The organism is Glycomyces endophyticus, from assembly GCF_039531525.1.
GTDB lineage: Bacteria > Actinomycetota > Actinomycetes > Mycobacteriales > Micromonosporaceae > Glycomyces > Glycomyces endophyticus.
Genome location: NZ_BAAAQF010000017.1, coordinates 1 through 55,653, shown reverse-complemented (window position 1 = coordinate 55,653; position 55,653 = coordinate 1). Strand labels below are relative to the sequence as shown.

The 55,653-nt window shown below is 72.1% G+C and carries 56 protein-coding genes and 1 pseudogene (1 of these 57 only partly in view); 31 read left to right on the top strand and 26 right to left on the bottom strand.

Going from position 1 to position 55,653, the window contains the following annotated elements; genetic code table 11:
* The 6 genes from ABD419_RS18940 to ABD419_RS18915 form a co-directional block, all read left to right on the top strand.
* On the top strand, positions 1–289 hold the end of the coding sequence (locus ABD419_RS18940) for an NAD-dependent epimerase/dehydratase family protein (RefSeq protein WP_344489535.1). The gene continues 572 nt to the left of window position 1, outside the view; 289 of the gene's 861 nt are visible here — the last part of the coding sequence; its start codon lies off the left edge, out of view; its stop codon occupies positions 287–289.
* 96 nt (positions 290–385) lie between these two features.
* Positions 386–1,528 carry a hypothetical protein gene (locus tag ABD419_RS18935; protein ID WP_344489531.1) on the top strand — a complete coding sequence of 381 codons (1,143 nt, stop codon included), beginning with the start codon at positions 386–388 and terminating at the stop codon, positions 1,526–1,528.
* Between the two features lie 59 nt (positions 1,529–1,587).
* Entirely contained in the window at positions 1,588–2,040 is a 453-nt protein-coding gene (locus tag ABD419_RS18930) for a VOC family protein (RefSeq protein ID WP_344489530.1), read from the top strand.
* Positions 2,041–2,126: 86 nt separating this feature from the next.
* Positions 2,127–2,714: a DUF1707 SHOCT-like domain-containing protein gene (locus tag ABD419_RS18925; RefSeq protein WP_344489527.1), complete on the top strand. Its 588-nt coding sequence runs from the start codon at positions 2,127–2,129 to the stop codon at positions 2,712–2,714.
* A 391-nt stretch (positions 2,715–3,105) separates the two neighbouring features.
* Positions 3,106–3,726, top strand: coding sequence for a helix-turn-helix transcriptional regulator (locus tag ABD419_RS18920; RefSeq protein WP_344489524.1), 621 nt, complete (start codon positions 3,106–3,108; stop codon positions 3,724–3,726).
* A gap of 92 nt (positions 3,727–3,818) precedes the next feature.
* Positions 3,819–4,958: a hypothetical protein gene (locus ABD419_RS18915; RefSeq protein WP_344489521.1), complete on the top strand. Its 1,140-nt coding sequence runs from the start codon at positions 3,819–3,821 to the stop codon at positions 4,956–4,958.
* 66 nt (positions 4,959–5,024) lie between these two features.
* Here ABD419_RS18915 and ABD419_RS18910 read toward each other — a convergent pair whose 3' ends face one another.
* The 5 genes from ABD419_RS18910 to ABD419_RS18890 all read right to left on the bottom strand — a co-directional run bounded on the left by ABD419_RS18910 (position 5,025) and on the right by ABD419_RS18890 (position 9,973).
* Complete coding sequence (locus ABD419_RS18910) at positions 5,025–5,810, bottom strand: ABC transporter permease (RefSeq protein WP_344489518.1); 786 nt, start codon at positions 5,808–5,810, stop codon at positions 5,025–5,027.
* Positions 5,811–5,847: 37 nt separating this feature from the next.
* A complete protein-coding gene (locus ABD419_RS18905; protein WP_344489515.1) occupies positions 5,848–6,786 on the bottom strand; it encodes an ATP-binding cassette domain-containing protein in 939 nt (312 codons plus the stop codon).
* Positions 6,787–7,071: 285 nt separating this feature from the next.
* Positions 7,072–7,590: an EXLDI protein gene (locus tag ABD419_RS18900; protein WP_344489512.1), complete on the bottom strand. Its 519-nt coding sequence runs from the start codon at positions 7,588–7,590 to the stop codon at positions 7,072–7,074.
* Between the two features lie 161 nt (positions 7,591–7,751).
* Positions 7,752–8,525 carry a sporulation protein gene (locus ABD419_RS18895; RefSeq protein ID WP_344489509.1) on the bottom strand — a complete coding sequence of 258 codons (774 nt, stop codon included), beginning with the start codon at positions 8,523–8,525 and terminating at the stop codon, positions 7,752–7,754.
* 152 nt (positions 8,526–8,677) lie between these two features.
* Positions 8,678–9,973: a nicotinate phosphoribosyltransferase gene (locus ABD419_RS18890; RefSeq protein WP_344489506.1), complete on the bottom strand. Its 1,296-nt coding sequence runs from the start codon at positions 9,971–9,973 to the stop codon at positions 8,678–8,680.
* Positions 9,974–10,130: 157 nt separating this feature from the next.
* Here ABD419_RS18890 and ABD419_RS18885 point away from each other — a divergent pair, with 157 nt between their 5' ends.
* The 3 genes from ABD419_RS18885 (at position 10,131) to ABD419_RS18875 (ending at position 11,968) form a co-directional block, all read left to right on the top strand.
* Complete coding sequence (locus tag ABD419_RS18885; RefSeq protein WP_344489503.1) at positions 10,131–10,613, top strand: M67 family metallopeptidase; 483 nt, start codon at positions 10,131–10,133, stop codon at positions 10,611–10,613.
* A gap of 110 nt (positions 10,614–10,723) precedes the next feature.
* The gene (locus tag ABD419_RS18880) at positions 10,724–11,002 is read left to right on the top strand and encodes a MoaD family protein (protein WP_344489501.1); all 279 of its coding nucleotides are present in this window, start codon (positions 10,724–10,726) and stop codon (positions 11,000–11,002) included.
* Positions 11,003–11,017: 15 nt separating this feature from the next.
* Positions 11,018–11,968 (top strand): PLP-dependent cysteine synthase family protein, encoded by a 951-nt coding sequence (locus tag ABD419_RS18875; RefSeq protein ID WP_344489499.1) that lies wholly within the window; start codon positions 11,018–11,020, stop codon positions 11,966–11,968.
* Between the two features lie 100 nt (positions 11,969–12,068).
* On the opposite strand, the gene ABD419_RS18870 is transcribed toward ABD419_RS18875, so the two are convergent.
* Positions 12,069–12,656: a hypothetical protein gene (locus ABD419_RS18870; protein WP_344489497.1), complete on the bottom strand. Its 588-nt coding sequence runs from the start codon at positions 12,654–12,656 to the stop codon at positions 12,069–12,071.
* 123 nt (positions 12,657–12,779) lie between these two features.
* Here ABD419_RS18870 and ABD419_RS18865 point away from each other — a divergent pair, with 123 nt between their 5' ends.
* The 7 genes from ABD419_RS18865 (at position 12,780) to ABD419_RS18835 (ending at position 18,872) form a co-directional block, all read left to right on the top strand.
* Positions 12,780–13,205, top strand: coding sequence for a hypothetical protein (locus ABD419_RS18865; RefSeq protein ID WP_344489495.1), 426 nt, complete (start codon positions 12,780–12,782; stop codon positions 13,203–13,205).
* Between the two features lie 182 nt (positions 13,206–13,387).
* The gene (gene murI, locus ABD419_RS18860) at positions 13,388–14,200 is read left to right on the top strand and encodes a glutamate racemase (RefSeq protein WP_344489492.1); all 813 of its coding nucleotides are present in this window, start codon (positions 13,388–13,390) and stop codon (positions 14,198–14,200) included.
* Positions 14,197–14,955: an MBL fold metallo-hydrolase gene (locus ABD419_RS18855; RefSeq protein WP_344489489.1), complete on the top strand. Its 759-nt coding sequence runs from the start codon at positions 14,197–14,199 to the stop codon at positions 14,953–14,955. Before murI ends, ABD419_RS18855 begins: the two co-directional genes overlap by 4 nt.
* A 69-nt stretch (positions 14,956–15,024) precedes the next feature.
* Positions 15,025–16,863, top strand: a complete 1,839-nt coding sequence (locus ABD419_RS18850; protein WP_344489486.1) for a hypothetical protein — start codon at positions 15,025–15,027, stop codon at positions 16,861–16,863.
* 53 nt (positions 16,864–16,916) lie between these two features.
* Entirely contained in the window at positions 16,917–18,146 is a 1,230-nt protein-coding gene (locus ABD419_RS18845) for a deoxyguanosinetriphosphate triphosphohydrolase (RefSeq protein ID WP_425556130.1), read from the top strand.
* A 97-nt stretch (positions 18,147–18,243) separates the two neighbouring features.
* The gene (locus ABD419_RS18840; protein WP_344489480.1) at positions 18,244–18,459 is read left to right on the top strand and encodes a type II toxin-antitoxin system VapB family antitoxin; all 216 of its coding nucleotides are present in this window, start codon (positions 18,244–18,246) and stop codon (positions 18,457–18,459) included.
* The gene (locus tag ABD419_RS18835; RefSeq protein ID WP_344489477.1) at positions 18,456–18,872 is read left to right on the top strand and encodes a PIN domain nuclease; all 417 of its coding nucleotides are present in this window, start codon (positions 18,456–18,458) and stop codon (positions 18,870–18,872) included. Before ABD419_RS18840 ends, ABD419_RS18835 begins: the two co-directional genes overlap by 4 nt.
* A 72-nt stretch (positions 18,873–18,944) precedes the next feature.
* On the opposite strand, the gene trmB is transcribed toward ABD419_RS18835, so the two are convergent.
* Positions 18,945–19,634, bottom strand: coding sequence for a tRNA (guanosine(46)-N7)-methyltransferase TrmB (gene trmB / locus ABD419_RS18830; RefSeq protein WP_344489474.1), 690 nt, complete (start codon positions 19,632–19,634; stop codon positions 18,945–18,947).
* A gap of 24 nt (positions 19,635–19,658) precedes the next feature.
* A complete protein-coding gene (locus ABD419_RS18825; RefSeq protein ID WP_344489472.1) occupies positions 19,659–20,477 on the bottom strand; it encodes a hypothetical protein in 819 nt (272 codons plus the stop codon).
* 362 nt (positions 20,478–20,839) lie between these two features.
* Here ABD419_RS18825 and ABD419_RS18820 point away from each other — a divergent pair, with 362 nt between their 5' ends.
* Both ABD419_RS18820 and ABD419_RS18815 read left to right on the top strand, forming a co-directional pair.
* Positions 20,840–23,326 (top strand): sigma-70 family RNA polymerase sigma factor, encoded by a 2,487-nt coding sequence (locus ABD419_RS18820; RefSeq protein WP_344489470.1) that lies wholly within the window; start codon positions 20,840–20,842, stop codon positions 23,324–23,326.
* A gap of 55 nt (positions 23,327–23,381) precedes the next feature.
* Positions 23,382–23,891, top strand: coding sequence for a GtrA family protein (locus ABD419_RS18815; protein WP_344489467.1), 510 nt, complete (start codon positions 23,382–23,384; stop codon positions 23,889–23,891).
* A 58-nt stretch (positions 23,892–23,949) separates the two neighbouring features.
* On the opposite strand, the gene ABD419_RS18810 is transcribed toward ABD419_RS18815, so the two are convergent.
* The 3 genes from ABD419_RS18810 to ABD419_RS18800 all read right to left on the bottom strand — a co-directional run bounded on the left by ABD419_RS18810 (position 23,950) and on the right by ABD419_RS18800 (position 26,444).
* Positions 23,950–24,474, bottom strand: a complete 525-nt coding sequence (locus tag ABD419_RS18810) for a PH domain-containing protein (RefSeq protein ID WP_344489464.1) — start codon at positions 24,472–24,474, stop codon at positions 23,950–23,952.
* 128 nt (positions 24,475–24,602) lie between these two features.
* Positions 24,603–25,616: a hypothetical protein gene (locus tag ABD419_RS18805; protein WP_344489461.1), complete on the bottom strand. Its 1,014-nt coding sequence runs from the start codon at positions 25,614–25,616 to the stop codon at positions 24,603–24,605.
* Positions 25,617–25,646: 30 nt separating this feature from the next.
* Positions 25,647–26,444 (bottom strand): biotin--[acetyl-CoA-carboxylase] ligase, encoded by a 798-nt coding sequence (locus tag ABD419_RS18800; RefSeq protein ID WP_344489458.1) that lies wholly within the window; start codon positions 26,442–26,444, stop codon positions 25,647–25,649.
* A 33-nt stretch (positions 26,445–26,477) separates the two neighbouring features.
* Between ABD419_RS18800 and ABD419_RS18795 the strand changes: the two genes are divergently transcribed.
* The 4 genes from ABD419_RS18795 to ABD419_RS18780 all read left to right on the top strand — a co-directional run bounded on the left by ABD419_RS18795 (position 26,478) and on the right by ABD419_RS18780 (position 30,104).
* A complete protein-coding gene (locus ABD419_RS18795) occupies positions 26,478–28,061 on the top strand; it encodes an acyl-CoA carboxylase subunit beta (protein ID WP_344489736.1) in 1,584 nt (527 codons plus the stop codon).
* Positions 28,062–28,288: 227 nt separating this feature from the next.
* A complete protein-coding gene (locus ABD419_RS18790; protein ID WP_344489455.1) occupies positions 28,289–29,302 on the top strand; it encodes an NYN domain-containing protein in 1,014 nt (337 codons plus the stop codon).
* Between the two features lie 2 nt (positions 29,303–29,304).
* A complete protein-coding gene (locus tag ABD419_RS18785) occupies positions 29,305–29,514 on the top strand; it encodes an acyl-CoA carboxylase subunit epsilon (protein WP_344489452.1) in 210 nt (69 codons plus the stop codon).
* Positions 29,511–30,104 carry a Maf family protein gene (locus tag ABD419_RS18780; protein WP_425556123.1) on the top strand — a complete coding sequence of 198 codons (594 nt, stop codon included), beginning with the start codon at positions 29,511–29,513 and terminating at the stop codon, positions 30,102–30,104. Before ABD419_RS18785 ends, ABD419_RS18780 begins: the two co-directional genes overlap by 4 nt.
* Positions 30,105–30,266: 162 nt before the next feature.
* Here the strand turns inward: ABD419_RS18780 and ABD419_RS18775 are convergent.
* Positions 30,267–30,776: pseudogene (locus ABD419_RS18775) on the bottom strand (GntR family transcriptional regulator); the annotation flags it as partial.
* 103 nt (positions 30,777–30,879) lie between these two features.
* On the opposite strand from ABD419_RS18775, the gene ABD419_RS18770 reads away from it, so the two are divergent.
* Complete coding sequence (locus ABD419_RS18770) at positions 30,880–32,058, top strand: amidohydrolase (protein ID WP_344489450.1); 1,179 nt, start codon at positions 30,880–30,882, stop codon at positions 32,056–32,058.
* 331 nt (positions 32,059–32,389) lie between these two features.
* On the opposite strand, the gene ABD419_RS18765 is transcribed toward ABD419_RS18770, so the two are convergent.
* Positions 32,390–33,139, bottom strand: a complete 750-nt coding sequence (locus ABD419_RS18765) for a MerR family transcriptional regulator (protein WP_344489447.1) — start codon at positions 33,137–33,139, stop codon at positions 32,390–32,392.
* 91 nt (positions 33,140–33,230) lie between these two features.
* Here ABD419_RS18765 and ABD419_RS18760 point away from each other — a divergent pair, with 91 nt between their 5' ends.
* The 3 genes from ABD419_RS18760 (at position 33,231) to ABD419_RS18750 (ending at position 36,582) form a co-directional block, all read left to right on the top strand.
* Positions 33,231–33,920 (top strand): DUF2306 domain-containing protein, encoded by a 690-nt coding sequence (locus tag ABD419_RS18760; protein WP_344489445.1) that lies wholly within the window; start codon positions 33,231–33,233, stop codon positions 33,918–33,920.
* A gap of 20 nt (positions 33,921–33,940) precedes the next feature.
* Entirely contained in the window at positions 33,941–34,369 is a 429-nt protein-coding gene (locus ABD419_RS18755) for a GNAT family N-acetyltransferase (RefSeq protein ID WP_344489442.1), read from the top strand.
* Between the two features lie 71 nt (positions 34,370–34,440).
* Complete coding sequence (locus tag ABD419_RS18750; RefSeq protein WP_344489439.1) at positions 34,441–36,582, top strand: HelD family protein; 2,142 nt, start codon at positions 34,441–34,443, stop codon at positions 36,580–36,582.
* A 31-nt stretch (positions 36,583–36,613) separates the two neighbouring features.
* Here ABD419_RS18750 and ABD419_RS18745 read toward each other — a convergent pair whose 3' ends face one another.
* From ABD419_RS18745 to ABD419_RS18720, 6 genes are all read right to left on the bottom strand, one after another.
* Positions 36,614–37,210: a hypothetical protein gene (locus ABD419_RS18745; protein WP_344489436.1), complete on the bottom strand. Its 597-nt coding sequence runs from the start codon at positions 37,208–37,210 to the stop codon at positions 36,614–36,616.
* A gap of 24 nt (positions 37,211–37,234) precedes the next feature.
* Positions 37,235–37,480: a hypothetical protein gene (locus tag ABD419_RS18740; protein WP_344489434.1), complete on the bottom strand. Its 246-nt coding sequence runs from the start codon at positions 37,478–37,480 to the stop codon at positions 37,235–37,237.
* Positions 37,481–37,489: 9 nt separating this feature from the next.
* The gene (locus ABD419_RS18735; RefSeq protein WP_344489431.1) at positions 37,490–38,197 is read right to left on the bottom strand and encodes a lysoplasmalogenase; all 708 of its coding nucleotides are present in this window, start codon (positions 38,195–38,197) and stop codon (positions 37,490–37,492) included.
* 99 nt (positions 38,198–38,296) lie between these two features.
* The gene (locus ABD419_RS18730) at positions 38,297–38,890 is read right to left on the bottom strand and encodes a histidine phosphatase family protein (RefSeq protein ID WP_344489428.1); all 594 of its coding nucleotides are present in this window, start codon (positions 38,888–38,890) and stop codon (positions 38,297–38,299) included.
* Between the two features lie 39 nt (positions 38,891–38,929).
* Positions 38,930–39,910 carry an L-histidine N(alpha)-methyltransferase gene (egtD, locus tag ABD419_RS18725; RefSeq protein WP_344489425.1) on the bottom strand — a complete coding sequence of 327 codons (981 nt, stop codon included), beginning with the start codon at positions 39,908–39,910 and terminating at the stop codon, positions 38,930–38,932.
* Positions 39,911–39,963: 53 nt separating this feature from the next.
* On the bottom strand, positions 39,964–40,851 hold the full coding sequence (locus ABD419_RS18720; RefSeq protein ID WP_344489733.1) for a carbohydrate kinase family protein: 888 nt from the start codon (positions 40,849–40,851) through the stop codon (positions 39,964–39,966).
* A gap of 244 nt (positions 40,852–41,095) precedes the next feature.
* Here ABD419_RS18720 and ABD419_RS18715 point away from each other — a divergent pair, with 244 nt between their 5' ends.
* Positions 41,096–41,770, top strand: coding sequence for a DUF4245 family protein (locus ABD419_RS18715; protein WP_344489422.1), 675 nt, complete (start codon positions 41,096–41,098; stop codon positions 41,768–41,770).
* Between the two features lie 165 nt (positions 41,771–41,935).
* On the opposite strand, the gene ABD419_RS18710 is transcribed toward ABD419_RS18715, so the two are convergent.
* Both ABD419_RS18710 and xseA read right to left on the bottom strand, forming a co-directional pair.
* Positions 41,936–42,151, bottom strand: coding sequence for an exodeoxyribonuclease VII small subunit (locus tag ABD419_RS18710; RefSeq protein WP_344489419.1), 216 nt, complete (start codon positions 42,149–42,151; stop codon positions 41,936–41,938).
* The gene (gene xseA / locus ABD419_RS18705; RefSeq protein WP_344489730.1) at positions 42,148–43,368 is read right to left on the bottom strand and encodes an exodeoxyribonuclease VII large subunit; all 1,221 of its coding nucleotides are present in this window, start codon (positions 43,366–43,368) and stop codon (positions 42,148–42,150) included. Before xseA ends, ABD419_RS18710 begins: the two co-directional genes overlap by 4 nt.
* 128 nt (positions 43,369–43,496) lie before the next feature.
* Here xseA and ABD419_RS18700 point away from each other — a divergent pair, with 128 nt between their 5' ends.
* A complete protein-coding gene (locus ABD419_RS18700) occupies positions 43,497–44,459 on the top strand; it encodes a 4-hydroxy-3-methylbut-2-enyl diphosphate reductase (protein ID WP_344489416.1) in 963 nt (320 codons plus the stop codon).
* A 276-nt stretch (positions 44,460–44,735) separates the two neighbouring features.
* Here ABD419_RS18700 and ABD419_RS18695 read toward each other — a convergent pair whose 3' ends face one another.
* Positions 44,736–45,866, bottom strand: a complete 1,131-nt coding sequence (locus tag ABD419_RS18695) for a DNA recombination protein RmuC (protein ID WP_344489413.1) — start codon at positions 45,864–45,866, stop codon at positions 44,736–44,738.
* Positions 45,867–45,907: 41 nt separating this feature from the next.
* Here ABD419_RS18695 and ABD419_RS18690 point away from each other — a divergent pair, with 41 nt between their 5' ends.
* Both ABD419_RS18690 and ABD419_RS18685 read left to right on the top strand, forming a co-directional pair.
* Positions 45,908–46,669, top strand: a complete 762-nt coding sequence (locus tag ABD419_RS18690) for a hypothetical protein (RefSeq protein WP_344489411.1) — start codon at positions 45,908–45,910, stop codon at positions 46,667–46,669.
* A gap of 558 nt (positions 46,670–47,227) precedes the next feature.
* Positions 47,228–50,497 carry a S8 family serine peptidase gene (locus tag ABD419_RS18685; RefSeq protein ID WP_344489408.1) on the top strand — a complete coding sequence of 1,090 codons (3,270 nt, stop codon included), beginning with the start codon at positions 47,228–47,230 and terminating at the stop codon, positions 50,495–50,497.
* 133 nt (positions 50,498–50,630) lie between these two features.
* Here ABD419_RS18685 and ABD419_RS18680 read toward each other — a convergent pair whose 3' ends face one another.
* A complete protein-coding gene (locus ABD419_RS18680; protein WP_344489405.1) occupies positions 50,631–51,758 on the bottom strand; it encodes an alkene reductase in 1,128 nt (375 codons plus the stop codon).
* Positions 51,759–51,814: 56 nt separating this feature from the next.
* On the opposite strand from ABD419_RS18680, the gene ABD419_RS18675 reads away from it, so the two are divergent.
* A complete protein-coding gene (locus tag ABD419_RS18675) occupies positions 51,815–52,192 on the top strand; it encodes a MerR family transcriptional regulator (RefSeq protein WP_344489403.1) in 378 nt (125 codons plus the stop codon).
* Between the two features lie 39 nt (positions 52,193–52,231).
* Here ABD419_RS18675 and dgoD read toward each other — a convergent pair whose 3' ends face one another.
* The 3 genes from dgoD to ABD419_RS18660 all read right to left on the bottom strand — a co-directional run bounded on the left by dgoD (position 52,232) and on the right by ABD419_RS18660 (position 55,482).
* A complete protein-coding gene (gene dgoD, locus ABD419_RS18670; protein ID WP_344489402.1) occupies positions 52,232–53,377 on the bottom strand; it encodes a galactonate dehydratase in 1,146 nt (381 codons plus the stop codon).
* A 63-nt stretch (positions 53,378–53,440) separates the two neighbouring features.
* Positions 53,441–55,045, bottom strand: a complete 1,605-nt coding sequence (locus ABD419_RS18665; protein ID WP_344489399.1) for an N-acyl-D-amino-acid deacylase family protein — start codon at positions 55,043–55,045, stop codon at positions 53,441–53,443.
* A gap of 29 nt (positions 55,046–55,074) precedes the next feature.
* Positions 55,075–55,482 carry a RidA family protein gene (locus ABD419_RS18660; RefSeq protein WP_344489396.1) on the bottom strand — a complete coding sequence of 136 codons (408 nt, stop codon included), beginning with the start codon at positions 55,480–55,482 and terminating at the stop codon, positions 55,075–55,077.
* Positions 55,483–55,653: the final 171 nt, after the last annotated feature.

Genomic DNA, 55,653 nt, shown 5'->3' with positions numbered 1-55,653 from the left:
CGCCGACCCCGAGCTGCGCCGGTGGAACCTCTGGTCCTACATCGACGCCCGCGACGGCGCGCTCGCGATCCGCCGCGGCCTCGAACACCGGGGCACCGGCAAGGAGGTCTTCGTGATCGCCTCCCCCGACACCGTGATGACCACGCCCACCGCCGACCTCGTCGCCCGCCACTACCCGGACCTGGAGCTCACGCGTCCCGTCTCCGGCCACGAGACGCTCCTCTCGATCGACAAGGCCCGCAGGGTCCTCGGCTTCGACCCGCGGCACTCCTGGCGCGACCACGTCTGAGCCGCAACGGGTCGGGCGCGCCGTGCAACCCCGGGTCGGTTTCGGCGCATCTATGAGGTGCCGCCCGAACCGCCGAACCAGGAAGGCCGCTCGACCATGCGCCGAACCCCACTTTCACGCCTGCTCCCGCTCCTCGCCCTGCCGCTCCTCCTGACCGCCTGCGGCGGTGAGGAACCGGAGGAGGTGACGGCGGAGGACGTCGACCGCATCGAGCAGGCGATCATGAACGGCTCGGAGACCGCCTGGGAGCTGGTCCTGCTCGAGCGGCGCGTCGGGGCGATGTGCATGCAGGACCTCGGCTTCACGGTGAACGACCCGCACACCCTCTCCGGCAGCGTCGTCCCCGACCGGTTCACGGGCTTCGCCTCCCCGTACACCCGCATCCCCACGGTCGAGCAGGCCGAGCTGTTCGGCTTCGGGCTCTGGCCCCACTACCTCGACACCCCCGCCGCGGAGGAGATGCGCGAGCACCCCGAGCTCCTGGCGTTCACCGCCGACGACCAGGGCTGGACTGACCCGGACGCCGAAGCGGGCCACGCCGAGTTCGAGGCCGAATCGGACGAGTACCAGGAGGAGTGGAGCCGGGCCTTCCACGGCGACGAGCGCCACGAGTACCAGGAGGCGGTGAGCGAGGCGGTCGAGTCGGGCGCGGACTACGACGAGATCGGCCTCGAACTGCCGCCGTTCGGCGGCTGCGAGCTCGAGACGATCACCGCGGTGTACGGCGGGCCGGAGCTCCTCGAGGCCGAGGACGGCGACTACTGGGTCAAGCCCGGCCCCGGCGAGAGCCCGCTGACCTCGGTCGGCGACGGCGAGCTGTACACCGAGCTGTCCGCGTCGTACGCCGACCAGGAGGAGGCCTTCTTCGTCTGCCTCGCCGAGGGCGGGTACGAGGGCTTCGCGTTCGACGAGCTCGGCTGGCTGAACACTTACGACTTCATCGCGAACGGCGTCTACGACGCGGGCTTCGTGGTCGAGCTGGGGGGCGAGGAGGTCCTGGTCCCCGAGATCCCCGACGACGTGCGGGACGAGGCCGACGACCAGCAGTCCCTGGAGACCGCCGTCGCCGTGGACTTCGCGCGGTGCGCCCAGGACGCCGGCCTGCGCGACGGCCCCGAGGAGGACTGGGCCCTCATGTACACCGAGCGCCTGATCGGGAAGGAGACGGCGATCCTGGCCTGGCAGGAGGAGATCGACGGGTACTTCGCGAACGCCCAGGCGTACATCGAGGGCGAGTGAGGCCGCCGGCTCCGGCCGAGACCGGTGCGGGTGTCGGCCCCCGGGCCTACGATCGGGGCATGGCCGTGAATTTCAAGATCTGCATCGACGCCGCCGACCCCCACCTGCTCGCCGACTTCTGGGCCGCGGCGATGGGGTACGAGGTCGAGGACCATTCGGGGCTCATCGCGACCCTGCTCGAACAGGGGGTCGTCACCGAGGACCTCACGACCGAGGTCCACGGGCGCAGGGGCTGGAAGACCGCCGCGGCGGTCCGCGACCCCGACGCCCCGTTCGACCCGCACTCCGGCGTCGGCAAGGGCATGCGCCTGCTGTTCCAGACCGTGCCCGAGCCGAAGACCGTCAAGAACCGCGTCCACCTGGACCTCCACTACGGCCCCGACTCCTACGAGGCCGAGGCCGACCGCCTCGAAGGCCTCGGCGCGACCCGCCTGGGCGCGTACGACGAGGACGGCGCCAAGTGGATCCTCATGGCCGACCCCGAGGGCAACGAGTTCTGCTGCCACGCCTGACGACCGGCACGAGGGAGGAGAGGCCGGCCGACGAGGCGGCTGGACCCGGTATGTTCGAACTGGAAACGAGCAGAAGGTACACCGCAATGCCCACACCAGACCCGAACATCCGCCTCTCCAACGCCGACCGGGAAGCGCTCATCGCCCGGCTGCACGCCGCCACCGAGGAGGGCCGCCTCGACCTGGACGAGTTCGCCGAGCGCTCCACCGGCGTCTACCAGGCCAAGACCTACGCCGAGGTCGAACGCCTCCTCGCCGACCTCCCCGAGGACGGCCGCGCCGCGCTGGCGATCCCCAAGCGGGGGAAGGCCGTCGACGTGCCCGACCTCGTCCTCAAGCCCGTCCACAGCCGCGTCAAGCGCGAAGGCGCGTGGACCGTCCCGGCGCGCATCCGGTCGAAGCAGGTGCACAGCGGCGTCAAGCTCGACTGCCGCGAGGCCGAGTTCGCCGCCGCCGATATCGAGGTCGCGGTCGACCTCACCCACTCGCAGATGACGCTGGTCCTGCCGCGGCACGCCTCCGCGGTCGACGACGGCGTCGACCTGCACGGCGGCGCGGTCGTCAACAAGTGCTCGAAGGCGACCGACGGCCCGCGGTTCCACCTCACCGGCACCAGCCGCTACGGCAGGCTCACCGTCCGCTACGAGCGCCGGTTCCTGTGGTGGCGCTTCTGAACCCGACGCCCTGAAGCTTCGAGGGGCCGGCCGATCCGCACGGATCGGCCGGCCCCTCGCTTCGTTCCCGCGGCGACCCCGCCGCCGTCGCTCGTTCCGCCCCGCCGCCACCCCGCTGTCTCTCGTCCCGCCCCGCGGATCGCTCCGGCGCCCCGCCCCACGCCACCGGAGTGTCACCCGGGAAGCGGTGCCGCCCTTGCCGTGTCACCCGGTCCGGTAGCAGGTTGTTCACTATTCGCCACGCGATGTCCCCCTAACGGCGTAACTCGCACGCCTGAGCCTCGTTAATCCAACACCCCCCTCACATCTGCCCACCTGCGATCCCACCCGATTCCCACCGGTCGCGCCGCCCCCACCGGCGGTGCGATGCACCATCGAAAGCGAGAACACCATGACCACCATGGTTGTGTGCGTCCAGACCGTGCAAGCGGCCAGGGCGATATCCGCCAGCGCGTCCCGCATGGGCCAGTCGCTGGCGATCCGGACCGTCGACTGCGCCGCGGCCCTGCTGGTCGAGCTGCGCCAGCGGCTGGTCCAGACCGCCGTCATCGATTTCAAGCTCGCGGCGCCGAACCCGGTCGTCTTCGCGCAGAACCTGCGCTCGCGGTTCCCGCAGACCGCGCTGTTCATGTGCGGCGACGCCGAGCCGCGGATCGCGGCGATGGTCGTCGCGGCCGGCGCGCGCGGGGTCCTGCGCGCGCCCGCGTCCGGCGGCGACGCGCTGCTCGTCGCGTTCACGCAGGCGTTCCAGTTCGCCTGCCGCGCGGCGGCGGAGGCCGCGGAGGCGCTGCCGCGCCAGCGGCCGGGCCGCAACGGCTCGCTGCTGAGCAACCGGGAGCTGGAGGTCCTGTGGGCCATGTGCGAGGGGTTGACGAACGCGGAGATCGGTCAGCGCCTGCACGTCTCGGAGGACACCGTCAAGACCCATGCGAAGCGCATGTACAACAAGCTGGGCGCGCGGGACCGCGCGCAGGCGGTCGCCCGGGCGTTCCGCTCCGGGCTGGTCGCGTGAGGCGGGAGGCGCTCCGTTGGCGGTTGACTACGGATCGTTCCCGCTGGGATACTCGGCAGCTTCGGACCTCCGGTTGAAACGAGGCGATGCCGATGGCGCTCACTGAGGAGCACCGCGAGAAGTGGCTGCGGGTCCTCGGCGGCTACCCGGACGACGAGAAGCCCGATCCGGAGCACCGCCTCGCGGTGGAGACCTCCTGCTCGGGGTTCCTGGGGAACATGTGGACGCGGGCGACGATGCCCGAGGTGCAGGGGGTCTCGCTGGCGGAGCTGGAGACGGTCTTCGTGCAGTACCACCTGAGCCGGCCGGAGCCGTTCTCGGCCGCGATGCTCGCGGCGATGACGGAGCTGGCGGACGCGCCGGGGGGCCGCCGTGCGGCGGCGAAGGCCCTTGAGCGCCTTGGGAGGCTGGGGGTGCCGCCGCCGTCGTGGTACGGGGAGGAGATGACGCTGGGGGAGTGCTGGAAGGCCGGCGACGTGTACGGCGACCAGCTCACCTTCTTCTGCTCCTTCCACGCGCCCAGCGGGGACCAGGCCCTGTCCTACACGGTCGACTACTCGGAGTACCACTTCGACATGGTCGTGGACTGCGACGCGACGGGGGACCTCGACCGGCTGCTGGAGCTGCACCGGGTCCGGAACGCGAAGAGCCTGGACCGGCTGTTCGTGCCGGTGGAGGCCGATCCGGCGGAGGTGTCCGCGGGGACGCGGCGGTCGCTGGAGGACTGGGACATCTTCTGCGTGGAGGGCGACGCGCGGCGGCTGGCGCCGCGGTTCCTGATGCTGCGGGAGCTGTGGCGGGCGCGGCTGCGGCGGTTCCCGCGGGCCGAGCCGGCGGAGGTCCGGCAGCCGTCCGACGACGAGCTGTCGCTGTTCGCGTCGGGCTTCCTCAACCACCTGCTGGGCCGGATCCTGCTGGAGGCCAGGCATGTCGAGGCGATCCGGGAGCTGTGCTGGTTCCACGGGATCAACGGCCCGAAGGTGAGTCCGACGCGCGCGTACGTGTTCCTGGAGCGGTGGCTGCCGGCGAAGTACGAGCCGGGGGACCCGGTCGTGGAGGCGGTGCGGGACCTGTTCATCCCGTTCCTGCGCTGGACCGCGTCGGCGACGGACCTGGAGCCGATGGCGTGGCCGTACCTGAAGTTCAAGGCCGAGCGGTGGCTGGACGAGTTCCCGAGCTGGTCGGCGCGGGACCCGGACTGCGCGCGGTTCCCGCGTCCGCGCTCGCTGTGACGCGAAGGGGCGGGCCGCGTCAGCGGCCCGCCTCCGGGTGTGTTTCCTTGGTTTCGCTTGCGGCGCTTAGCGCTTGTTGAACTTCTTCTTGGCGAGCAGGTAGCCGAGGAGGGCCAGGGCCAGCGACCACGCGACGGTGAGGACCAGTTCCTTGGTCTCGACCGCGGTGCCGGACAGGAGGCTGCGGGTCACCTCGATGAACGGGGTGAAGGGCTGGTACTCGGCGAAGTAGCGGACCGCGGTGGGCATCGAGTCGGTGGGGACGAAGCCGGAGCCGAGGAACGGCAGGAGGATCAGGAACATCGGCGTGTTCGAGGCGGTCTCGACGGAGTCGGCGGAGATGCCGAGGGCGACGGTGAGCCAGATGAGGCCGAAGCCGATCAGGGCGATGACGCCGGCCAGGGCGAGCCAGTCGAGGCCGGAGGCCTCGGGGCGGTAGCCGATGGCGACGGCGACGCCGAGGACGGCGGCGGTGCAGAGGAAGACTTGGATCATGGAGCCGAGGACGTGTCCGGTGAGGACGGAGACCCGGGCGATCTTCATGGTGCGGAACCGGTCGATGATGCCCTCGGTCATGTCCATGGCGACCCCGATCGCGGTGCCCTGGACGACGGCGGCGATCGAGGAGATCAGGATGCCGGGCGTCACGTAGAACAGGTAGGCCTCGCGGCCGCCGGTCACGCCGCCGAGGCCGTTGCCCAGGGTCCCGCCGAAGACGTAGACGAACAGGAGCAGCAGGACCACGGGCATGCCCACGAGCATGATGGTCAGGGACGGGTAGCGGAGCATGTGCTTGAGCTGGCGGCGCAGCATCGTGCTGGTGTCGGAGAGGGTGTAGGCGAGCGTGCTCATCGGATTTCTGCTTTCTTCGGGTCGCGGAGGGGTGGGATTACTCGTTCTTGCCCTGGCCCGTGAGGGACAGGAAGACGTCGTCGAGGTCGGGGGTGTGGACGGTGAACTCGTCCACCTCGATCCGCTCGCGGTCGAGCGTGTCGAGGATCTTGCGCAGGGAGTCGACCGACGCGTCGGAGGGGACCTGCACGGTGAGCTGGTCGGCGTCGAACGAGCCGGCGTCGAGGACGCGGGCGGCGAGCTCGACCTGGTCGGCGCGGTGGAGCCGCAGCGAGACGTGGCCGCCGGGGACGAGCCGCTTGAGCTGCTCGGGCGTGCCCTCGGCGACGATCCGGCCGCCGTCGAGGACCGCGATGCGGTCGGCGAGCTCGTCGGCCTCCTCGAGGTACTGGGTGGTGAGGAAGATCGTGGTGCCGCCCTTGACGAGGTCGCGGATGATCGCCCACATGGTGCGGCGGCTGCGCGGGTCGAGGCCGGTGGTGGGCTCGTCGAGGAAGATGATCCGCGGGTCGCCCATGAGGCACATCGCGATGTCGAGGCGGCGCTTCATGCCGCCGGAGTAGGTCGACAGGGGGCGCTTGGAGGCCTCGACGAGGTCGAAGCGCTCGAGGAGGTCCTCGGTGCGGCGCTTGGTCTCCTGCTTGCCCAGGTGGTTGAGGCGCCCCATGAGCTGGAGGTTCTCGCGGCCGTTGAGCAGGCCGTCGACGGCGGCGAACTGGCCGGTGACCCCGATGATCCCGCGGACCTCGTCGGCCTCGCGGACCACGCTGCGGCCGCCGACGAACCCGTCGCCGCCGGAGGCGGGGAGGAGGGTCGACAGGATGTTCACGGTGGTGGTCTTGCCGGCGCCGTTGGGGCCGAGGAGGGAGAAGACGGTGCCTTCGGGGACCTCGATGTCGATGCCCTTGAGGACCTCGGTCTTGCCGTACGACTTGGTGAGGTTCCGGGCCTCGACGGCCAGGGTCTTGGTGGTCATGGTTCCTTCTTTCGAGGGTGGGCTTCCGGTTCCGGTTCGGTGTCCCGCGCCGGGCATGTGAGTACTGTGGCCGCGTCCGCTGACACGGTGCTGACACGGGCCTGACGGGCCGCGGCCCCCGGTGTCAGGGGGCGCGGCGGCGGGTAGAGGGCGAGGAGCATCCCGAGGTCCATCACGGTTCCGATCCGCGATCGCATGTCTAAAGTGGACGTTCAGAGGGCAGGGCTCCGCCCCTGCGGATCGCGGTGGCGGATCGGCCTCGAGGGCCGGGAGGCCTTGCGGCGGTTAGATGTCGAGGTCCTGGACGGGCGGCGCCTCGGCGCTGGCCGCGACCATCTCGTACAGCTCGGCCGGGATCTTCGCCTTGAGCTCCTGGAGCGTGTCGACCACGACGAGGGTCGACTCGCCGGTGTTCATGGCGTAGGTCTGCTCACCGAGTCCGAGGAGCTTGCGCCACCCGGTCTCGTCGGTCAGGTGCGTGTAGTCCGGGCTCTTCTCGGTGTGGAGCACGAACCTGCCGGACTTCGAGCGGTAGACGCGGAGGATCTCGGCGGTCCGGTTGTTCGAGCTGACCCACTCGCCGATCTTGACCCCGGTGAAGCGCTGGCGCTGCCGGTTCCTCCCGGTCCCGGGCCCGACGCGGACGGTGATCTCCTCGAAGCCCTCCAGGCGCCCCTCCTCGGCGTCGACGTAGCGCCGCAGCGCGGTCGAGATGGCCTTGGAGAGGTTGCCTCCGGCGAGCTCCTGCGCCCGGTTGTAGATCGGCAGGTCGCTGTCGGAGACGTAGATCGTCTTGTTGGGCATAGCGGCATCTTAACCTCCTTCCAGGGGGCGTCCTCGGTATACGCATAGACTATACGTATACGTAGAACTGTGCAAGTCCGGGTCCCGGATTTCCCCGGGGCACGGCGAAGGGCGGCCCCGCGACGACTCGCGGGACCGCCCTTCGGACGTCGTGGACCCGGCTACACGCCCTTCTGGGCCGCCAGCTGCGTCAGCTGCGCCTTCACGGTCTCCACCGCGTCGGCCGTCGCGGTCGGGATCGAGAACCGGACCGTCGAGTTCAGGTCCGGGGCCAGGAGCTCCGCGGAGTTGTCCGCCGCGAACACCACGTCCGTGTTCGCCTCGCCGACGACGAACACGACCTCCAGCTCGCGGATGCGGTCGTGGAACTCGCCCTCGGTCGCCCAGAACTCGACCTCCTGGTAGAACGGCACCGTCGCCCCCTGGATCGTCCCGAGCTCCAGGTCGGTCTCCTGGAACGCGAAGCCCAGCGACTCCAGCGCGTCCCACACCGCCTTGTGGACCGGCAGCGCCTCAACCGTCAGCCAGTCCAGGTCGCCCTTGTCCAGGGCCTGGTCCAGGTTCAGGTGCGTCGAGACGCCGAGCTTCATGCCGCCGACGAGCGGGCGCACCTCGACGTTGTTGAACGGGGTCTCCCAGGGCACCTGGACCTCGAACGGGATCGGGTGGGCCGTGCCCTTGGCGAGGTCGAACTTGCCCGAGACCTCCGCCTTGAAGTAGTCGTGGACCGCGCCGGCCGCGTCCTCGCCCTTGCTGTCGTCCTCGACCAGGGCGGTGAACTCGATCTCGACGCTCTCGACGGAGGCGTCCACCTCGGCGCCGGAGATCCGCACCTCGCCCTTGAGGGTCCCGCCGGGGACGACGTGCTTCTCGTGCAGGAGCGTGTCGACTTGGATGCCACTACCGAGAATGGCTTTGAGCTTGCTGAAGACCATTGGGGCGGTTCCTTTCGGAGGATCGCGGGAACGTCGCGGGGGGAACACGGACAGGGGGCAACCGCATCGTATCCCGGAAGCGCAGGCCACGGTGTGACAGGCGCGGTGCGACGGTCACGCGACTCCCGCGACCCGCTGGGCCGCAAAAGGAACTATTCGCCCCCGCGCTGCTGCGTCACCGGGATCGCCGGGTCGCCCGGCGACAGTTTCAGTCCCTCCCAGGGGATCGAGATCAACCGCTGCCGCAGCAGCTCCCGCGACTGCTCCAGCGTCGGCTGCGCCGCCAGCTCCCCGCCGCGGAACAGCGGCGTCTGCAGCAGCTTGTCGCCCGGCAGCGAGTCCGGCTCGCCCTGCGACACCACCACTTCCTCCACCGCGGTGCCCGTCGGCTTGTGCCGGCGCACCGCGATCTTGCGGCCCCCGTTGGTGCCCTTGTGCTCCGAGCGCTTCGCGACCGCCCGGCCCTCCACCTCGACCAGCTTGTAGACCAGCTGCGCCGTCGGCGCGCCCGACCCCACCACGACCGCCGTGCCCGCGCCGTAGATGTCCACCGGCGCCGCCGCCAGCGCCGCGATCGAGTACTCGTCCAGGTCGCCCGAGACCACGATCTTCGTATCCTTCGCGCCCAGCTCGTCGAGCAGCTCCCGCGCCATCGTCGCCATCACGTCCAGGTCGCCCGAGTCGATGCGGATCGACCGCAGCCGCGGCCCCGCCACCTCGACCGCGTTCCGGATGCCCTGCGTGATGTCGTACGTGTCCACCAGCAGCGTCGTGTCCGTGCCGAACGCGTCGATCTGCGCCTGGAACGCCGCCGTCTCCGACTCGTGCAGCAGCGTGAACGCGTGCGCGCTGGTGCCCGAGGTCGGCACCCCGTACCGGCGCCCCGCCTCCAGGTTCGACGTCGCCGCGAACCCGGCCAGGTACGCCGCCCGCGACGCCGCGATCGCCGCCGCCTCGTGCGTGCGCCGCGACCCCATCTCCAGGATCGGGCGCCCCCGCGCGGCCGTCACCATGCGCGCGGCCGCGCTCGCGATCGCGCTGTCGTGGTTGAGGATCGACAGCGTCAGCGTCTCCAGCAGCACGCACTCGGCGAACGTCCCCGTCACCGTGACGATCGGCGACCCCGGGAAGTACAGCTCGCCCTCGGGGTACACGTCGATGTCGCCCTTGAAGCGGTAGCCCGACAGCCACTCGGCCGTCGACTCCTTCACCACCCCGCGGGAGGTCAGGTCCTCCAGGTCGTCGTCCTCGAAGCGGAAGCGCTCGATGGCCTCCGAGAGGCGGCCGATCCCGGCGACCACGCCGTAGCGGCGGCCGGTGGGCAGGCGGCGCCCGAACACCTCGAACACGCACGGGAGCTCGGCCGTGCCGTCCCGGAGGGCGGCCTCCAGCATCGTGTACTCGTAGTGGTCGGTGTACAGGGGCGTGCGCGGGAGCGTGACGGACATAGGGGTGAGCGTAATGCACCCGCACCGGCCCCGGGCCCCGTGCGCGAGCGCCGCTCGCGGACCCCCGATTATTCCCTCCCGCCCCAGGTCGCGAGCTTCGTCTCACGCTCTGAGCGAGGGCTGGAGCGCCGATGTCGCCGCGTGTACGCTTGCTGACGTGTTGCGGATCGCGCATGAGCTGGTCGAAGCGATGGTCGCGCACGCCCGCGCGGACCATCCCGACGAGGCGTGCGGCCTCATCGCCGGCCCCGAGGGCACGGGAGCGCCTCAGAGGCACATCCCGATGACGAACGCTGCCCGCTCCACCACCTTCTACGAGTTCGACTCGGAGGAGTGGAAGCGCGAGTACGACCGCATGTGGGACAACGACGAGGAAGTCGTCGTGGCCTACCACTCCCACACCCACACCGAGGCCTACCCGTCGCGCTCCGACGCCGGCATCGCCTCCCAGCTGGGCCTGCCCGGCGCCCACTACGTGCTCGTGACCACGAAGGACCCCGAGACCGCCGAGGTCCGGTCCTTCCGCATCGCCGAGGGCGTCATCACCGAGGAGCCCATCGAGGTCACCGGTGCGCCCGAGGCCGTCCAGAGCTACAAGTTCGCGCACACGCCCGACTCCACGGTCTACGACTGTCACTGAGCCCCCGCCCCCCGGGCGGCACCGGTCCACGCAGCGCCCGGTGCTCTCAAGACACCGCGCCAGACACACAGAGCGGCCCCGCGCCCGCTCGAACAGCAAAGGAAACCCGCATGTCCATCGAAGTCCGCATCCCCACCATCCTGCGCCCGCACACCAAGAACGAGAAGGTCGTGACGGGCGAGGGCGAGACCGTCGACGCGCTCTTCACCGACCTCGACTCCCGGTACACCGGCCTGCGCGCCCGCGTGGTGACCGAGGAGGGGGCCCTGCACCGCTTCGTCAACATCTACATCAACGACGAGGACGTCCGCTTCATCGGCGGCCTCGAGGCCAAGCTCGCCGACGGCGACTCCGTGACCATCCTGCCCGCGGTCGCGGGCGGCATGTAAGACGGAGGGACCGCCGTGGCGCGCTACGACGACATCACCGCGACCGTGGGCGACACGCCCCTGGTCGGGCTGCCGCGGCTGTCGCCCTCGCCCGAGGTGCGGCTGTGGGCCAAGCTGGAGGGCGCGAACCCGACCGGCTCGGTCAAGGACCGCGTCGCCGCCAGGATGATCGCGGCCGCGGAGGCCGACGGCCTCCTGCACCCGGGCGCGACCATCCTGGAGCCGACCTCCGGCAACACCGGCATCGCCGTGGCGATGATCGCCCGCCGCAAGGGCTACAAGCTCGTCGCGGTCATGCCGGAGAACACGTCCGTGGAGCGGCGCCAGCTGCTCGCGGCGTTCGGCGCGGAGATCGTGTTCTCCCCGGCCGCCGGCGGCTCGAACGCCGCCGTCGCCAAGGCCCGCGCCATGGCCGCCGAGCGGCCCGACTGGGTGATGCTCAACCAGTACGCGAACCCGGCCAACGCCGCCGCGCACTACGAGGGCACCGGACCCGAGCTCCTGCGCGACCTGCCCGAGCTCACGCACTTCGTGGCCGGCCTCGGCACCACCGCGACCCTCATGGGCGTCGGACGCTACCTGCGCGAGCACGCGCCGGGCGTCCAGATCGTCGCGGCCGAGCCCCGCTACGGCGAGCTCGTCTACGGGCTGCGGAACCTCGACGAGGGCTTCGTGCCCGAGCTGTACGACGAGAAGGTCCTCGACCGGCGCCTCTCGGTGGGCACCGAGGACGCGCTGCGCCGCACCCGCGAGGTGCTCTCCGAGGAGGGCCTGTTCGTGGGCCTGTCCACGGGCGCGGTCCTGCACGCGGGCCTCGCGCTGGCGAAGGAGGCCGTGAAGGCCGGGCGCAGCGCCGACATCGCGCTGCTGGTCGCCGACGGCGGCTGGAAGTACCTGTCGACCGGCGCCTACTCCGACGTCCTCGACGACGCGGTGGACGCCCTCGACGGCCAGGTCTGGGCCTAGGGCCTGTCCTAGCCGGAGCGATACTCGGGGCCGGGCCCGCGCTGTGCGCGGGCCCGGCCTTGTCGCTACACGCGTCGCGGGGCCGGGTGCGGCGGCGGGGTCAGCCGAGGTTCGCCTGGGCGGCGAAGGCCGGGTCGATGCGCATGGTGCGGCCGATGTGGCCGGCCCAGGCGCGGGCGCGGGACAGCGGGTGGTCGGGGAACTGGCGGTCGAAGGCCGGGTCGTCGCCGCGGTGGAACGGCAGGCGCGAGCGCAGCTGCGGGTCGAACGGGTGCGGCATGGCCCAGTCGGTCGGCATCCCGAGCTGCGCCATGAGGGTCGCCTCGCGCAGGCCGGTCATGCCCGACTCGGCGGCGGCGTAGATCAGCTGCGCGTACACGGGGGTCTTGGGGACCGTGTAGATCGCCATGAAGACCTGCCCGGCGGGCAGGGCCGGGTGCGGGACCTTGACGACCTGGTAGATCACCGGCACGCCGGCGACGTCGTAGCGCTCCAACTCGACCAGGCACCCGGCCTCGCCGTACATGCCCGCGAACCCGCGCCGCAGCGCTCCGAGGTCGTGCATCCAGGACGGCTCGAAGGCCTGGCCCTCGACGACCTTGACCTCGATCTTGTCGTCGCTCCCGGGGTTGGCCCACGCCATGGGCCCGATCTGCTGGAGTCCGGTGGCGTCAAAGGTGATCGGCATCGCCGCAGCCTAATCGAGTCCGGTGCGTACTCGACCGCTCACGGCTCACGTCCCACTTCCGCACCAGTGACCGCCGCGGGGTGCACTCCCGAGAAGTCCTCAGTGGGTTGCTAGCCTGAGCTGATGACCACCGGCGACCAGCGCGCGTCCACCATCGGCAAGGCCACCAGGCTCCCGCGCCAAGGTGCTGCGCCGCAACCGGAGTCGACGTCCGCCAAGGGGCTGTCGCTCAAGGTCGAGGGCGCCGCGATCACGGGCCCGCGCCTGCCGGAGAAGCCGGCGATCCGCCTGCGCCGCCTCGCGGGCGTCGCGGCCTGGGCGCTCGTGCTCGTCCTCGCGGGCGTCGCCTCGTCCATCGTGGGCCTGTTCAAGATCTTCGGCGAGGGCGAGGCGTGGTTCACGCCCGCGTTCATCTCCGTCGGCGTCGTCGGGATGCTCCTGGCGATGATGGCGTTCGCGACCGTGCGCTTCAAGGGCGTGCCCTGGATGTTCATGGCCGCCTCGACGGTGACGCTCCTGGCCGCGTTCGCGATGCTGCGCCTGGCCTGAGCCCGCGCGGCGGCGGGCGGACCTCCCGCCCAGGGTGGGACCACCGCCGATCCTGCCCGCCCGCACCGACACGGACGCCCGTCGCGCACTGTCGGTGTGGTGATCGCCACGTTGTCATTTTGGCGACATTCCCGTGCTTACCAGGGGCGCTGAGCACCGGTTTGGACGTACTCTCGGAGCCCATGAACGACGCGCCCATCGGGATCTTCGACTCCGGTGTCGGAGGTTTGACCGTCGCGCGGGCGATCAGCGAACTGCTGCCGGCCGAGCGACTCGTCTACGTCGGCGACACCGCCCACGTCCCGTACGGTCCCAGGTCCATCGCCGAGGTCCGCAAGCTGTCGCTCGACGTCTGCGACCACCTGGTCCAACAGGAGGTCAAGGCGCTCGTGATCGCCTGCAACTCGGCCTCGGCGGCGAGCCTGGCCGACATCCGCGACCGCTACGACATCCCTGTCGTAGAGGTGATCCGGCCCGCCGTCCGCCGCGCCGTCGCCACGACGCGCACCGGCCGGGTCGGCGTGATCGGGACGGTCTCCACGATCTCCTCGGGCGCGTACCTGGACGCCTTCAACGCCGTCCCGGACGTCCAGGTGACCGCGGTCGCCTGCCCGGCGTTCGTGGATTTCGTGGAACGCGGTGTGACAACCGGCCGACAGCTCCTAGGCCTCGCCCAGGGGTACCTTGAGCCGCTACAGCAGTCCGACGTCGACACAGTCGTGTTGGGCTGCACCCACTATCCGCTGCTATCGGGACTCATCGGACTGGTGATGGGAGAGGACGTGACACTGGTGAACTCCGGAAGCGAGTGCGCCCGCGAACTCTACCGCGTGCTCACCGAGCGCGACATGCTGACCGCCAGGACCGACCCGCCCGCGCACCGCTTCCTCGCCACGGGGGACCCGGACGCGTTCACCAGGACCTCCCGGAGGTTCCTGGGGAACCTGTTCCCGAGCGCGGCCGCAGCCGTACTGGACAAGGTGGATCTGCCATGAAACTGACGGTCATCGGATGCGCGGGCTCGTTCCCCGCGCCCGACACGCCCTGCTCGTCCTACCTGGTCGAGGCGGGGGGCTTCCGGCTGCTGATCGACTTCGGCACCGGCTCGCTCGGCGAGCTCCAGAAGCACGTCGACCCGCACGAGCTCGACGCGGTCATCGTCACGCACCTCCACGCGGACCACTTCTTCGACGCCTGCGGCTACGCCGTCATGCGCCGGTACGCGCCCGAGGCCCCGCAGCACCCGGTCCCCCTCTACGGCCCCACCGGGGTCGGGGACCGCATCGTCGCCGCCTACGGCGGCCAGGGCGAGCTGTGCCATCCGTCGCTGCGCGACGTCTACGACTTCCGCGAGCTGCGCACCGGCAGCTTCGACCTCGGCCCGCTCACCGTCACCGTCGACCGGGTCGCGCACCCGGTGGAGACCTACGGCGTCCGCGTCGAGCACGCCGGCTCGTCCCTGGCGTACACGTCGGACTCCGGCCCCTGCCAGGCCCTGGAGTCGCTCGCCGCCCACTGCGACGTGTTCCTCGCCGAGGCCTCCTACATCGAAGGCCGCGACAATCCGAAGGACGTGCACCTCACCGGCAAGGAGGCGGGGGAGTACGCCACCAAGACCGGCGCCGGCCGCCTCCTGCTCACCCACCTGGTCGAGCCGTGGAACTCCCGCGAGTCCACACTCGCCGAGGCGAAGGCCGCGTACACCGGCCCCGTCGACGTCGTCCGCCCCGGGCAGGTCTTCGAGTTCTGACGGGCCGTCGAAGCCCGTTTGGCACGTTCCCGGGATACGGCCGTTGCACGCGCGCCGTAGCGTCGAAGGATGTCGAGCGACGCCAGCCCCCAGCAGTACCCCGGGCCGCCCAGCGGCCCGCAGTACGCGCAGCAGCCGCCTCCGGGCGCTTACCCGCCGCCCCAGGGCGCCTACCAGCCGCCTCCGGGCGACTACCACCAGCCGCAGCAGCCGGTCCCGTACGTCGAGCCCGGCGCGCCGCTGCCCCCGCAGGGCGCCGGCGGCCAGCCGCCGTACCTCCCGCCGGGCGCGTACGTCCCGGGCCCGCCGCCCCCGCCCCGCGGCGGCCGCGGCGCCAAGATCGCCGTCGCCACCATCCTCTCCGTGGTGCTCGTCGCCGCCGTCGGCGCGGTCGTGCTCTTCAAGTTCGTCCTCAAGGGCGGCCCCGACCCGGCCGAGAGCTTCCCCGCGTCCGCGAGCATGTACCTCGAGTTCAACCTCGACCCGTCGTTCGACCAGACGCCCAAGCTCCTCGAGCACCTCTCCAAGTTCGAGGACCTCGACTACGACTCCACCGACGACCTCCTGGCCGACCTCCTCGAGGAGTCCGGCCTCGAAGGCGTCGACGCCGAGGAGGACCTCTCCTCCTGGCTCGGCAACCGCCACGGCCTCGCCATGTGGGACCACGACGGGCAGCCGTACGCGGTCGTGAGCCTCGCCAGCACCGACGCGGGCGCGGCCGAGGACGGCCTCGCGAAGATCCGCGCCGCCGCCGGCGCCGACGAGGACCAGATGGCCTACACCGTCGAGGACGACCACGTCCTCATGGTCGTCGGCGAGACGGGCGCGGCCGCCGCGCTCGACGCCGCCGAGAGCGAGGCCGGCGCCGACCCGCTCTCCGCGTCCGCCGGCTACGACGAGGCCCGCTCCTGGCTCGACGGCGACCAGCTCGCCGTCTACTGGGTCGACATGGACGCCGTCGCCGAACTCGCCGAACTCACCGGCGAGGACGCCGAGCTGTTCTCGCAGTTCTACTCCGGGCAGCTCATCGCCGGCTTCTCCGCCTTCGACGAGGGCTTCGAGCTCACCTACCGCCTCTTCGGCGACGAGGACGACCCCTGGACCGGCTCCGAGGACCTCCTCGCCGGCATGGGCGACCTGCCCGCCGCCGACGTCGCCGCCACCGCCTACATCCCCGAGAACATCGGCGAGCTCGCCGAGGAGGCCCTCGGCGCCTACGAGGACTTCTACGGCGCCGACGACTACGCCGAGCCGGCCGAGCCCGCCGGGGACCCGCTGACCGCCGAGGAGTACGCCGAGTACCTCGAACTCCAGACCGGCTACTACGCGGACACCCTCACCCCCGAGGACGAGGCCCGCTACCTCGAACTCGACTCGCGCTACTGGGCGGCCGGCACCGTCGACGACCCGTGGGTCGACGACTACGACTACGGCCCCACCCAAGAGGAGATCGAGGCCATGGTCACCGAGTTCACCGACCTCCTCGCCGGGGCCAGCCTCAGCGTCGCGGGCGACTTCGACGCCGACGAGGGCGTGAACCCCGAGTCCATGCTCCTGTCGGCCCGCCTCGCCGAGGACCGCGCCGCCGACCTCCAGGCGCTCGTCGAGGAACTCGTCGCCGAGGAGGGCGGCTCCCTCCCCGAGGGCGTCACCGCCGAAGGCGCCGAGATTTCCTACACCGGCAGCGAGACCGCGTCCGGGACCCTCTCCGAGGACGCCCGCTTCAGCGACTTCGCCGCCGCCGCGCCCGACCAGGCCGCCGTCGCGGTCTGGGTCGACCTCGCCGCCGCCGTCGAGACCTACCCGGAGGACTTCGAAGGCGCCCAGGCGCTCTCGGCCTTCGCGTGGGCCCACGGCTCCGACGGGGGCGACGGCACCGGCGTCCTGCGCCTGTACCTGACCGATTGAGACGCGAGGTGCGGGACCGGTCGCGCTAGGCTCGACGCGTGACCGATCCCGCACTGCACCCGCTGGCCAAGCGCTGGCCCTCCGCGGAGCGGCTCGTCGCCGAACCCGGGTCGACGCGCAGCCCCTCCCAGCGCGACCGCGCCCGCATCCTCCACTCCGCGGGCTTCCGCCGCCTCGCCGACAAGACCCAGGTCCACACCGCCGGCACCGACGACTTCCTGCGGACCCGCCTCACCCACTCCCTCGAGGTCGCCCAGATCTCCCGCGAGCTCGGCTCCGCGCTCGGCTGCGACCCCGACGTCGCCGACGTCGCCGGCCTCGCCCACGACCTCGGCCACCCGCCCTTCGGCCACAACGGCGAGGACGCCCTCCACGAGGTGTCCGGCCCCTGCGGCGGCTACGAGGGCAACGCCCAGACCCTCCGCGTCGTCTCCCGCCTCGAGGCGAAGACCCTCGACGAGCACGGCGAGTCCGTGGGCCTCAACCTCACCCGCGCCTCCCTCGACGCGATGTGCAAGTACCCCTGGCCCGCCGCCGAAGGCGTCCGCAAGTTCGGCTTCTACGAGGACGACCGGGCGGTCTTCGAATGGTTCCGCGGCGGCGCCCCCGCCGGCGCGAAATGCCTCGAGTCGCAGGTCATGGACTGGTCAGACGACGTCGCCTACTCCGTGCACGACGTCGAGGACGGCATCTACGGCGAGTACATCAACCTCGCGAAGCTCCTCGACGACGCCGGCGAGCAGGCCGCCGTCTGCGAGGCCGCCGCCGGCCGCTACACCGACGAGTCGCCCGCCGTCCTCGGCGAGGCCCTCAAGGACCTCCTGCGCGACCCCGCGCTCGCCGCCCTCCACGACTACGACGGCTCCTTCCGCGCCCAGGCCGCCCTCAAGAACTTCACCTCGAACACGGTGGGCCGCTTCGTGAAGGCCGCCGCGAAGGCCACCCGCGAGCAGTTCGGCGACGGCCAGCTGCGCCGCTACGACGCCGACCTCGTGGTCCCCCGGGAGGAGCGCGTCAAGTGCGCCCTCCTCAAGGGCATCGCCTGGCGGTACGTCATGGGGCCGCGCACCTCGGCCTCCTGGTACACGCGCCAGCGCGAGATCCTCCACGACCTCGTCGCGATCCTGTGCGACCGCGGCGCGGGCGCACTCGACCCGATGTTCGCCGAGGCCTACGACCGCGCCGGCGACGACGCCGCGCGCCTGCGCGCCGTGGTCGACCAGGTCGCCTCCCTGACCGACGCCTCCGCCGAGTCCTGGCACCGCCGCCTGACCACGGCGTGATCTGAGAAAAATTGTTCAGACCTGCGTGTCGTCCCCGGATTCCGATATCCTCGTAGGCACCTTCCATGGCATGGCTTACACCAAAGGAGGTGCCGTCATGACGCGCACCATGATCGATCTCGACGACGACCTGGTGGCCGAGGTCAGCAAGGCCCTCGGCACCCGGACCAAGAAGGACACCGTCAACTCCGCGCTCAAAGAAGTCCTGGAGACCCGCCGCCGGGCGATGGCGCTGGCGCGCCTCCGCACCCTGGTGGAAGACGGGGCCATCGATTCCGAGCTCTTCGAAGACAAGAAGAACTATCGGCGATGACTCCAGCGCGCTACCTCATCGACACCAGTGCACTTTCCAAGATCCTCCGCGGCGGCGGCGAGTCGTACGGATGGGACCGGGCGGCGGAGGCCGGGCTCATCGCATACTGCGACACGGTCGAACTGGAGTACCTGTTTGGTGCTCGCTCCCTCGACGACAGGAGGTCGATCCTGTCGATCATGGAGAACATGTTCGGCTGGGTGCCGACCGATGAACGGATGTTCCGTCGCGCGGCAGAAGTGCAGAACGAACTCACCAAACGCGGGGAGCATCGAAGCGCAGGTGCCGCAGACCTGCTGATCGCGGCCACGGCGGAACTGCACGATCTGACGTTGATCCACCGCGACAACGATTTCAAGTGCGTAGCAGCCGTCACCGGCCAAGCCCTCGAATGGATGGGCGTGAGCAGCTGACCTTCATCTCCCCGGACCCTTGACCCGAAGCAGCGGCGCGACGAGTTCGCGCCGCTTCGCCGCGTCCGGGACTCAGCGCTTGCGGAACTCCAGGTCGAAGATGTCGCGGCCGGCCTTGACGCCGCGGCGCTCGAACTTGGTGACGGGGCGGCGGTCGGGCCGCGGGGCGAAGCCGTCGGCGGTGTTCTCCAGCGCCGGCTCGGCGGTGAGGACCTCGAGCATCTGCTCGGCGTAGTCCGCGATGTCGGTGGCGCAGTGGAAGATCCCGCCGGAGCGCAGCAGCCCGGCGAGGGTCGCGACGTGCTCGGCCTGGATGATGCGGCGCTTGTGGTGGCGCTTCTTGGGCCACGGGTCGGGGAAGTACACCCGGACCTCGTCGAGCGACTCGGGCGCGAGCCCCTCCCACAGCAGCGGCAGGGCGTCGCCCTGGTAGATCCGCAGGTTGTCGAGGCCGCGCTCGTCGGCGCGGTCCATGAGGTCGGCGATGCCCTGCGGGTAGACCTCGACGGCGAGGAGGTCGCGGGCGCGGTCGGCGTCGCCCATGGCGGCGGCGGCCTCGCCGTTGCCGGAGCCGATCTCCAGGATCACGGGCGCGGTGCGGCCGAACAGCTTCGGCAGGTCGAGGCGGCCCTCGCCCGGCGCCCATTCGAGGCCGTAGCGCGGCCACAGGCGCGCGAACGCCTCGTCGTGGCGGGGCTTGTTGCGTCCCTGGCGGAAGTTGAACGTCAGGATGTGGCGGTGCTGCGGTTCCTCATCAGGCATAACCGGGCAAGTGTAGGGGCCCGGTCAGCGTTCGAGCTTGGCCGGGGCCTCGTAGGAGCGCCCGCGCACGCCGCCGGAGCCCTCGGGGCGCCGCGGGTCGGGGCGCTGCTGGGGCGGCGGCGGGTCGTCATCGTCGTCGGCGAATAGGAACGACTCGCGGGTGTCCTCCTCGACGTAGTCCCCGTCGGGCTGCTCGGGCACGTAGGTCGGCGGGCCGACCTCCTCGTGCTCGGGCTCGGCGGTGAGCATCGCCCTGGGGCGCCGCACCGGGCGCATCCGCTTGGCGCGGTCGCGCAGGAACCACACGTACCCGCCCAGGGCCAGCGCGGCGACGCCGGCGCCGATCCAGAAGCCGGGGCCCGCGACGGCGACGCCGACGAGTTCGAGCATGGTCAGTGCGATGAGCACGTAGAGGATGCGGCGGTGGCGCCGCCGCCACCACTCGGCGCGCATCTGCCGGAGCCTGGCCTGCTCGTGCATCTCGGGGTCCTCGCCGGTCAACGACTGGTCGGTCTCCAACCGTACCGAGTCGCCTCGGCGCGTGCCGCGCCGCTCCCACCCGCGCGCGTTCGGAACGCGCCGAGATCCTTGGGAGGCAAGCATGTCGTCGAGCGATGCGTCCGTTTCGCCCTGGTCTGCAGCGCCGTCGGCGGGACCAAGCGGGACGGTGCGGTGCGAGGCGGGACGCGAGGGCCGCCGGGCGTCGCGGGTGAGCACGCGCGCGTCGGAGGTCGAGCGGTCCTCGATCATCCGCTCGTCGGGGTCGTACCGGCGGACCAGGGCCGGGGTCAGGGCCAGCAGGGCCGTGCCTACCAGCAGGGCCAGCAGCACCGATGCGGGCATCGCTCACCTCCTTGCGTTGTTCACGTCACAGTTCACGTTCCCCCACGGTACGCATCCCGCTGACGTATTTCCGACAGACTGCTGGAACCGGGCGGGAAGTCCCAATACCATCACACATGGTCACAATCGAATCACGGTTCACGGTTTTGACGGGTTTTTGCCCTAAACTCCGAGGAATGTCCCGTTCGCTGCGCCGCCCATTTCGAAGCAGCGGGCGCAACCGGAGGCCGACTCGATCGTTAAGTCAAGGGAGACAGCGAGAACTCCTCCAATCCAGTCGACCGACCCGTTCGCGCGAGCGACGCCTCCGAGCCCCCCGATCGTACGAGCTCGGCGCAACCAGGAAGGAGCACCGGCGCACGATGCCCGAGACCGTCCCCGCCGGCGATCCCCGCGGCCCAGGACCCGACGCCGCGCCTGACCCCGACGGCGTCCCCGCGACCCGCTCCGACCCCGAGCTCATCGCCGCCACCCGCCAAGGCGACACCACCGCGTACGCCGTCCTCTACGAGCGCCACGTCCACGCCGCCCGCCGCCTCTCGCGCATCCTCTCCCGCGACCCGGCCGGCGCCGACGACCTCGTCTCCGAGACCTTCGCCAAGCTCCTCCACACCTTCCGCGAGGGCGGCGGCCCCGACCTGGCCTTCCGGCCCTACATGCTCCAGACCCTCCGCAACACCTTCTACGACCGCGTCCGCCGCGACAAGAAGGTCGAGTTCACCGACGACCTCTCGGCCCACGACCCCGGCGAGGTCTTCGTCGACCCCGCCGTCGAGGGCCAGGAGCGCCGCTACGCCGCGCTCGCCTTCGGGAAGCTCCCCGAGCGCTGGCGGATGGTGTTGTGGCACACAGAGGTCGAGGAGGACTCCCCGGCCAAGATCGCCATCATGCTCGGCATGACCCCGAACGGGGTCTCCGCGCTCGCCTACCGCGCCCGCGAGAAGCTCCGCCAGAACTACCTCACCGAGCACGCCGCCGACTCGCCCCGCGAGGAGTGCCGCTGGACCGTCGACCGGCTCGGCGCGCGCGTGCGCGGCAAGCTCGGCGAGCGCGAGGTCCACAAGGTCGACGACCACCTGGACTCCTGCGTCACCTGCAACCTGCTGTTCGCCGAGCTCACCGAGTTGAACTCGGGCCTGCGCGTCGTCGTCGCCGGGGTCTTCCTCGGCGGGGCCGCCTCCCCGTACCTCGCCGCGGGCGCGGTCTCCGCGGCCGGCCTGGCCGTCGGCGGGTTCCTCGCGTTCGTGGGCGCGCCGTTCGTGGCGGTCGCGAACTGGATCCGGCGGATCGTGCAGCAGCTCGGCACCAAGGGCTCCCTCGCGACCGGCACCGCGGTCGCGGTCGTCGCCGCCGTCGCGGTCTTCGCGCTCACCTCCGGCGAGGAGGAAGCGGAGCCGCAGGCCGCGCCCGACCCGCCGGCCGCCACCGAGCCCGCCGGGCCCGGCCCCGAACCCGACCCGGAGGACCCCACGCCCGACCCCGAGGACCCCGCGCCCGAGGACCCGGCCGACCCGGCGCCCGAACCGGACCCCGAGGACCCGGCCGAGGAGCCCGCGCCCGGCGCCGAGCCCGCCTCGTACGGCATCGCGCACGGCCTCGGCACGAGCGGCCTCGTCGCGGGCGGCGAGGCGGTCCTCCCGATCCGCCTCGAGGCGCCCGAGGGCTCCGGCGGCGCGTATGCGCCCCGGACCGCGCGCCCCGCCGAGTCCGGCGCGGCGGGCCACGGCCAGGCCGCCGCGACCGACCGCGTCACGCTCGACATCGTCTTCCCCGAGGGCGTCTCCCTCGCCTCCGAGACGGCCGAACCCGGCTGGACCTGCGTCGAGGGCGGCACCGTGCAGTGCTCGATCGCGCAGATGCCCAGCCCCGCCGAGGCCAACGTGCGCATCAGGATCGGCGAGGACGTCAGCGGCTACCAGACCTTCGAGGTCACCGTGGAGGGCCCGGGGATCTCCGGCACCACCGCGCTCCAGGTGCCGATCGCCCCGGCCGGCAGCACCGTCGGGTACGCGAGCCTCGACGCCACCGGCGTCACCGCCGCGGGCAACACCTGGATGACCTGCTCGATCCCCGGTTGCCGCGAGGCCGCGCTCCTGGGCGCGGGCGACCGCTGGCCCATGAAGGCCTACAAGCCCGGCGCCGCGCCCGCCGGCCGCGAGGGCGAGGCCGCCTCCGGCGCGGTCCTCGACGTACCCGGCGGCGCGACGGTGGCGTGGGCGGGGCTGTACTGGGCCGGCGTCCACGAGGACCTGCCCACCGAGGTCGCGCTCCACGGCCCCGGCGGCTCCTGGACCGCCCTGTCGGCCGACTCGACCACCGACGCCAGTCCCGGGGTGCAGGCGTACGCCGACGTCACCGGCCTCGTCTCCGGCGGCGGCGAGTACTGGGTCGCGACCGACAACCACCGGCTGCCGACCTCCGCGTGCAGCGCCTGGCCGGTCCACTCGGGCGCGCACTGCCTCGAACCGCACTGGGCCGGCTGGTCGCTCACCGTCGTCTACGCCGAGCCGGGCGCCGACGCGCGCGAGGTCGCGGTCTACGACGGCGCGGCCGCCGCGGACACCGAGATCGAGATCGAGGGCGGCGGCGAGGTCGACCTCGCCGCGACCCTGTGGGGCGGCTCCGCGTACCGGCGCGGCGACGCCCTCACCGCGGGCGGCGAGCACCTCGGCGAGCCCGCGACCTGCCGCGCGAACGGCGCGGTCGACAACCCGGACTGGTACGCGTTCGGCGTCGACGTGCGCGTCCACGCCGCCTACACCGGCGAGGAGGCCGTCATCCGCTTCGAGCGCGGCGACGACCCGTTCATCGTCGGCGTCGTCGCCGTCGCGCAGCCCGCCGCCGGCTAGCGCCACCCGTTCGGGCGGGCCCGCACAGACCCCGCTGCGGGTACCCTGGGCCGTGATGACCACGACCGACACCCCGACGACCCCGGCCGAGCGCCGGGGCGGCCCGATCGCGCGCGCCATCGGGCTCCTCAAGCGCCACGCCGGCGAGCTCGTCCGCTTCGCCGGAGTGGGCGGCACCGCCTACGTGGTCGACGTGGGCCTGTTCAACCTGCTGTACCTCGGCATGGACTGGTCCTACTGGTACGCGAAGATCCTCTCCGCCGTCCTGGCGATGACCCTCGCGTTCTTCGGGAACCGCCACTGGACCTGGCGCGAGCGCCGCGGCAGCGCCGCGGCCCACCGCCAGTACGCCCTCTACTTCTTCTTCAACGGCATCGGCCTGCTGATCGCCCTGGCCTGCATCTGGGCCAACTCCGGCCTCGCGCAGGCGTGGCCGCAGTACTTCGACAACCCGCTCGCGGTCAACCTCGCCGCCAACGTCTTCGGCGTCGGCCTCGGCTCGGTCTTCCGCTTCTTCGCGTACCGCACCTGGGTGTTCAACAGCCCGGAGCCCAAGGGCGCCTGAACGAACGGCGAAGGCCCGCACCGGACCGGTGCGGGCCTTCCACTGTGCGCGTGCGGGCCTACGCGCCGTCGCCCTCGCCGGAGCGGCGGGAGCGGTCGTCCTCGGCGAGCTGGTACAGCAGCGCCTTGGTGCTGTCGACGCGCGGGACGTCGATGAGGTTGATCTCGCCGTCGTCGGAGGCGGAGTCGATGTTCATGTCGCCGAAGCCGAAGATCCGCTCCCAGACGTTCTGGGTGTACGAGACCGTGTTGACGCGGGCGAGCGGGATGTGGCGGCTCTCGCGGGTCACGAGGCCCTCGCGCCACATGATGCGCTGGTCGGTGATGACGTAGTGGGTCGAGCGCCAGCGGATCCACGGGATCGCCGACAGCCAGATCAGGAGGGCGAGGGTGATGACGACCTCGGCGAGGATCAGCCAGATCTTCCCGTCCCATTCGAGCTGGGAGGTGTACGTGATCGCGATGGCGCCGATCGCCAGGAAGACCACGAACCACAGGATCGGGGCGACGCCTTCCTTCCAGTGCGGGCGGGTGTGCAGTTTGACAACCTCGCCGCGGGCGAGCTGGTCGTCGGGATATCCCACTGCGGACCTCCAGGAGTGAGAAACGGGCGGGGGCGGTACGAATGTTCAAAAGCACAGTACAACACTTCGTCTCCTGCCCACTGGCCACGATTGCGCGCGCTCGGGGCGCGGGCCGCTCGGGTTGCGCCCTACGGCACCCAGCCGTTCTTCGCCGCGTGCCACCCGAGCTGGATGCGGGTGTCCACATCGGCCAGGTCCATGAGCTCGCGGACCCGCCGCTGCACGGTCCGCAGCCCGATGCCCAGTTTGGACGCGATGGACTGGTCCGTCAGACCCGCGATGAGCAGGCCGAGGAGGACCGCGTCGTCCTCGGCGATGCGCACGCCGCCCGCCTCCGCGGTCGTCGCCGGGATGCCGCTGGACCACAGCTGGTCGAACAGCGCTCCCGCGAGCTCGGCGATCGACCGGTTGCCGGTGACGATCGCCCGGGGCCGGCCGCCGCCGGGCTCCTCCATGACGATGGTCCGCTCGTCCACGACGAGGAGCTTGAGCGGCAGGCGCTTCGCGAACCGGACCTCGTCGCCCGAGTCGAGCGCGTGCCGCAGGTACTCCGCGTACGGGTCGATGTCGAGGACCGCCCGGTCGAACAGGATCTTGTGGCACACGCCGCGGGCCTGGAGGTCCTGGTGCAGCTCGTCCTCGGGGACGGGGAGGACCATCGGCGGCCTGACGAACGTGCGCAGGGAGTGCTCGGCCCCGGCCTTGAGCTGCCGCAGCCGGGAGCGGATCGCGACCGCGCCGGTGACGACCTCCCAGCTGCCGGCGGTCCCGGCCGAGGCGGGCCCGGCCCGGTGGATCTCCAGCAGCTCGCGCAGCGCCTCGTACTCGCCGAGGACCTCGCCGAGCTGGGAGGCGATCCGGCCGCCGAGGACCGCGTCGGGGCCGACCGCGCGGAACCGCGAGTCGGCGACCATCGTCGCGAAGCCCTCGTCGACGAGGTGCGCCAGGACGTCCCGGACGCGGTCGATCGACCGCCCGGAGTCGGCCGCGAGCTGCGCGACGGTCGCGTCGGATCGGGACAGCAGGAGCCGGTAGAGCCCCTCGGCGTCAGGTTCGAGCCCGGTCGCGCCCGGCGGCTGCCGGGCCGGCCGGGTGTCGGGGTGCTCGCCGTCCGCCTGCATGCCGCTCGCCTGATCGGTCAATACGCCACTCCTCGATCCTCGGGCCCAGGGTCACGCCCGCGGCCGCAGGTGGACGACGTCGCCGGCGGCGACCGTCTCCACCGCACCGTCACCGGGGTCCACACGCAGGCGGCCGTCGGCGTCGATGCCGACGGCTCGGCCGGTCAGGTTGCGGCCGTTCGGGAACGATACCGCGACCTCGCGCCCCAGCGTGTCGGAGTTTCGCTCCCAGCGCGCCACGGCGGGGCCCGGGCCCTGCTCCTGCCAGGTGCGGTACTCGGCCGCGAACCGGGTCAGGAACGCCGCGGCGATCTCCTCCCGGTCGAGGGTCCGCGCCCCGGCCGCGAGCAGCGACGTGGCCTCCGGGACCGGCAGCTCCTCGGCCGTCAGCGAGACGTTCAGTCCCGCGCCGACGACCACCGCACCGCCCTCGGCCTGCGCGAGGATCCCGCAGACCTTCTTCCCGTCGACGAGGACGTCGTTGGGCCACTTCAGTTTCGCCTGCACCCCGCACACCTCGCGCAGGGCCGACTCCAGCGCGACCGCGGCCGCGATGCCCAGCGTCCCCCACAGCTCCCGCGGCAGTGTCGGGCGCAGCAGCACCGACAGCATCAGGCCCGCCCGCGCCGGGCTCTCCCAGCGCCGGTCCAGGCGCCCGCGCCCGCTCACCTGCTCCTCGGCGAGGAGCACCCGCCCCTCCTCCGCGCCGAGCCGGGCGGCCTCGGCCAGGTCCGCGTTCGTTGAACCCGTGACCCCCACCACGTCGACCCGGGTCCAGAAGTCGGACTTCTCCGACAACAGCGACCGAAGGACGTGCCGGTCCAGTGGTTTTCTCGTCGGTGTGTCCACGCCGATAGCGTAGCCACTAGGGCAGTCGATACGATCCGAAGCGTGACCGACATCGACTTCCACACGACCGCCGGGCGGCTCGCCGACCTGGCCGAGCGCCTCTCCGAATCGGCCACCGGGAACCCCCGGGCGATCGAGAAGCAGCACGAGAAGGGCAAGCGCACCGCGCGCGAGCGTCTGGAGGAACTCCTCGACGAGGGGTCGTTCGTCGAACTCGACAGCCTCCGCCGCCACCACTCCACCAGCTTCGGCATGGAGGCCAACCGGCCCTACGGCGACGGCGTCGTCACCGGCTACGGCACCATCGAGGGCCGCGAGGTGTGCGTGTTCGCCCAGGACTTCACCGTCCTCGGCGGCTCCCTCGGGCAGGTCTCCGGCGAGAAGATCACCAAGATCCAGGAGCTGGCGCTGCGCACCGGCCGCCCGATCATCGGCATCTCCGACTCCGGCGGCGCCCGCATCCAGGAGGGCGTGGCCTCCCTCGGCGGCTACGCCGAGATCTTCTTCCGCAACGTCCGGGCCTCCGGCGTCATCCCGCAGATCTCGCTCATCATGGGCCCGTGCGCCGGCGGCGCGGTCTACTCGCCCGCGATCACCGACTTCACCGTCATGGTCGACCAGACCAGCCACATGTTCATCACCGGCCCCGACGTCGTGCGCGCCGTCACCGGCGAGGACGTCGGCATGGAGGAGCTCGGCGGCGCCCGCACCCACAACGCCGTCGCGGGCAACGCCCACTACCTCGCCTCCGACGAGGGCGACGCGCTCGAATACGTCAAGCACCTCCTGTCGTACCTGCCGTCGAACAACCTCGACGAGCCCCCGGCCTACGAGTCCAAGGACTTCGAGCTCGACCTCACCGCCGACGACCTCGCGCTGGACACGGTCATCCCGAACTCCGCGAACCAGCCCTACGACATGCACAAGGTCGTGGAGTCCGTCCTCGACGACGGCGAGTTCCTCGAGACCCAGTCGCTGTTCGCCAAGAACATCCTCACCGGCTTCGGGCGCCTCGACGGCAGGCCCGTCGGCGTCGTCGCCAACCAGCCCATGCACTTCGCCGGCTGCCTCGACATCGACGCCTCGGAGAAGGCCGCGCGGTTCATCCGCTTCTGCGACGCCTTCAACATCCCGATCATCTCCTTCGTCGACGTCCCCGGCTTCCTCCCCGGCACCTCCCAGGAGCACGACGGCATCATCCGCCGCGGCGCCAAGCTCATCTACGCCTACGCCGAGGCCACCGTCCCCAAGCTCACCGTCGTCTGCCGCAAGGACTACGGCGGCGCGTACTGCGTCATGGGCTCCAAGGGCGTCGGCGCCGACCTGTGCTTGGCGTGGCCCACCGCAGAGATCGCCGTCATGGGCTCCCAGGGCGCCGTCAACATCCTCTACCGCCGCGAGCTCGCCAAGGCCGACGACGAGCAGGCCACGCGCGCCGAGCTCATGTCCGAGTACGAGGAGAAGCTGAACAACCCGTACGTCGCCGCCGAACTCGGCCTCATCGACGCCGTCATCCAGCCGCGCGAGACCCGCGCGATGCTCGTGCGCGGCCTCCGCATGAACGCCTCCAAGCGCGACGAGCTGCCCGCCAAGAAGCACGGCAACATCCCGCTGTAGACCGCACGGGGGCGGCGCGGCGCCGGCCGCGCCGCCCTCGTCGTCTCACCCGATCCGGTGAGCGCTCCCCGCGTCGCGGCCGCCCGCGGCGCGGCTACCGGCGGAAACCGCATTTCCGGACGGAGCGGCGCGCACCACTCCCATCCCAAGAGTCCGATCCGGGTACCGTCTTATACAGCTGGGGGAAGCGGGACGAATTGTCCCACCGGATATTGGGAGTGTGGGCGATGACACCAATCGGAGGAGTGCTTCCCGGACTGCCGTCCCGGCGGTACGCGATCCTCATCGACGTCGGCTACCTCTACGCCGCCGCCGCAGAACTCCTCCTCGACGCCACCTCCCGCCGCGACTACCGGGTCGACGCCGAGAAGCTCATCAAATCCCTCATCGAACGCGCCGCCATCCGCCTCTCCGACGGCGAACTCCTGCGCCTCTACTGGTTCGACGCCGCCCGCGACCGCGTCCCCACCGTGGACCAGCGCGTCATCGCGAACATGGACTACGTCAAGGTCCGCCTCGGCAACCTCAACTCCCGCGGCCAGCAGAAGGGCGTCGACGCCCAGATCCGCTCCGACCTGGAGCTCCTCGCCCGCCACCGCGCCATCCACGAGGCGATCCTCCTCGCCGGCGACGAGGACATGGTCCCCGCCGTCGAGGTCGCCCAGGCCTACGGCGTCCGCGTCCACCTCTGGGGCGTCGAACCCCCCTACGGCACCAACCAGGCCGAACGCCTCGTCTGGGAGTCCGACACCGTGGAGACCATCGAGTCCGAAGAGCTCAAGGCCTACTTCACCAAGAGCGGCACCGCCGCCGCGGCCACCCACGGCATGGTCGGCGCCCCCATGGCCCAGCCCGAGCCGCGCGTCCCCAACCCCGCCGTCGTCTTCGGCACCCGCCAGTCCGTCGCCGTCACCATGACCGCCGCCGACGCCCTCGCCCAGGCCGAGTCCGCCCGGCCCAAATTCGTGCGCACCACCCAGACCGGCGAGAAGCTCGACCCCGAGACCGTCCGCTCCATCGGCGAGTACGTCGGCCACAAATGGCTCCTCACCAGGGGCGCCGACAACATAGCCGACCTCCTGCCCGGCCCGCAGCTGCCCACCGTCATCGACAAGGAGCTGCTAGTAGAAGCGGAGAAGGAACTCGGCTACTCTCTACGCGACCACCCCGAAGCGCGGATCTGGGTCCGCGACGGGTTCTGGGAGCGGGTGCACCGCGAGTTCGATTTCGACGAGGAGTAGCGATGGGTCTGGAGCTCAAGGTCCTCCGAGGCAACCCCACCCATGAGGAGCTGGCGGTCCTCGTCGGCCTCATCACCGCACTGCCGCGCCCGGTCGAGGAGGACGAGGCGCCCCGGCGCCGCGCCGCCTGGACCGACCCCGGCCTGAAGCTGCGCGTGCGCCGCTCCTGGCGCCACACCGCCGTCCCCGCCCGCCGCGGGACCGAGCGGTGACCCGGCCCTTCGTCCTCGCCTCGCAGTCCCCGGCCCGCCGGGAACTGCTCAAGGCCGCCGGCATCGAACCGCTCGTCATCGTCTCCGGCGTCGACGAGAGCCGGGTCATGGGCCACGACCCCGCCGAACTCGCCAGCACCCTCGCCGAACTCAAGGCCCAGGCCGTCCTCGACCAGGTCGGCCCCGGCTCCCTCGTCCTCGGCTGCGACTCCGTGCTGCACTTCGGCCACGAGATCCTCGGCAAGCCCGAAGGCCCCGAGGAGGCGACCTCGCGCTGGAAGCGCATGCGCGGGAACTCCGGCACGCTCTACACCGGCCACTGCCTCGTCGACACCGAGGCCGACCGCCAGATCGTGCGCGCCTCCGGCACCGTCGTCCACTTCGCCGAGGTCTCCGACGAGGAGATCGCCGCGTACGTCGCCACCGGCGAACCGCTCCACGTCGCCGGGTCCTTCACCCTCGACGGCTACGGCTCCGCGTTCATCGACCGCATCGAAGGCGACCCCGGCACCGTGATCGGCCTCTCGATGCCGCTGCTGCGCACCATGCTCGGCGAACTCGAGATCGCCCTCCACCAGCTCTGGCGCTAACTCCGCGCCCACCCGGCGGCGACGGGTCCTCGTCGCCTCGTGCACGTCCACGGCCTCCAGCTGCCAGCGGCGGGCCGCCTCCAGGGTGAACGCCCGGCCGTCCTCCACGTGCGCGAGCGCGACCGCGGCGGCGCGGTCCGCGTCCGGCCGCATCAGCGCGTCCAGGAGCTCGGCGTGCTCCTCGCGCTGGCGGACGGGGTCGCGCTCGACCGTGAGGTGGAACAGCCACCGCATCCGCGCCTCGAGGGGCTCCATGATCTGCGCGAGGAGCGGGTTCCGCGCGGCGGCCACGAGTTCGCGGTGGAACGCGGCGTTCGCCTCGGTGCGCGACTCGGCGTCGGCGCGGGGGACCACGCACTCCTGGAGCCGGCGCAGGTCCGCGGGCCCGGCGTTGGCGGCGGCGAGGCGCGCCGCGACCGGTTCGAGGCCCGCGCGCACGTCGAACAGGTCCGCGATGTCCTTCGGGGTGGGGACGGTGACGATGCTGCCCTGGCCGGGGACCGCGGTGACGAGCCCGTCGGCGGCGAGCCGCTGGAGCGCCTCGCGCAGCGGGATGCGGGAGACCTCGAACTCGGCGGCGAGGTCGCGCTCGATGAGGCGCGCGCCCGGGCGCAGCCCGACGGTGACGATGCGCTCGCGAAGCGCCCGGTAGACCTGCTCGGCTCGGCTCATGTCGCTCCCTCTCGCCCCCGGTGGACGGAAGCCCGTCCAAGGTATACCGTCGATGTTAATGGTATACCGCTAATCGGCGGACCTGTGGGGAAAGGATCGACACATGACCGACCTGCTGCTGCGCGACGCCCGGCTCTGGGGCCGTGAAGGCCGCGCCGACCTGCTGATCCAGGACGGCCGCATCAGCGCCGTCGGCGACGCGCTGAAGGAGGACGGGGCGCAGGTCGAGGACCTCGGCGGCGCCGTCGTCATCCCCGGCCTGGTCGACTCGCACGCCCACGTCGACAAGACCCTCTGGGGCGGGCCCTGGGTCCCGCGCACCGCCGGCCCCGGCCTGGAGGCCGCCATCGCCTACGGCCGCGACCGCCGCGGCGAGTTCGGCGTCCCCAACCCCGACTACATCACCGCGCTGCTCACCAACATGGTCGTCTCCGGCACCACCCACGCGCGCTCGCACGTCGACGTGGACCCCGGGATCGGCATCGGCGCCGTCGACGCCGTCCTCGAAGGCGTCGAGCGCCTCGCGGGCCGCATCGACGTCGAGCTGGTCGCGTTCCCGCAGACCGGCATCCTCGTCAGCCCCGGCACCGCCGAGCTCCTGGAGGAGGCCCTCAAGGCCGGCGTCAAGTCCATCGGCGGCATCGACCCCGCCGGGTTCGACCTCGACGCCGAGACCCACCTCGACCTCGTCTTCGCGCTCGCCGCGCAGTACGGCGCCGAGATCGACATCCACCTCCACGACGGCGGCGACCTCGGCGTGCGCGAGTTCGACCTCATCATCGAGCGCACCCGCGCCCTCGGCTACGCCGGGAAGGTCGTCATCAGCCACGCCTTCGCGCTCTGCGACGCCGACGACGCCACGCGCGCCCGGCTCATCGCCGACCTCGCCGAACTCAAGATCGGCCTGACGTCGGTGGCGCCCAAGAAGATCCTCCCGCTGCGCGAACTCGACGCCGCGGGCGTGACCATGGGCATCGGCAACGACGGCGTCCGCGACCTGTGGAGCCCGTACGGCACCGGCGACATGCTCCAGCGCACCCAGTGGTTCGCCCGCAACGCCGGCTTCAGCCGCGACGCCGACATCGAACTCGCCCTGGAGGCGGCCACCTTCGGCGGCGCGCGCCTGCTCAAGCTCGACGGCTACGGCCTCGCCGTCGGCGACACCGCCGACCTCGTGGTCGTGCAGGGCCGCAACCCGTCCGAAGCCGTCCTCGACCACCACGCGCGCACCCTCGTCGTCAAGGGCGGCCGCGTCGTCGCCCGCGAGGGGCGGCTGGTCTAGGGCCGGGCGGCGTCGGGCCTAGCCGCGCCGCTTGATGCCGCACCCGGTCGACGGGTAGTGCGGCTTGGGTCCCGCCCGAAAAGGGCGGCGGGGCCCCGGGCCAGGTACCGCACTTTCTGGATCACCTGGCCCGGGACCCCGCCCGAGAAGGGCGGCGGGGTCCCGGGCCAGGTGATCGGAACCCCGCCGCTGGGCCGCCCGTCTACCCCACTTCGACAGGCGGCCTCCTGGTGATGGCGACAAAGTCTCTTGTCGAGCAGGCTTGGTCTTTGCCGCCGCGCCACCAGTTGGCGATGAAATAAGCGTAGAACCACCCAATCGACTTGCGAAGTCAAAAACCCGACAAGTGCAGACATTGCCATTCGCGCATGAACAGGCGTGGAGGAGGGCGCTGACCGGCGCAATTGCTATCCATTAAGGACGAAAGAGATTCGTCTTCGATCGGGTCTCGTTGTCCTCGTTGGTATACCCGCGCAGAGACCTCGATTTGGGCGATGCGGCGGAGCGACTCGAAGATCGCGTCGCCGAGGACCGTTCCCACGACCATCGCCTCCAGGATCTCGTCGCGGTCCTGGCGGAGGGACAGGAGGGTCAGGTCGAACTCGGCCACGATCTCGGCCGCGCGGGCGTACTCGCCGGTCATGTCGACCATGTCGGCGAGGCCGAGCTCGCGGAGGCGGCCGATGGCGTCGGCGAGGGCCCAGATGCTGCCGTGGTCGAGCGGGACCGCGTGCCAGCCGCGGCGGCGCACGATGTCGCGCGCGAGTTCGAGGTCCTCGGCGGCGGGACGCTCGTTCGGGACGCGGTGCTGCGAGAGCGCCCGGCTGGCGACGCCGAGGGTGGAGTCGATGTCGCGGTCGGGCTCCTCGATCTCGGCGAGGACCTCGCGGACCTTCGCGATCGGCACCGACCCGACCTCGACCATGGCCCGCACCAGCCGCAGCCGGCGCACGTGGTCCTCGCCGTACTCGACCTGGTTGTGACCGCGGCGCTCGCCGCCGGAGAGCAGGCCCTCGCGCACGTAGTACTTGATGGTGGCCGCGGGGACCCCGGTCTTCGCGCTGAGCTCGCCGATTCGCATGGGTCCTTCTTACCCGAAGCGCGGTTGACCGCCGCCCGAACTAAGTGATAGTTTCACTATCGATAGTACTACTCACACCTGGAGCGCCCCCATGACCGCCACCCTCGACACCAGGCGATCCGCGCGCCGGGGACGCGCCGCCGTCCTCGTCGTCGCGATCCTCAGCGTCGCGATCGTCCTCTACGCCGTGCCCGCCTACCTCGTCCCCGACGCCGACTCCCGGGTCGGCATCCGCGAAGACGTGCCCTTCCACCTGCCGTTCCTCGTCGTCCACGCCGCCACCGCCGGGATCGCGCTCCTGGTGGGCCCGTTCCAGTTCTTCGGCTCGATCCGCAGCGGCCACCCGAAGGTCCACCGGGTCCTCGGCCGCGTCTACCTCCTCGCCGGGGTCCTCCCCGGCAGCCTCAGCGGGATCGTGGTCGCGCTGCTGACGACGGCCGGGCCGATCGCGCTGGCGACGTTCGTGTTCCTCGACGTGTTCTGGTGCTACTCGGCGCTGCGCGCCTACCGGGCGGTCCGCGCGCGGGACTTCGCGTCGCACCGGCGGTGGATGCTGCGGAACTTCGCCGGGACGTTCGCGGCGGTGACGCTGCGGGTCTACCTGGGCCTGTTCATCGCCGTCCAGCTGCCGCTGCTCGACAGCGTCTACGGCGGCGACTTCGAGCCGCTGTTCGACCTCGCCTACACCGCGGCGATCGTCGCCTCGGTCGCACTCAACCTGGCCTTCATGGAAATCCATTTGCGGCGCAAGGCGGTCCGAGGCACCCTCGAAGCGGATTGACGAGCAGACGAAGGGGCGCCATGGGCAGCGAAGCGTACGAGATCTCGACCGATCCGGACCGGCTCGACCGCGAGTGGGTCCACCGGGTCATCTCGACCGACACGTACTGGGCCGAGGGCCGCACCCGCGAGGACATGGACCACGCGATCGCGCACTCCTCGCCGTACGGCGTCTACGACGCGTCGGGGAGGCAGGTCGCGTTCGCGCGCCTCGTCACCGACCGCACCTACTTCGCGTGGCTCAGCGACGTGTTCGTCGACCGCGACGCGCGCGGCCGGGGCCTGAGCAAGCTCCTCATGGAGCGGATCGTCGCCGACGCCGAGGCGATGGGCCTGCGGCGCGTCGTCCTCGCCACCGACGACGCGCAGGGCCTCTACCGGCAGTTCGGCTTCGACGACATCGCCGACCAGTACTCCTGGATGTACCGGGTGTGGGCCACCCGGCCCTAGTCCAACTTCGCCGGACGGGTGTCGCGCGGGCGCGCTAGGCTGGTGCGTCCCGAATTCGAGCGAGGAGCGCCGTGTCCCAGGAACCAGGCCCCGCCGACGCCCGCCAGGCGGAGGACGTCGACACGTCCCACGCAGTGCCCGACCCCGATCCCGCCAACACCCCCGAGCAGGAGATCGCGATCGAGCAGGCCTTCGTCGACCGCGTCTACGACCGCGTCGACGTGCTGCGGGCCGACGCCGTCGGCGACCGCGACGCCGGCTACCGCCATCTCGCGGCGACCGTGCCCGGCGCGCAGTACGAGCGCGACGTGTTCGTCTACCGCGCCGCCCGCCGCATCGCCGACCTCGACTCCCAGCACGAGGGCCTGGTCTTCGGGCGCCTCGACTTCGACGACGAGCGGGTCCGCCACATCGGACGCCTCGGCGTGCGCGACGAGGAGTACCGCACGCTCCTGGTCGACTGGCGCGCCCCCGCCGCCGCCCCGTTCTACCGCGCGACCGCCGTCGACCGCCAGGAGGTGGCCCGGAGGCGCGTGATCCGCTCGTTCGGCCGCTCGGTCGAGGAGATCAGCGACGACCTGCTCAACGAGGACGCCGCCGAGCGCCTCCCCGTGATCGGCGACGGCGCGCTCATGGCCGCCCTGGGCCGCAAGCGGACCGGGCGGATGCGCGACATCGTCGCCACGATTCAGGCCGAGCAGGACGCCGCGATCCGCGCCCCCGGGCGCGGCGCCACGATCATCACCGGCGGCCCCGGCACCGGCAAGACCGTCGTGGCCCTGCACCGCGCCGCCTACCTGCTGTACCAGGACCGCAGCCGCTACGAGGCCGCCGGCATCCTCGTCGTCGGCCCCTCCGCCGTGTTCATGAAGTACATCGGCCGCGTGCTCCCCAGCCTCGGCGAGGAGACCGCCGCCCTCTACTCCCTCGGCGAGCTGTACGCCGGGGTCGAGGCGACCCGCCAGGACCGGCCCGCGGTCGCGGCCGTCAAGGGCGGCACCGTGATGCTCCCGATCCTGCGCCGGCTCGTCCGCCAGACCCCGCCGGAGGCTCCCTCCGAGCTGCGGATCGTCTACCGCGGCGACGTGTTCAAGCTCGACGCCGCCGACCTCGCCGCGGCCCGCGCCCGCGTGTTCGAGAAGGAGCCGCGCCCGAACCTCGCCAAGACCGAGGCCGGCCGCGCCCTCCTCGTCGCCCTGTGGCGCAAGGTCAAGCCCGTCCTGCCCGACGCCGAGCCCGCGAAGTACTCGCGGGACGTCGGATCGCGCGGCGAGTTCCTGACCTTCCTCGACCACTGGTGGCCCGACCTCGACCCGGCCGAGGTCCTCGGCTGGGCCGGCGACGCCCGCCGCCTCGCCTCCGCCGCCGAAGGGCACCTCAAGCGCGAGGCCGTCGACGACGTCGCCGCCTCGCTCCGCGAGGCCGACTTCTCCATCCCGGACGTGGCGCTCCTCGACGAGCTGCGCATCCTCCTCGGCGTCAAGCGCCAGCCCCGCGGCCGCGACCGCATCCGCTCGTGGGACGGCATCCAGGAGGTCTCGACCGCCCAGGACCGCTTCTACGACCGCCCCGAGCGCCAGGCCCGCGACGCCTTCTACGAGGACTACGCGCACGTCATCGTCGACGAGGCCCAGGACCTCTCGCCGATGCAGTGGCGGATGCTCTCGCGCCGCGGCCGCGCCGCCGGGTGGACCATCGTCGGCGACGAGGCCCAGTCGAGCTGGCCGCGCCCCAAGGAGAGCGCCGACGCCCGCCGCCGCGCCGTCCCCAGCGGCCGCCTCCACGAGTTCCACCTGACGAAGAACTACCGGAACTCCAAAGAGGTCTTCGAGTACGCCGCCGAGTGGGCCAAGCCGCGCCTGCGGAACATCGACCTCCCCGAGGCGGTGCGCGAGACCGGCATCCCCGTCGAGTCGAAGTCCGTCGACGCCGCGGCCCTCCTGCCCGAACTCGCGGGCGCCGTCGCCGAGGCCCTCGACGCCGTCGAGGGCACCGTCGGCGTCATCGCCCCCTACGACCGGCACGCCGAACTCGCCGCCGTCGTCCACGACGACCGCGTCACCCTCGTCGGCCCCTTGGAGTCCAAGGGCCTCGAATGGGACGCCGTCATCGCCGTCGACCTCGACGCGGTCGCCAAGTCCCACGGCCCCGGCGTCGCCTACGTGGTCCTCACCCGCTCCACCCAGCGCCTCAAGCGCATCGACGTGGCCTGACCCGCCCGCCGGGCCGTCAGCGCGGTCCGGCTCAGGCCGCCGCGGCGGTGCGCCGAGCGACGGCCCGCCGCGCCGCGCCGTACCCGGCCGCGAGGAGGACCGGCAGCGCCGACATCCAGCGCAGGTCCGGCTTCGACTCGTCCGCCGTGGACCGCCACTGCGATTCCGGGAGGGACAGCCGCAGCAGCGCCTGCCAGCCGGTGAGGCGGTACTCCGCCACCCGGTCCCCGGCCTCCACGGCGGTGCCGCCGGACACCCGCAGCGGCCCACCGGGGCGGGGCTCGTCCGCGGCGGTCACGCTCCAGCCGGACACGTCGCACGCCACGCTCAGCCCGAGCCCTGCCGGCGGCCGCTCGCACTCGCGGACCTCCAGTACCTCGATCGTCACCGGCCCGCGCTCGCCGGTCGGCGCGCCGTACGCGACCTGCGCCGCACCGGCCGCGACCATCGCGAGTATGAACAGCGCCGCGAACGTCCACGACTCGATCCTCGCGGCGCGGGTCGGCTTCGGTCCGTCGTCGCGACGGCGCACCGCGCCCGGGGCGATCAGGCGCAGCACGAGCAGGATCAGGAGCGCGAGGGCGGCGGCGAGCACGAGCATCGCCGCGACGTCGTAGAGCACGGTCATGAGGGGCCTTCGGGGTGGACGGGGTCAGTCATGCGCGGGCGGGTCGCCGGCCGGTCGCCGGGCGGCCCGGCGGACGCCCCAGACGAGGAGGGCCGCGGCGAGGACGCCGGGGCCCATGTGGACCAGGAGGACGCCGAAGAGGCTCGGGCCGCCCCAGTCGTGCTCGTAGCTCGACGGGTCGGCGAAGTCGATGACGAAGGGCTCCATGAGGGCCCGCACGATGAAGAAGCCGCCGACGACGAAGGCCAGCACCCAGAGCACGCGAGTCATGATCCGACCTTAGTGCCCGGCGGGGGAGTGCAGGTGCCTGCGGATGCCCACGGTCAGGAGCAGCTGCGCGATCGCGTAGGTGGACATGACGGCGAGGCCCGCGCCCGGGAGGTCGAAGCCGGCGACGCCGAGGCCGAGGACCAGGTCGGAGACCACGAAGAGGGCGCCGCCGACGGCGGCGAGGTGGCCCGCGGAGCGGCCGGTGCCGAGGCCCGCTGCGAGCGCGGCCATGGTCACCAGCAGGAGGCTGTAGACCGCCACGGGCGCCGCGAGCGGGCCGAGGCGCGTCCACAGGGCGGCGACGAGGCCGGCCCAGAACGCGAGGTAGACGACGGGCACGAGGTACCGGCCTCCGAAGGCGCGCAGCGCGCCGAGCTTCAGGAACGCCGCGATGTACAGCAGCTGCATGATCCCGAACAGCCCCATGCCGATGAGGAACGCGGTCGTGCCCTCGACGAGGAGCGCGGCGTCGGCGGCGCAGGCGGCGAGCAGGCCGGTGCCGAACAGGCGGGCGGCGGTCTGGCCGGGGGCGACGGAGACGATGAGGTAGCCGAGGAGCAGCAGCGTCAGGAGCGTCTTGGAGGCCCAGCGGACCGAGTCGAGGCCGAGTGCGACGGCCGCGAGTTCGGCGGCGAGGGCGACCGCGAACGCCCAGAGCCAGGTCCGGGCCTGGACGCGGGCCATCTGGGAGCGGAGGAGCAGGAGGGGAGGGCTCATGGGTGAGGGACGTTACCAGACGCTCGCGGTGCGTCGGGGCGCCGGAGTTCGGCGGTTCCGCTCAGGACCGCCGTGTGAACGGTTCGGTCTCATGGCGGTTCAGCGGCCTCCTGCGGCCGCGGCCGTCAGGTTCCAGAGGGTGATCGCGTGGCCGCCGTGCTCGTAGCCGAGGGCGCCGATCGAGGCGGTGTCGATGGTGAGGTCGCGGCCGTCGCGGGCGGGGCGGCCGAGCCAGCGGGCGGCGGCGACGCGGAGGCTGTGGCCGTGGGCGACGAACGCGACGTCTCCTTGGATGAGGAGCGGTTCGGCCTCGCCCAGGGCCCGGTCGAGGCGGACCGCGACCTCGTCGGCGCTCTCGCCGCCGGGGCCCTTTCCGCCGTCGGTCCACAGCGTCCAGTCCGGGTCCTCCTCCCGGATGTCCTGGCTGGTGCGGCCCTCGTAGTCGCCGTACGCCCACTCGGCGAGGTCGGGGATGACGGCGGTGACCTGGAGCCCGGCCAGGTCGGCGGTGACGAGGGCGCGCTTGCGCGGGCTCGACCAGACCGCCGCGAACCGCCGGCCCGCCAGGAGCGGGCCGAGCGCCTTCGCCTGCGACACGCCGTTCTCGGTGAGGTCGAGGTCGGTGACGGAGGTGTGGCGGCCCGAGGCCGACCAGGTCGTCTCGCCGTGGCGGATGAGCACGATCTCTCCCATGCCTGCCACCATAGTTCGCGGACGCGACCGGCAGGCGCGTTAGACCGCTTCGGCGAGGAACACCCCCATGAACCCCCGGTCGTCGGTCCAGTACCCGGACGGCGCGAAGTCCGCCGCCCGCAGGTCGTCCTCGAGTTCGGCCGGGCGGAACTTGGCGGAGATCCCGGTGCGGATCTCCTCCCCGGCGGTGAAGCGCAGGTCCAGGCCGAGGCCGGCGACGTCCACGGCCATGGGTTTGCGGGCGCGCAGCCGCATGTCGACGGTGTCGGCGCCCGCGTCCCACAGGGCGACGTGCTCGAAGTGGTCGGGCTCGAAGTCGGCGTCGAGGCGGTGGTTGAGCACGTGGAGGACGTTCCGGTTGAACTCGGCGGTGACGCCCGCGGCGTCGTTGTACGCGGCGAGGATCGTCGCGGGGTCCTTGACGAGGTCGGCGCCGAGGAGGAACCGGTCGCCGGGGCGCAGCGCCTCGCGGAGGTCGCGCAGGAACTGGGCGCGCTCGGGGCGGGTGAAGTTCCCGAAGGTGCCGCCGAGGAACGCCACGAGCCGCGTGTCGCGGTGGTCGGGCAGGTGCGCGAGGTGGCGGGTGAAGTCGCCGACGATGCCGCCGAGGTACGCGTCCGGGTACGCGGCCGCCAGCTCCAGGAGGACGTCGCGGACCTCGCCCGCGGCGACGTCGAAGGGCCAGAACGCGTCCAGGCGCCCGGCCGCGGCGAGCGCGTCGAGGACGGGCCGGATCTTCTCGGCGCGGCCCGCGCCGAGCTCGATCACCGAGACCGGGCCGCCGCCGAGGGCCGCGGCGATCTCGCCGGCGCGGTCGCGCAGGACCGCCCGCTCGCTGCGGGTCTGGTAGTACTCGGGCTGCCGCGTGAGCTCGGCGAACAGGCCGGAGCCGCGGCCGTCGTAGTGCAGGCGCATCGGGAGGTGCTTGGGGCGCGAGGTCAGGCCGCGCCGCGCGTCGAGGCGGAGGTTCGCGTCGAGGTCGTCGGCGTCGAGGCAGATCCGCAGTTCCGGTTGAGGCACAAGTCCATGTTATGCCCGCGGTGTCTGGTTTGCGGGGGAGTGGGCGGGCCGGGTCAGGGGGCGCCGGGGACGGTGCACGCCTGGGCGGCGATCTGGCTCGCGTAGCGCAGGGCTGCGGCGACCACGGTCGGGTTGCCCCAGGACGGGAGCCGGTCGAGGCGCATCCAGCCCGCGGAGGTGAGCCAGCCGAGGAGGCCCGAGGTGAACGCGTCGCCCGCGCCGATCGCGTCGACGACGTCGACGGGCGGGGCGGTCGTCTCGGTGGTGTGGGCGCGGTGGAACGCGATCGACCCGGCGTCGCCGAGGGTGACGACGACCAGTTCGGGCCCGAGGCCGAGCCAGTCGCGGGCGACGCGGTCGACCGGCGTCCCAGGGTAGATCTGCGCGAGGTCGCGCTCGGAGACGCGCACGAGCGTCGACAGGCCCACGAGCCGCTCGGTGCGCTCGCGGACCTTCGCGGCGTCGCCCATGGCGCCCAGGCGGATGTTCGGGTCGAAGGTGACCGGGACGGACCCGCGGGCCCGGTTGACCCAGTGCTCGATGACGCGCGCCGACGGCTCCAGGTACGCCGCGAGCGACCCGAAGTGGACGAGGTCGACGGCGCCCGGGTCGGGCCGGGGCAGGACCCGGCCCTCCCACGCGAAGTCGGCGGTGCCGGTCGTCCAGTAGTCGTAGCGGGCGGTGCCGTCGCCGTTGACGACGGCGAGGCCGAGCGTCGAGGGCAGGTCGGTGCGCTGGAGCCAGTCCCGGCGGACGCCCGCGGAGATGTGGCGGCGCCACACGCGCCGGCCGAAGTGGTCGCCGCCGACCGAGCCGACGAGGGCGGTGGGGATGCCGCGCTTGGCGAGGGCGACGGCGGTGTTCGCGGGGCCGCCGCCGCAGGTGGGGCGCAGCTGCCCTTCGGGTGCGGGCACGAGGTCGATGACGTTCTCGCCTGCCACGAGGATCAACGGGGGCTCCTTCCGACGGGGGTGCGGTGCCGCTGCGGGAAGGGTATTCCAGGCCCCCGGCGGCCCGGAAGTCGGATTCGCGCCTCGATGCCCGGGCGCGTCCCGGTTCGGCCGCGGGCGGCGGAGCCGGGACCCGCGCCTGCGGCGGGCGGTCCGGCGGACGCGCGGGGACTCGTGGGCCACGCCGCGGCGGGGTGCCGGAGGGCGGCCGGGGACGGTCGTCCAGGATGGGGGCATGGCGAGCGAAGAGGTCAAGTCCGGGGTCGAGGCGCGGACCGGGGGCGACCCGGTCGAGCGCGCCGCGGACGGCGGGGACAGTGGCGCGGTCGACGCGGGTGCCACCGGTGCTGCCGCGGGCGGGGACCGGTCGGCCGCCGAGGCGAACGTCGAGGCGGCGAAGTCGGCGCGGCCGAAGCACCGGCGGATGCGCGACATGGCGCTGTCGATGGCGGTCCTGCTGGTGCCGCTCGGGCTGTTCTACTGGGCGTGGAGCTGGCTCGCCGAGGACCGGCAGGTGAGCGTGGTCGACACCGGCGAGAACTACGCGACGGCCGCGAGCCTGGGCCTGCCGGCGATCGAGCCGGAGCTCTCCGAGGACTGGAAGCCGATCTCCACGCACCTCGCCGCGGACGGCTCGACCACGACCCTGCGGACCGGCTGGTACTCGCCGGACGGCAACGGGCTCCAGATGTCCGAGACCAGCGGGCCGGCCACCGAGGTCGACGCGGACCTCACCGGCGCGGGAACGCCGGTCGAGGCCGGCGGCATCGAGTGGGCCTCGTACGAGCTCGACAGCGGCGAGGCGTGGGTGGCCGAGGTCGACGGCGCGACGGTCGTGCTCTCGGCCGAGCCTGACGGCATCGCCGACCTCGACGACCTCGCGGAGGGCGTGGCCGCCGCGGCGTCGTAGCGCGCTCGCGGGTGCTCTGCCTACCCACTGGGTGGGTGGGCAAGGTCAGAACCCATCCCTAACCCCCACCCACCCGGGGAACGGTAGCGCCCATCCTTCCCGCCGGGTCCGACAGAAACAGGCCGCTCGCGCATCCGTGTCGTCCGATCGGGCGAGGGTCCGCGATCAGTCCTCGGCGTCGGCGTCGGCGTCCGGCTCGGTCTTCGCGCGCAGCCGCTCGCGGGCCCCTTCGAGGTGCGACTGGCACCGGTCGGCGAGGGCCTCGCCGCGCTCCCAGAGGGCCAGCGACTCCTCCAGGGTGGCGCCGCCGGCCTCCAGGCGCTCGACCGTGGCCACGAGCTCGGCCCGGGCCTCCTCGTACGTCAACCGCTCATCGCTCACTGCTGGTCGTCCTCCCTTGTCTCCGGTGCCGTCTGCACGACGGCCGCCCGCAGCGACCCCGCCGCGAGCCGCACTTCGATCGCCTCGCCCGCGTCGGCGGCGTCCCGCAGGACCTCCCCGGACCCGGTGTCGGTGACGATCGCATACCCACGGTCCAGTGTGGACTGCGGCGAGAGGGTCCGGAGCCGGGCCCGCAGGTGCTCCAGGTCGTCCGTCGACCGCTCCAGGCGCGAGTCGACCCGGGCCCGCATGCGGTGCACCAGGTTCGCGACCGCCTCGGACCGCGCCTCCAGCATCGTCTCGGGCCGCGCGAGGACCGGCCGCGCGCGCATCGCGGCGAGCGCGTCGGCCTCGCGCGCGAGCATCGCGTTCAGGGCCTGGCGCAGCCGGGTGCGGCTGATGTTGAGGCCGCGCTGCTCCTCGGCGAGGTCGGGGACCACTTTCTTCCCGGCCTCGGTGGGCGTGGAGGCGCGCCAGTCGGCGACGTAGTCGAGGATCGGCGTGTCGGGCTCGTGCCCGATCGCGGAGACGACGGGCGTGACCGCCTCGGCCACGGCCCGGCACAGCGTCTCGTCGGAGAACGGCAGCAGGTCCTCCATCGAGCCGCCGCCGCGCGCGATGACGATGACCTCGACGTCGGGGTCGCGGTCGAGCTCGGCGAGGGCCGCGCACACCTCGGCGACCGCGCGGGGGCCCTGGACGGCGACCTCGCGGACCTCGAAGTCCGCGGACGGGAGCCGGGCCTTCGCGTTCTTGAGGACGTCTCGCATCGCGTCGGAGGCGCGGCCGGTGATGAGCCCGATCCGGTACGGCAGGAACGGCAGCGGCTTCTTCCGGTCGGCCGCGAACAGGCCCTCCGCGGCGAGGAGCTTCTTGAGCCGCTCCAGCCGCGCGAGCAGCTCGCCGAGGCCGACCTGGCGGATCTCGCGCACGTGCAGCGACAGCGACCCGTTCTTGTCCCACCACTGGGCCTGGGCCCGGATGACGACCTGGGCGCCGTCGCGCAGCGGCGGGTCGCAGGCCGCGACCGCGCCGGTGAAGTCGACGACGCGCATCGAGACCTCGGCCGACGGGTCGCGGAGGGTCAGGTAGACGGTGCGGCCGCGGTGGCTGATCTCGGTGATCTGCCCCTCGGTCCACACCTCGCCGAGGCGGGCGAGCCAGTCGCCGATCTTCTTCGACACGACCCGCAGCGGCCACGGGTTCTCGGCGCTCATCGGCGCACCCGGCCCGGTGGACGGCTTCTCGGCGGCTTCCGGCTCTGCGCTGCTCTGCTCTGCGGCGGTCACGTGGTCAGCCTAACTGTGGGGTGCGACGAAACGGGGCGTGCGGATACCATCGAGGCGTGGCAGACCCGAAGCGAGTGTTGTTGGCCAAGCCCCGCGGGTACTGCGCGGGCGTGGACCGGGCCGTGGTGACCGTCGAGAAGGCGCTGGAGCTCTACGGCGCCCCCGTCTACGTGCGCAAGGAGATCGTGCACAACCGCCATGTCGTCGACACGCTGGCGGCGAAGGGCGCGGTGTTCGTCGAGGAGAACGAGGAGGTCCCGCACGGGTCCGTCGTCGTGTTCTCCGCGCACGGCGTGGCGCCCGAGGTCCACGACCAGGCCGCCGAGCGCGGCCTCAAGGCCATCGACGCGACCTGCCCCCTGGTGACCAAGGTCCACAAGGAGGCCCGCCGGTACGCCGAGGAGGACTACGACATCCTGCTCATCGGCCACGAGGGCCACGAAGAGGTCATCGGCACCTCCGGGGAGGCCCCCGAGCACATCCAGCTCGTCGACGGCCCCGACTCGGTCGACGGCGTCACGATCCGCGACCCCGAGAAGGTCGTGTGGCTGTCGCAGACGACGCTCTCGGTGGACGAGACCATGGAGACCGTCGACCGGCTCCGCAAGCGCCTCCCGATGCTCCAGAGCCCCCCGAGCGACGACATCTGCTACGCGACCCAGAACCGCCAGCAGGTGGTGAAGGACATCGCCGCGGACTGCGACGTCATGCTCGTCGTCGGCTCCAAGAACTCCTCGAACTCGGTGCGGCTCGTCGAGGTCGCCGTGCAGCACGGCGCCCGCAGCGGGCACCTCATCGACTTCGCCCACGAGATCGAGGAGTCCTGGCTCGAGGGCGCCTCGACCGTCGGGCTCTCCTCGGGCGCGTCCGTGCCCGACAACCTGGTGCAGGACGTCCTCGCGCACCTCGCCCAGCGCGGGTTCGCGAATGTGGAGGAGTTCGAGCCGGTGACCGAGAAGATCACCTTCCAGCTTCCGCGCGAACTCGTCACCGACCTGCGCGCCGCAGGGCGGTCTTGACCCGATCGGGTGACACGGGCGCGCGAGCGGCCCGTTTCTGTCGGACCCGGCGGCAATGATGGGGCCTATCTTCCCCTGGGTGGGTGGGGGTTAGGGACGGTCTTCCACCTTGCCCACCCACCCTGCGGGTGGGTGGCGCCCGTCGGCTCCGCGTCCGCCGGGGGCCAGTCGATGCTCCCGTTCGACGCCGGGTTCAGCCGGCGCGCTCGTCCGTCGCCGCGCTCAGCCGGTGCCCGCGTCCATCGGGGGGCACTCGGCGCTCGCGCCCATCCCGCCTCAGCCGGTGCTCTCGTCCCACGACGGCCGCCGCGCCGGGGTCACCACCGGGGCCGGGGACTCGGGCGGGTCGCCCGCGACCTCCAGCTCGCTGAAGCGCCGCGCCGTCACCAGCAGCCGCGACTCGACCGACGCCACCGCCGCGTTGTAGGACCCGACCGCCGCCTCCAGCGACGAGCCGAGCCGCGCGAAGTGCCCCGCGACCGAACCCAGCCGCTCGTGGAGCTCGCGCCCCAGCTTGTGCACCTCCTTCGCGTGCCGCGCCAGCGCCTCCTGCCGCCACGTGTGCGCCACCGTCCGCAGCAGCGCCATGAGCGTCGCGGGCGAGGCGATGACCACGCCGCGCGCGAACGAGTCCTCCAGCAGCGACGGGTCCCCGCGCAGCGCGGCGTCGAGGAACGCGTCGGCGGGCACGAACAGCACCACCATCTCGGGCGTGTCGTCGAACGCCCGCCAGTACTCCTTGCCCGCGAGGGACTCCGCGTGCCGGCGCAGGTGCTTCGCGTGGGTGCGGATCAGGTCGTCGCGGCCGCTCTCGTCCTCGACCTCCAGCGCCTGGAGGTACGCCTGCAGCGGCGCCTTCGCGTCCACCACCAGGGTCCGGCCGCCCGACAGCCGCACCACCAGGTCGGGGCGCACGCCGCGCCCGTCGACCGAACCGGTGTGCTGCTCGGAGAAGTCGCAGTGCTCGACCATCCCCGCGGCCTCCACGATGCGGCGCAGCTGCACCTCGCCCCACTGGCCGCGCACCTGCGGCGACCGCAGCGCGCCCAGGAGCCGCCCGGTCTGCTCGCGCAGGCCCTCGGAGATGTCGGCGACGCCGGAGAGCTGGATGCGCAGCTGCGCGTACGCGTCGACGCGCGCCCGCTCCACGTCCCCGAGCCGGGTCTCGTACCGCTGCAAGGTGTCCGCGATCGGGGCGAGGACCTGCCCGACCGCCTCGCGGGAGTGGTCGGTCGCCTCGTACGCGACGGTCCGCAGCGTGGCCTCCAGCCGGTGCTCGTTCTCGGCCGCCGCCTCCAGGCGGGCCGTCGCCGCCGCCAGCTCCGCGGCCTGGCGCGAGCGGCCCGCGAACCAGCCGCCGACGCCGCCCGCCGCGAGGCACACCGCCGCCAATAGGACCCACGTCATACGGGCCAGTGTAGGGGTGCGGCCGCAGGTACAGTCGGACCATGACGCTGTGGTTGATCCTGCTGGCGGTCGCGGTCGCCGTCATCTTCTACGTGGTCCGGTCCAACCGGAAGCGGGCCGAGGCCGAGCTGGCCGACGCGCAGGCGGAGGCGCGCCGCCTCCACGAGCGCCTCGGCGGGCAGACCATGAACCTCACCGCCCCCGGTGACAACCTCCCCGCGGGCCAGGCCCTCGCCGACGCCGGCGAGCGCTACACCGCGACCGGTTCGCAGCTGGAGCAGGCGCGGACGATCAACCAGTACCGGCTCGCGGCCGAGACCGCGATCGAGGGGCTCCACTACGTGCGGGCCGCCCGCACCGCGATGGACCTCGACCCAGGTCCGGAGATCCCCACGATGCGCGGCCAGCGCCGCACCGGCGCGCTCACCGAGCCGGTCAGCGCCGAGGTCGAGGGCCGCCGGTACACCGGTTCGCCTAACCCGAGCGACGAGAACCGCCACTACTATCCGGGCGGCAATGTGGACGGTCGACCCGTCCCGTCCGGCTGGTACAACACACCGTGGTGGCAGCCCGCGCTGGCGGGCGCCGGCGGTGCGCTGGTGGGCCTGATGATCTTCGACGCGATGATCTCCCCGGCGTACGCGATGGGCGCGGTCGAGGGCGGGTACGCCGACGGCTACCAGGACGGGTACGCCGACGGCGGGGACGCCTCGGGTGACGCGGGCGACGCCGGCGGCGATGCCGGGGGCGGCGACTTCGGCGGCGGCGACTTCGGGGGCGGCGGCGACTTCGGCGGTTTCTAGCGGTCCGATCAGACGATTTCCGGGCCCCCGCCCCTGTGGGCGGGGGCCCGTCGCGTGCCCAGGGGTGCAGAAGGGGTAATGCGGCCACTACTGAACGTGAGTCCCAAGGGCCCCAAAGTATAAGCACAAGCTTCCTTGTGATCTTCATCACTGGTTTCGTTCGACGGTGGGTTTCGGTTCCGTTGACGAAGCGTTACCCGCCGCTCGGAGTCGTCCCGGTTCCGCCGCACCGTGCGGGAATCTCCCGAGTTCAGGGGCTCTGCCGGACGCTCCCGGTACGGGCCTTTCGTTCACTTTGGAGCATCTGGCCGTTAACAGAGTTCTGTGAACGCGTGCCCGAACCGTGCGAAGTGGGGCCTTGTGCGTTCGTTTGTGGACTGGCACCGTGTCTTCGTCGGCGTCCGCGCATCCACCGCGAGGCGCCCGATGCGACCCCCCTTGCTCCGGTGCGTCACCCCGCACCCGGAGCCCAACAGAACAGGAGCCGTCGTGACGAATCCGCAACGACGATGGCGTCGAATCCTCTCGGCCTCAGCCGCGGGGCTGCTGGTATCGGCCATGCCCGGTACCGCGGCCCTCGCCGAGTCCGACACCGACGCCCTCATCGAGGAGAAGGCAGCCGCCGAACTCCTCGCGCTCATCGAGAACGAAGGCGAGGCCGAACTCTGGGTGCGCTTCGAAGGAGCCCCCGACTTCAGCCCCGCCCTCGCCGCAGACACCAAGACCGAGAAAGGCTCCGAGGCCGTTGCAGCGGCCCAGGAGTTCGCCGAGGCCTCGCAGAAGGACGTGATCGACCTTCTGGAGCAGTCCGGTGTCGAGTACGAAGCCTACTGGGGGTCGAACACCGTCCGCGCGGTCGGCGGCAAGGACCTCGTCGCCGACCTCGTCCAGATCGACAACGTGGACGCGCTCGTGCAGGCCCCCGAGTACGAGCTCATCGAGCCCGTCCCCGAATCGGACTTCGGCACCACCGCGACCGAGTGGGGCGTCGACGCGATCAACGCCCCCGACGTGTGGGACCTCGGTTACGACGGGACCGGCGTCGTCGTCGCCTCCATCGACACCGGCGTCGACTACGACCACCCGGCCCTCGTGAACCAGTACCGCGGCAACAACGGCGACGGCACCTTCACCCACGACTACAACTTCTACGACGTCGCCAACAACTGCGCCGGGGACGCCCCCTGCGACACCAACGGCCACGGCACCCACACCATGGGCACCATGGTCGGCGACGACGGCGCCGGCAACCAGATCGGCGTCGCCCCCGGCGCGGAGTGGATCGCCGTCAACGGCTGCTGCCCCAGCGCCGCCGCCCTCCTGGACGCCGGCGAGTGGATCGCCGCGCCCACCAAGGCCGACGGCACCGGCGCCGACCCGTCCAAGGCCCCCGACGTCGTCAACAACTCGTGGGGCACCACCGCCTCCGTCGACGACCCGTTCTACGAGGACATCGTGGCCCTGTGGCACGCCGCCGGGATCATCCCCGTGATGTCCCTGGGCAACAACGGCGAAGAAGGCTGCGAATCGGCCGGCTCCCCCGGCCTGTACCCGAACGTGATCGGCGTCGGCGCGTACGACGCCGCCGGCGAGATCGCGTACTTCTCCGCCCGCGGCCCCGGCCGCGACGGCCAGGTCAAACCCGACCTCGCCGCGCCCGGCGTCGCCACCAGGTCCGCGATCCCCGGAACCGGGTACGGCCTCAAGAGCGGCACCTCCATGGCCGCACCGCACGTCGTCGGCGCCGTCGCGCTGATGCTCTCGGCCGCACCGGCACTCGACGGCGACTACGAGGGCGTCTACGAGGCGCTCACCGGCACCGCGGTCCCCGTCGACGACGACCAGTGCGGCGGCACCGCCGACCTCAACAACGTCTGGGGCCACGGCAAACTCGATGCGCTCGCGGCCGTCCTCGCCTCCCCGATCGGCGACACCGGCTCGATCTCGGGCACCGTCGTCGACCAGGACGGCGCACCCGTCGCGGACGCCGACCTCGTCTTCACCGGCGACTTCACCCGAAGCGCCGCCACCGGCGCCGACGGGGCGTACACGCTCCCCGTCGTCCCCACCGGCACGTACGCCGTCACCGTGAACAAGTTCGGATACGGCGAGACCACCGGCTCGGTCACCGTCGAAGCCGACCAGACCGCGGTGTTCGACGCCGTCCTCACCGCCGTCCCCTCGGGCACCGTCAGCGGCACCGTCGTCGACGGCAGCGGCCACGGCTGGCCGCTCGCGGCCACCGTCAGCACCACCGGCGGCGAGGCCTCCACCACCACCGACCCGCTCACCGGCGCGTTCTCCCTCACCCTCCCCGAGGGCGAATGGGAACTCCTCGTCGAAGCCGACTACCCCGGCTACCAGGACGTCACCGTCGACGCGGTCGCCGCCAACGACCTGGTCGTCGAAGTCCCGATCGCCGACAGCTGCACCGCGCCCGGCTACGGGTACGAACCGCTCGGCAACGGCTTCGAATCCGGCGGCCTGCCCGCCGGCTGGACCGTCGTCGACCGCGGCGCCACGCCGTGGGAGTTCGACGACCCGGGCGCCCGCGGCAACCGCACCCCCGGCTCCGGCGGGTTCGCCATCGCCGACTCCGACGAGCAGGGATCGGGCAACCTCCTGCTCGACTCCGACCTCGTCTCGCCGGTGTTCGACCTGTCCGCCGCCGACGAACCGGTCCTGACGTTCGCGACCGACTACTACAAGGGCTCCTACAACACCGTCGCCGAGGTCCTCTTCAGCCCCGACGCCGGCGCCACATGGGAGACCCTGTGGGCCCCGACCGCGAACGCCCGCAACCAGACCGTCACCCTCGACCTCGCCGAGTGGGCCGACTCCACCACCGCGCAGGTCAAGTTCCACTACAACGACAACCGCACCTGGGCCTGGTGGTGGGAGGTCGACGACGTGTTCGTCGGCACCTCCCGCGAGTGCACCGCGATCGAGGGCGGCCTCGTCCGCGGCACCGTCACCGACCAGGAGACCGGCGAGCCCTTCGAAGGCGCCGTCGTCACCCACACCGCCTCCGGATACGAGGCCGTCACCGACGCCGACGGCGGCTACTGGACCTTCGCGCCGGGCTCCGGCCCGTCCGAGTTCACCGCCGTCGTCGCCGACTACGGCTCCGCCACCGAAGCGGTCGCGATCGTCCCCGACGGGGTCGTCGAGGCCGACTTCGCCATCGGAGTCGCCAACATCAGCGTCAACCAGACGGCGATCAGCTCCTTCGTCGCCCAAGGCGGCTCGTGGTCGACCAAGCTGAAGCTCACGAACTCCGGCACCGCGGACGGCGAGGTCACCTTCTCCGTCAGCGGCGGCGGATTCGCGATCCTCGGCTACCAGTACCCCGGCGACACCTCCTGGCTGACGACGAGCACCGGCTCGGTCCTCGTCCCCGCCGGGCAGAGCGTCACCGTCACCGTCAAGACCAGCGCCACCGCCGCCGGCGGCGTCGACCAGCCCGGCACCTACACCGCGACGCTGACCGCCGAATACGTCAGCCCGCACCCGTCCCCGACCGTCGACGTCTCCATGCTCGTCGTCCCCACGGTCGACCAGGGCAAGGTCACCGGCACCGTCCTCGCCACCACCTGCGACGGGGACACCGTCCCGATCGACGACGCCCAGATCCAGGTCCGCGCCGCCGACGGCGACCGGTTCCACTTCTGGACCGACGCCGACGGCACCTACTCCTACTGGTTCCCCGAAGGCGACTTCACGGTCATCGCCTCCAAGGACGGCTACGCCGCCGACTTCGGGGCGCTCGTGCTCCCCGCCGGCGACACCGCCGACCTGAGCTTCACCCTGGAGGAGCTGAACTGCTGATCCGCAAGTGAACGACCGCCCCCTGCCGCACTGCGGCAGGGGGCGGTCCCATGCGCCGTCAACCGGAGCCGGACGGGGCTCCCCGCCGCGGCGGAGAGCCCCTCTCCGCCTGGAGCAGCGGGGAACAAGACCGTCACGACTCCAGGAACGGATAGTCCGTGTACGCCTCCGGACCCCGCCCGTACATCGACCGGTCCTCCCGCACCGGCGTCAGCGCCGCACCCGACCGGTACCGCGCCACCAGGTCCGGATTCGCCAGGAACGCCCGCCCGAACGCGATCAGGTCCGCACCCGCCTCCAGCAGCTCCACCCCCTTCGCCAGGCCCCCGTCCGCCGGGATCGGCAGCTCCTCGCCCAACTCCGGATTCGCCACCAGCGGCCCCGCCCAGCGCCGCCGCAACTCCCCGAACAGCGCCTCACCCGGCAGCGCCCGCCCGATGTGGAGATACGCCAGCCCCAAGTGCGACACCGCGTCCAGCAGCGCCGGGAACACCTCGTCGCTGTCCGACACGTCGATCCCGTTGCCCGTGTTCCACGGCGAGATCCGCAGCCCCGTCCGCGCCGCGCCCACCTCCGCGACCACGGCCTCCACCACCTCCACCACGAACCGGATCCGGTGCTCCACCGAACCCCCGTACTCGTCCGTGCGCCGGTTCACGCTCGTCGTCAGGAACTGGTTGAGCAGGTACCCGTTCGCCGCGTGCACCTCCACCCCGTCCGCGCCCGCCCGCAGCGCGTTCCGCGCCGCCGCCGCGAACTCGCCCACCGTCGCCTTGATGTCCGCCACGGACATCTCCACCGGCACCGGCGCCTCCTGATGCCCCGTGGGCGTGTGGATCCCGCCCGGCAGCCGCACCGCCGACGGCGCCACCGGCAGGTGCCCGCCCGGGTTGTTGTCCGGGTGCCCGATCCGGCCCCCGTGCTCGATCTGCAGGAACAGCAGGCCGCCGCCCGCGTGGACCGCGTCGGCCACGGCCCGCCAGCCCTCGACCTGCTCCTCCCCGAACAGGCCCGCGATCTCGGGGTACGTGAACCCGACCGGGCTCGGCGTCGACGCCTCGCCGACGATGAGGCCCGCGCTGGCGCGCTGGCCGTAGTACTCGGCCATGAGCGGCAGCGGCACGCCCTCGAACGTGGCGCGGTTGCGCGTCATCGGGGCCATGACCATGCGGTTGGCGAGCTCCAGGGAGCCGAGCCGGACCGGTTCGAAGAGGCGCCGGGTCGGGTCGGACTGCTGCTGGGCGGTGGTCTCGTTCGTCATGCGAGTACCGTAGAACCTGACACCGATGTGAGGTTCAAGGGAATGTGAGGCACGCCATGCGAATCGGGGAGCTCGCGCAGCGGACCGGCGTCAGCGTCAGGTCGCTGCGGTACTACGAGGAGCGCGGCCTGCTCGCCTCCGAGCGCACGCCCGGCGGCCACCGCGAGTACGCGGCGAAGGCCGTCGACCGGGTCGTGCGCATCCAGGTCCTCTTCGCCGCCGGCCTCGACTCGACCACCGTCGCCTCGGTCCTGCCGTGCATCCACGACGAGGACGGCGGCCCCAACGAGCTCACCACCGAGAGCCTCGCCCGCGACCTCATGGCCGAGCGCGAGCGCATCGACCGCACCATCGCCGACCTCGTGCGCACCAGGTCGATCCTCGACGAGGTCATCGCCACCGCCGCGCTCCCCGAGGGGGCCGGCGCGCGGTAGCGAAGGGGCGGCACGCCTCCGCGTCCCGCCCCCGTGCGGCTACCACTCCGCGAAGGAGCCGTCCTTCAGGCGCCACACCTGGTTGCGCCAGCGGTGCGGGTCCTCGGCGGCCTTGCGGACCGCCGCCTCGTCGACCTCGATGCCGAGACCCGGTTTCGTCGGACGTGCGACGTACCCTTCGTCGAATGCGAAGACCGACGGGTCCACGAGGTAGTCCAGCAGGTCGTTGCCCTGGTTGTAGTGGATGCCGAGGCTCTGCTCCTGGATCAGGAAGTTCGGCGTCGCGAAGTCGACTTGGAGGCTCGACGCGAGCGCGATCGGCCCCAGCGGGCAGTGGGGCGCGATCGCCACCCCGTACGCCTCCGCCATCGACGCGATCCGCCGCACCTCGGAGATCCCGCCCGCGTGCGAGAGGTCCGGCTGCACGACGGCGACGCCCGTCGGGAGCACGTCCCGGAAGTCCCACCGCGAGTACAGCCGCTCGCCGGTGGCGATGGGGATGGAGGTGGCCGCGGCGATCGGGCCGAGGTCGCGCGAGAACTCGGGGGTGACCGGCTCCTCGACGAACAGCGGCATCACGGGTTCCAGGAGCGGGAGCACGCGGCGGGTCATCGCCGCGGAGAAGCGCCCGTGGAAGTCGATGGCGATGTCGAAGTCGTCGCCGACGGCCTCGCGCAGTTCGGTGAACTGGGCGGCGATCTTCTTGACGGCGGCGGGGGACTCGACGGGTCCGAGCTGCGCCGCGCCGTTGCACTTGACGGCGTCGAAGCCGCTCTCCTTGGCGCGCAGCGCGTCCTCGGCGAGCGCCTGGACGCTGTCGCCGCCGACCCAGGTGTAGACCCGGACCTTGTCGCGGACGGCGCCGCCGAGCAGTTCGTAGACGGGGACGCCGAGGGCCTTGCCCTTGATGTCCCACAGGGCCTGGTCGATGCCGGCGACGGCGCTGGACAGGACGGGGCCGCCGCGGTAGAACCCGCCCTTGGTCATGACCTGCCAGTGGTCCTCGATGCGGGAGGCGTCGGCGCCGACGAGCTGCTCGGCGAGGATGGCCACGGCCGCCGCCACGGCCTCGGCGCGGCCCTCGACGATCGGCTCGCCCCAGCCGACGATCCCGTCCTCGGTCTCGACGCGCACGAACAGCCAGCGGGGCCGCACGTAGAAGGTCTCGATTCTGGCGATGTTCACTTGTGAACCTCAATCTCTCGGGGATTCGCGATCTCGGTGCATTGAGGGGTGGCTGGTGCGAGGTTATCCCCGCGGACGGCGGACTGACCGGCCGGACAGGGCGCCGGTGCGGCGTCCGTCGTCGATCGCCAAGCCGCCGTTGACGAACACGTAGGGTATGCCGGCGGCCTGGCGGCGGGGCTCCTCGAAGGTGGAGCGGGCATCCACAGTGGTCGCATCGAAGAGCGCGAGGTCGGCGGCGAGGCCCTCCTTGACGAGCCCGCGGTCGGTGAGGCCGAGGACGGCGGCGGGCCGGCCGCTCAGGTGCGCCACGCACTCCTCGACGCTGAACAGGCCGAGGTCGCGCGTGTAGTGGCCGAGGTAGCGGGCGAACGAGCCCCAGGCCCGGGGGTGGATCTTGTCCCCGGCGAGCACGCCGTCGGACGATCCGGTGTGGACGTGGTGGCGCATGATGGCGCGGACGTTCTCCTCGTTGCCCACGTGCATGAGGAGCCCGGTCCCGAAGTCGTCGCGCAGCAGCAGGTCGAGGTAGAACTCCGCGGGCCGCTGCGAACCGGCGGCCTCGGCGACGGTCCGGCCGACGTGGCCGCGCAGTTCGGGGTCGGCGACGCCCGCGATCTCGTACCGCTCCCAGTGGCCGGGCACGCCGTTCGCGCCGTCGGTGCCGGTGACGTCGAGCTCGTGCACGATCCGGGCCCTGACGCCGGGGTCCTGGAGCCGTTCGCGGAGGGCCCCGTAGCCTCCCGCGAGCGACCAGCTCGGCAGGAGCGCGGCGAGCATCGTCATGCCCGGCAGGTAGGGGTAGGTGTCGAGGCTGACCCCGATGCCTTCGGCGACGGCCTCGTCGACGAGCTTGAGGAGCTCGGCGGCGCGACCGGCGTTCACCTCGTAGTTCAGGGTGGCATGCGCGAGGTGCAGCGCGCATCCGGCCTCGCGGCAGATCTGGATCATCTCCGCGTAGCCCTCCATCGCGCCCGCGCCGTAACTGCGCTGGTGGGGGCCGAAGTAGCCGCCGTAGCGCGCGACGACGCGGCACAGCTCCACGAGCTCGGCGGTGCCGGCGTACATGCCCGGCGTGTAGCTGAGCCCGGCCGAGAGCCCGAACGCGCCCTCCTCCATGCCTTGCGCCACTTGGGCTTTCATGAGTTCGAGCTCGGCGGGGGCGGGCGGGCGGTCGTCCCAGCCCATCGCGAGCATCCGGACGGTGCCGTGGGGGACCAGGTAGGCGGCGTTCACGGGGATGCCGCGCCCGTCGATGCCGCGGTCGAGGCGGTCGAGGTACTCGCCGACGGTGCGCCAGTCGAAGTCGACGTCGAGGCGGCCGTTCCAGGCGGCGATCGCGTCCCGCATCTGGGGCGCGGTGGCCTCGTCGACGGGGGCGTAGGAGAGGCCGTCCTGGCCGAGGACTTCGAGGGTGACGCCCTGGCCGAGCTTGGCGAGGTGGTCGTGGTCGGCCAGGACGGCGAGCTCGGAGTGGGCGTGCATGTCGATGAACCCGGGCGCGAGGACGAGCCCGCCGGCGTCGATCTCGGTGGCGCCGGTGCCGTCGAGGCGGGGGCCGATCTCGGCGATGCGGCCCTCGCGGACGGCGACGTCGGCCCGGTAGCGGGGCGCGCCGGTCCCGTCCGCGATCTCGGCTCCCCGGATCACGAAGTCCCCTGCAGTCACTCGACGCCCCTCCCGAACGGCACGTCGGGTCAGTCTACGCAGGCCAGGGCGTCGATCTCCACCAGCATCTCGGCCCTCGGGAGGGTGCAGATCACGGTGGTGCGGGTCGGGAAGGGCGCGCGGTCGCCGATCCTCTCCTCCAGGAAGGCCTCGTAGACCTCGTTCATCGCGCCGAAGTCGGCGCGGTCCTTGAGGTAGACGCGGAGGGTCATCACGTCGGCGAACTCGGCGCCGCCGGCCTCGACGATCGCGGCGACGTTCTCGAGCGTGCGGCGGGTCTGCGCCTTCACGTCGCCCGGGAACAGGTACTCCCCGGTCGCGGGGTCGACCGGGCCCTGCCCGGAGACAGTGAGGAGCGGGCCCTTGCGCACCCCCTGCGGGAAGGCGTGGGCGGGAGCGGGAGCGGCGTCGGTGTGGATCGCGATCTTCTCAGACATATAGTGAAGATACCTTCCTATTGATTGCGGGGAACGATGGACGAGGCTCGGCTCGACGCGCTCGACGACGAACTCGTCGACTGGCGCTACAAGGGCATCCCCGCCTCGGCCCACGGCCAGACCGTCGCCGAGTGGCTCGCTTCGGGCCCCCACCCCCCCACCCCCACCCCC

Bases quoted from the DNA above. Each gene is read 5' to 3' on its own strand.
- ABD419_RS18935 (WP_344489531.1), top strand. From the start codon at position 386: ATGCGCCGAACCCCACTTTCACGCCTGCTCCCGCTCCTCGCCCTGCCG.
- ABD419_RS18930 (WP_344489530.1), top strand. From the start codon at position 1,588: ATGGCCGTGAATTTCAAGATCTGCATCGACGCCGCCGACCCCCACCTG.
- ABD419_RS18925 (WP_344489527.1), top strand. From the start codon at position 2,127: ATGCCCACACCAGACCCGAACATCCGCCTCTCCAACGCCGACCGGGAA.
- ABD419_RS18920 (WP_344489524.1), top strand. From the start codon at position 3,106: ATGACCACCATGGTTGTGTGCGTCCAGACCGTGCAAGCGGCCAGGGCG.
- ABD419_RS18915 (WP_344489521.1), top strand. From the start codon at position 3,819: ATGGCGCTCACTGAGGAGCACCGCGAGAAGTGGCTGCGGGTCCTCGGC.
- ABD419_RS18910 (WP_344489518.1), bottom strand. From the start codon at position 5,810: ATGAGCACGCTCGCCTACACCCTCTCCGACACCAGCACGATGCTGCGC.
- ABD419_RS18905 (WP_344489515.1), bottom strand. From the start codon at position 6,786: ATGACCACCAAGACCCTGGCCGTCGAGGCCCGGAACCTCACCAAGTCG.
- ABD419_RS18900 (WP_344489512.1), bottom strand. From the start codon at position 7,590: ATGCCCAACAAGACGATCTACGTCTCCGACAGCGACCTGCCGATCTAC.
- ABD419_RS18895 (WP_344489509.1), bottom strand. From the start codon at position 8,525: ATGGTCTTCAGCAAGCTCAAAGCCATTCTCGGTAGTGGCATCCAAGTC.
- ABD419_RS18890 (WP_344489506.1), bottom strand. From the start codon at position 9,973: ATGTCCGTCACGCTCCCGCGCACGCCCCTGTACACCGACCACTACGAG.
- ABD419_RS18880 (WP_344489501.1), top strand. From the start codon at position 10,724: ATGTCCATCGAAGTCCGCATCCCCACCATCCTGCGCCCGCACACCAAG.
- ABD419_RS18870 (WP_344489497.1), bottom strand. From the start codon at position 12,656: ATGCCGATCACCTTTGACGCCACCGGACTCCAGCAGATCGGGCCCATG.
- ABD419_RS18865 (WP_344489495.1), top strand. From the start codon at position 12,780: ATGACCACCGGCGACCAGCGCGCGTCCACCATCGGCAAGGCCACCAGG.
- murI (WP_344489492.1), top strand. From the start codon at position 13,388: ATGAACGACGCGCCCATCGGGATCTTCGACTCCGGTGTCGGAGGTTTG.
- ABD419_RS18855 (WP_344489489.1), top strand. From the start codon at position 14,197: ATGAAACTGACGGTCATCGGATGCGCGGGCTCGTTCCCCGCGCCCGAC.
- ABD419_RS18850 (WP_344489486.1), top strand. From the start codon at position 15,025: ATGTCGAGCGACGCCAGCCCCCAGCAGTACCCCGGGCCGCCCAGCGGC.
- ABD419_RS18840 (WP_344489480.1), top strand. From the start codon at position 18,244: ATGACGCGCACCATGATCGATCTCGACGACGACCTGGTGGCCGAGGTC.
- ABD419_RS18835 (WP_344489477.1), top strand. From the start codon at position 18,456: ATGACTCCAGCGCGCTACCTCATCGACACCAGTGCACTTTCCAAGATC.
- trmB (WP_344489474.1), bottom strand. From the start codon at position 19,634: ATGCCTGATGAGGAACCGCAGCACCGCCACATCCTGACGTTCAACTTC.
- ABD419_RS18825 (WP_344489472.1), bottom strand. From the start codon at position 20,477: ATGCCCGCATCGGTGCTGCTGGCCCTGCTGGTAGGCACGGCCCTGCTG.
- ABD419_RS18820 (WP_344489470.1), top strand. From the start codon at position 20,840: ATGCCCGAGACCGTCCCCGCCGGCGATCCCCGCGGCCCAGGACCCGAC.
- ABD419_RS18815 (WP_344489467.1), top strand. From the start codon at position 23,382: ATGACCACGACCGACACCCCGACGACCCCGGCCGAGCGCCGGGGCGGC.
- ABD419_RS18790 (WP_344489455.1), top strand. From the start codon at position 28,289: ATGACACCAATCGGAGGAGTGCTTCCCGGACTGCCGTCCCGGCGGTAC.
- ABD419_RS18785 (WP_344489452.1), top strand. From the start codon at position 29,305: ATGGGTCTGGAGCTCAAGGTCCTCCGAGGCAACCCCACCCATGAGGAG.
- ABD419_RS18770 (WP_344489450.1), top strand. From the start codon at position 30,880: ATGACCGACCTGCTGCTGCGCGACGCCCGGCTCTGGGGCCGTGAAGGC.
- ABD419_RS18765 (WP_344489447.1), bottom strand. From the start codon at position 33,139: ATGCGAATCGGCGAGCTCAGCGCGAAGACCGGGGTCCCCGCGGCCACC.
- ABD419_RS18760 (WP_344489445.1), top strand. From the start codon at position 33,231: ATGACCGCCACCCTCGACACCAGGCGATCCGCGCGCCGGGGACGCGCC.
- ABD419_RS18755 (WP_344489442.1), top strand. From the start codon at position 33,941: ATGGGCAGCGAAGCGTACGAGATCTCGACCGATCCGGACCGGCTCGAC.
- ABD419_RS18745 (WP_344489436.1), bottom strand. From the start codon at position 37,210: ATGACCGTGCTCTACGACGTCGCGGCGATGCTCGTGCTCGCCGCCGCC.
- ABD419_RS18740 (WP_344489434.1), bottom strand. From the start codon at position 37,480: ATGACTCGCGTGCTCTGGGTGCTGGCCTTCGTCGTCGGCGGCTTCTTC.
- ABD419_RS18735 (WP_344489431.1), bottom strand. From the start codon at position 38,197: ATGAGCCCTCCCCTCCTGCTCCTCCGCTCCCAGATGGCCCGCGTCCAG.
- ABD419_RS18730 (WP_344489428.1), bottom strand. From the start codon at position 38,890: ATGGGAGAGATCGTGCTCATCCGCCACGGCGAGACGACCTGGTCGGCC.
- ABD419_RS18715 (WP_344489422.1), top strand. From the start codon at position 41,096: ATGGCGAGCGAAGAGGTCAAGTCCGGGGTCGAGGCGCGGACCGGGGGC.
- xseA (WP_344489730.1), bottom strand. From the start codon at position 43,368: ATGAGCGCCGAGAACCCGTGGCCGCTGCGGGTCGTGTCGAAGAAGATC.
- ABD419_RS18695 (WP_344489413.1), bottom strand. From the start codon at position 45,866: ATGACGTGGGTCCTATTGGCGGCGGTGTGCCTCGCGGCGGGCGGCGTC.
- ABD419_RS18690 (WP_344489411.1), top strand. From the start codon at position 45,908: ATGACGCTGTGGTTGATCCTGCTGGCGGTCGCGGTCGCCGTCATCTTC.
- ABD419_RS18685 (WP_344489408.1), top strand. From the start codon at position 47,228: ATGCCCGGTACCGCGGCCCTCGCCGAGTCCGACACCGACGCCCTCATC.
- ABD419_RS18680 (WP_344489405.1), bottom strand. From the start codon at position 51,758: ATGACGAACGAGACCACCGCCCAGCAGCAGTCCGACCCGACCCGGCGC.
- ABD419_RS18675 (WP_344489403.1), top strand. From the start codon at position 51,815: ATGCGAATCGGGGAGCTCGCGCAGCGGACCGGCGTCAGCGTCAGGTCG.
- ABD419_RS18660 (WP_344489396.1), bottom strand. From the start codon at position 55,482: ATGTCTGAGAAGATCGCGATCCACACCGACGCCGCTCCCGCTCCCGCC.